This window comes from Afipia dichlorophenoxyacetatis (genome assembly GCF_055386385.1).
Genome location: NZ_AP029250.1, coordinates 4,999,238 through 5,056,360 on the forward strand (window position 1 = coordinate 4,999,238; position 57,123 = coordinate 5,056,360).

54 protein-coding genes (2 of these 54 only partly in view) are annotated in these 57,123 nt (G+C 58.2%); 29 read left to right on the forward strand and 25 right to left on the reverse strand.

Annotated features, from left to right (window positions below; translation table 11 throughout):
- Positions 1-379, forward strand: the 3' portion of a protein-coding gene (locus ACZ5C3_RS23350) for a GntR family transcriptional regulator (RefSeq protein ID WP_464033435.1). Its footprint begins 323 nt before the window's first position; the window shows 379 of its 702 coding nt (coding positions 324-702); its start codon lies off the left edge, out of view; the stop codon is at positions 377-379.
- A 32-nt stretch (positions 380-411) separates the two neighbouring features.
- On the opposite strand, the gene ACZ5C3_RS23355 is transcribed toward ACZ5C3_RS23350, so the two are convergent.
- Positions 412-777: a hypothetical protein gene (locus ACZ5C3_RS23355; RefSeq protein WP_464033436.1), complete on the reverse strand. Its 366-nt coding sequence runs from the start codon at positions 775-777 to the stop codon at positions 412-414.
- Between the two features lie 67 nt (positions 778-844).
- Between ACZ5C3_RS23355 and otnK the strand changes: the two genes are divergently transcribed.
- Together otnK and ACZ5C3_RS23365 are read left to right on the forward strand one after the other, a co-directional pair.
- A complete protein-coding gene (gene otnK / locus ACZ5C3_RS23360; RefSeq protein WP_464033438.1) occupies positions 845-2,104 on the forward strand; it encodes a 3-oxo-tetronate kinase in 1,260 nt (419 codons plus the stop codon).
- A gap of 100 nt (positions 2,105-2,204) precedes the next feature.
- On the forward strand, positions 2,205-2,864 hold the full coding sequence (locus tag ACZ5C3_RS23365; protein ID WP_464044309.1) for a class II aldolase/adducin family protein: 660 nt from the start codon (positions 2,205-2,207) through the stop codon (positions 2,862-2,864).
- A 691-nt stretch (positions 2,865-3,555) separates the two neighbouring features.
- Here the strand turns inward: ACZ5C3_RS23365 and ACZ5C3_RS23370 are convergent.
- Positions 3,556-3,705 (reverse strand): hypothetical protein, encoded by a 150-nt coding sequence (locus tag ACZ5C3_RS23370; RefSeq protein WP_464033441.1) that lies wholly within the window; start codon positions 3,703-3,705, stop codon positions 3,556-3,558.
- A 578-nt stretch (positions 3,706-4,283) separates the two neighbouring features.
- Here ACZ5C3_RS23370 and ACZ5C3_RS23375 point away from each other — a divergent pair.
- Entirely contained in the window at positions 4,284-4,739 is a 456-nt protein-coding gene (locus tag ACZ5C3_RS23375) for an Hsp20 family protein (RefSeq protein WP_464038412.1), read from the forward strand.
- Between the two features lie 76 nt (positions 4,740-4,815).
- A complete protein-coding gene (locus ACZ5C3_RS23380) occupies positions 4,816-5,154 on the forward strand; it encodes a hypothetical protein (RefSeq protein WP_464033443.1) in 339 nt (112 codons plus the stop codon).
- Between the two features lie 1,446 nt (positions 5,155-6,600).
- Here the strand turns inward: ACZ5C3_RS23380 and ACZ5C3_RS23385 are convergent.
- Complete coding sequence (locus tag ACZ5C3_RS23385; RefSeq protein WP_464044310.1) at positions 6,601-8,319, reverse strand: FAD-dependent oxidoreductase; 1,719 nt, start codon at positions 8,317-8,319, stop codon at positions 6,601-6,603.
- Positions 8,320-8,610: 291 nt separating this feature from the next.
- Entirely contained in the window at positions 8,611-9,096 is a 486-nt protein-coding gene (locus ACZ5C3_RS23390) for a DUF1931 family protein (protein WP_464044311.1), read from the reverse strand.
- A gap of 169 nt (positions 9,097-9,265) precedes the next feature.
- Here ACZ5C3_RS23390 and ACZ5C3_RS23395 point away from each other — a divergent pair, with 169 nt between their 5' ends.
- Positions 9,266-9,496: a DUF2188 domain-containing protein gene (locus ACZ5C3_RS23395; protein ID WP_464033447.1), complete on the forward strand. Its 231-nt coding sequence runs from the start codon at positions 9,266-9,268 to the stop codon at positions 9,494-9,496.
- Positions 9,497-9,519: 23 nt separating this feature from the next.
- On the opposite strand, the gene trxC is transcribed toward ACZ5C3_RS23395, so the two are convergent.
- Positions 9,520-9,972 carry a thioredoxin TrxC gene (trxC, locus tag ACZ5C3_RS23400; protein WP_464033449.1) on the reverse strand — a complete coding sequence of 151 codons (453 nt, stop codon included), beginning with the start codon at positions 9,970-9,972 and terminating at the stop codon, positions 9,520-9,522.
- A 361-nt stretch (positions 9,973-10,333) separates the two neighbouring features.
- Between trxC and ACZ5C3_RS23405 the strand changes: the two genes are divergently transcribed.
- Complete coding sequence (locus ACZ5C3_RS23405) at positions 10,334-10,747, forward strand: hypothetical protein (protein WP_464033450.1); 414 nt, start codon at positions 10,334-10,336, stop codon at positions 10,745-10,747.
- Positions 10,748-10,906: 159 nt separating this feature from the next.
- Entirely contained in the window at positions 10,907-11,233 is a 327-nt protein-coding gene (locus ACZ5C3_RS23410; RefSeq protein WP_464033452.1) for a PRC-barrel domain-containing protein, read from the forward strand.
- A gap of 13 nt (positions 11,234-11,246) precedes the next feature.
- On the opposite strand, the gene ACZ5C3_RS23415 is transcribed toward ACZ5C3_RS23410, so the two are convergent.
- Positions 11,247-11,720 (reverse strand): phosphate-starvation-inducible PsiE family protein, encoded by a 474-nt coding sequence (locus ACZ5C3_RS23415; protein ID WP_464033454.1) that lies wholly within the window; start codon positions 11,718-11,720, stop codon positions 11,247-11,249.
- A 415-nt stretch (positions 11,721-12,135) separates the two neighbouring features.
- Here ACZ5C3_RS23415 and ACZ5C3_RS23420 point away from each other — a divergent pair, with 415 nt between their 5' ends.
- The 3 genes from ACZ5C3_RS23420 (at position 12,136) to ACZ5C3_RS23430 (ending at position 15,424) form a co-directional block, all read left to right on the forward strand.
- Positions 12,136-12,753 (forward strand): HdeD family acid-resistance protein, encoded by a 618-nt coding sequence (locus ACZ5C3_RS23420; protein ID WP_464044312.1) that lies wholly within the window; start codon positions 12,136-12,138, stop codon positions 12,751-12,753.
- Positions 12,754-13,104: 351 nt separating this feature from the next.
- Complete coding sequence (locus ACZ5C3_RS23425; protein WP_464033457.1) at positions 13,105-14,820, forward strand: PAS domain-containing sensor histidine kinase; 1,716 nt, start codon at positions 13,105-13,107, stop codon at positions 14,818-14,820.
- Positions 14,810-15,424, forward strand: a complete 615-nt coding sequence (locus ACZ5C3_RS23430) for a response regulator transcription factor (RefSeq protein ID WP_464033459.1) — start codon at positions 14,810-14,812, stop codon at positions 15,422-15,424. The genes ACZ5C3_RS23425 and ACZ5C3_RS23430 overlap by 11 nt, the downstream gene beginning before the upstream one ends.
- 44 nt (positions 15,425-15,468) lie before the next feature.
- Here ACZ5C3_RS23430 and ACZ5C3_RS23435 read toward each other — a convergent pair whose 3' ends face one another.
- The 4 genes from ACZ5C3_RS23435 to ACZ5C3_RS23450 form a co-directional block, all read right to left on the reverse strand.
- Positions 15,469-16,227, reverse strand: coding sequence for a helix-turn-helix domain-containing protein (locus ACZ5C3_RS23435; RefSeq protein ID WP_464033461.1), 759 nt, complete (start codon positions 16,225-16,227; stop codon positions 15,469-15,471).
- Between the two features lie 479 nt (positions 16,228-16,706).
- On the reverse strand, positions 16,707-17,132 hold the full coding sequence (locus ACZ5C3_RS23440; protein ID WP_464033463.1) for a DUF3775 domain-containing protein: 426 nt from the start codon (positions 17,130-17,132) through the stop codon (positions 16,707-16,709).
- A gap of 306 nt (positions 17,133-17,438) precedes the next feature.
- Positions 17,439-17,747: a UBP-type zinc finger domain-containing protein gene (locus ACZ5C3_RS23445; protein ID WP_464033465.1), complete on the reverse strand. Its 309-nt coding sequence runs from the start codon at positions 17,745-17,747 to the stop codon at positions 17,439-17,441.
- Between the two features lie 317 nt (positions 17,748-18,064).
- Complete coding sequence (locus ACZ5C3_RS23450) at positions 18,065-19,534, reverse strand: aldehyde dehydrogenase family protein (RefSeq protein WP_464044313.1); 1,470 nt, start codon at positions 19,532-19,534, stop codon at positions 18,065-18,067.
- 758 nt (positions 19,535-20,292) lie between these two features.
- Here ACZ5C3_RS23450 and ACZ5C3_RS23455 point away from each other — a divergent pair.
- The 9 genes from ACZ5C3_RS23455 to ACZ5C3_RS23495 all read left to right on the forward strand — a co-directional run bounded on the left by ACZ5C3_RS23455 (position 20,293) and on the right by ACZ5C3_RS23495 (position 28,381).
- Positions 20,293-21,306: an NADP-dependent oxidoreductase gene (locus ACZ5C3_RS23455; RefSeq protein ID WP_464044314.1), complete on the forward strand. Its 1,014-nt coding sequence runs from the start codon at positions 20,293-20,295 to the stop codon at positions 21,304-21,306.
- 617 nt (positions 21,307-21,923) lie between these two features.
- Complete coding sequence (locus tag ACZ5C3_RS23460; RefSeq protein ID WP_464033470.1) at positions 21,924-22,397, forward strand: PRC-barrel domain-containing protein; 474 nt, start codon at positions 21,924-21,926, stop codon at positions 22,395-22,397.
- Positions 22,398-22,423: 26 nt separating this feature from the next.
- Positions 22,424-23,077, forward strand: coding sequence for a hypothetical protein (locus ACZ5C3_RS23465; protein WP_464033471.1), 654 nt, complete (start codon positions 22,424-22,426; stop codon positions 23,075-23,077).
- Positions 23,078-23,274: 197 nt separating this feature from the next.
- A complete protein-coding gene (locus ACZ5C3_RS23470) occupies positions 23,275-23,928 on the forward strand; it encodes a BON domain-containing protein (protein ID WP_464033473.1) in 654 nt (217 codons plus the stop codon).
- A 60-nt stretch (positions 23,929-23,988) separates the two neighbouring features.
- Entirely contained in the window at positions 23,989-24,483 is a 495-nt protein-coding gene (locus ACZ5C3_RS23475) for an Hsp20/alpha crystallin family protein (RefSeq protein WP_464033474.1), read from the forward strand.
- 150 nt (positions 24,484-24,633) lie between these two features.
- A complete protein-coding gene (gene dnaK / locus ACZ5C3_RS23480; RefSeq protein ID WP_464033476.1) occupies positions 24,634-26,544 on the forward strand; it encodes a molecular chaperone DnaK in 1,911 nt (636 codons plus the stop codon).
- 47 nt (positions 26,545-26,591) lie between these two features.
- Complete coding sequence (locus ACZ5C3_RS23485; protein WP_464033478.1) at positions 26,592-27,131, forward strand: nucleotide exchange factor GrpE; 540 nt, start codon at positions 26,592-26,594, stop codon at positions 27,129-27,131.
- Positions 27,132-27,176: 45 nt separating this feature from the next.
- On the forward strand, positions 27,177-28,091 hold the full coding sequence (locus ACZ5C3_RS23490) for a DnaJ C-terminal domain-containing protein (protein WP_464033480.1): 915 nt from the start codon (positions 27,177-27,179) through the stop codon (positions 28,089-28,091).
- A gap of 2 nt (positions 28,092-28,093) precedes the next feature.
- Positions 28,094-28,381 (forward strand): chaperone modulator CbpM, encoded by a 288-nt coding sequence (locus ACZ5C3_RS23495; protein ID WP_464033482.1) that lies wholly within the window; start codon positions 28,094-28,096, stop codon positions 28,379-28,381.
- Between the two features lie 232 nt (positions 28,382-28,613).
- Here the strand turns inward: ACZ5C3_RS23495 and ACZ5C3_RS23500 are convergent, their stop codons facing one another.
- From ACZ5C3_RS23500 to ACZ5C3_RS23510, 3 genes are all read right to left on the reverse strand, one after another.
- Positions 28,614-29,051, reverse strand: a complete 438-nt coding sequence (locus ACZ5C3_RS23500) for an anthrone oxygenase family protein (protein WP_464033484.1) — start codon at positions 29,049-29,051, stop codon at positions 28,614-28,616.
- A gap of 33 nt (positions 29,052-29,084) precedes the next feature.
- A complete protein-coding gene (locus ACZ5C3_RS23505; protein ID WP_464033486.1) occupies positions 29,085-29,918 on the reverse strand; it encodes a universal stress protein in 834 nt (277 codons plus the stop codon).
- A gap of 641 nt (positions 29,919-30,559) precedes the next feature.
- On the reverse strand, positions 30,560-31,534 hold the full coding sequence (locus tag ACZ5C3_RS23510; protein ID WP_464033488.1) for an AraC-like ligand-binding domain-containing protein: 975 nt from the start codon (positions 31,532-31,534) through the stop codon (positions 30,560-30,562).
- Positions 31,535-31,694: 160 nt separating this feature from the next.
- On the opposite strand from ACZ5C3_RS23510, the gene ACZ5C3_RS23515 reads away from it, so the two are divergent.
- The gene (locus tag ACZ5C3_RS23515) at positions 31,695-33,173 is read left to right on the forward strand and encodes a putative bifunctional diguanylate cyclase/phosphodiesterase (protein WP_464033490.1); all 1,479 of its coding nucleotides are present in this window, start codon (positions 31,695-31,697) and stop codon (positions 33,171-33,173) included.
- Between the two features lie 714 nt (positions 33,174-33,887).
- Here the strand turns inward: ACZ5C3_RS23515 and ACZ5C3_RS23520 are convergent.
- Together ACZ5C3_RS23520 and ACZ5C3_RS23525 are read right to left on the reverse strand one after the other, a co-directional pair.
- Positions 33,888-34,025: a helix-turn-helix domain-containing protein gene (locus ACZ5C3_RS23520; RefSeq protein WP_464038414.1), complete on the reverse strand. Its 138-nt coding sequence runs from the start codon at positions 34,023-34,025 to the stop codon at positions 33,888-33,890.
- Positions 34,026-34,051: 26 nt separating this feature from the next.
- Complete coding sequence (locus ACZ5C3_RS23525) at positions 34,052-34,171, reverse strand: hypothetical protein (RefSeq protein ID WP_464033492.1); 120 nt, start codon at positions 34,169-34,171, stop codon at positions 34,052-34,054.
- A gap of 744 nt (positions 34,172-34,915) precedes the next feature.
- Between ACZ5C3_RS23525 and clpB the strand changes: the two genes are divergently transcribed.
- Both clpB and ACZ5C3_RS23535 read left to right on the forward strand, forming a co-directional pair.
- Complete coding sequence (gene clpB, locus ACZ5C3_RS23530) at positions 34,916-37,555, forward strand: ATP-dependent chaperone ClpB (RefSeq protein ID WP_464033494.1); 2,640 nt, start codon at positions 34,916-34,918, stop codon at positions 37,553-37,555.
- A 437-nt stretch (positions 37,556-37,992) separates the two neighbouring features.
- Positions 37,993-39,372 (forward strand): LuxR C-terminal-related transcriptional regulator, encoded by a 1,380-nt coding sequence (locus ACZ5C3_RS23535; RefSeq protein WP_464044315.1) that lies wholly within the window; start codon positions 37,993-37,995, stop codon positions 39,370-39,372.
- A gap of 23 nt (positions 39,373-39,395) precedes the next feature.
- Here ACZ5C3_RS23535 and ACZ5C3_RS23540 read toward each other — a convergent pair whose 3' ends face one another.
- The 3 genes from ACZ5C3_RS23540 to ACZ5C3_RS23550 all read right to left on the reverse strand — a co-directional run bounded on the left by ACZ5C3_RS23540 (position 39,396) and on the right by ACZ5C3_RS23550 (position 42,137).
- A complete protein-coding gene (locus ACZ5C3_RS23540) occupies positions 39,396-40,019 on the reverse strand; it encodes a helix-turn-helix domain-containing protein (RefSeq protein WP_464044316.1) in 624 nt (207 codons plus the stop codon).
- Between the two features lie 600 nt (positions 40,020-40,619).
- A complete protein-coding gene (locus ACZ5C3_RS23545; protein ID WP_464038415.1) occupies positions 40,620-41,657 on the reverse strand; it encodes an LLM class flavin-dependent oxidoreductase in 1,038 nt (345 codons plus the stop codon).
- 132 nt (positions 41,658-41,789) lie between these two features.
- Entirely contained in the window at positions 41,790-42,137 is a 348-nt protein-coding gene (locus tag ACZ5C3_RS23550; protein WP_464033501.1) for a hypothetical protein, read from the reverse strand.
- 156 nt (positions 42,138-42,293) lie between these two features.
- Here ACZ5C3_RS23550 and ACZ5C3_RS23555 point away from each other — a divergent pair, with 156 nt between their 5' ends.
- Positions 42,294-43,049: a TMEM175 family protein gene (locus ACZ5C3_RS23555; protein ID WP_464033503.1), complete on the forward strand. Its 756-nt coding sequence runs from the start codon at positions 42,294-42,296 to the stop codon at positions 43,047-43,049.
- Here the strand turns inward: ACZ5C3_RS23555 and ACZ5C3_RS23560 are convergent.
- The gene (locus tag ACZ5C3_RS23560) at positions 43,025-43,303 is read right to left on the reverse strand and encodes a hypothetical protein (RefSeq protein WP_464033505.1); all 279 of its coding nucleotides are present in this window, start codon (positions 43,301-43,303) and stop codon (positions 43,025-43,027) included. The two genes, ACZ5C3_RS23555 and ACZ5C3_RS23560, sit on opposite strands and share 25 nt — an antisense overlap.
- Before the next feature lie 156 nt (positions 43,304-43,459).
- Between ACZ5C3_RS23560 and ACZ5C3_RS23565 the strand changes: the two genes are divergently transcribed.
- From ACZ5C3_RS23565 to ACZ5C3_RS23575, 3 genes are all read left to right on the forward strand, one after another.
- Positions 43,460-44,671, forward strand: a complete 1,212-nt coding sequence (locus tag ACZ5C3_RS23565; RefSeq protein ID WP_464033507.1) for an alkene reductase — start codon at positions 43,460-43,462, stop codon at positions 44,669-44,671.
- A 112-nt stretch (positions 44,672-44,783) separates the two neighbouring features.
- A complete protein-coding gene (locus ACZ5C3_RS23570; RefSeq protein ID WP_464033509.1) occupies positions 44,784-45,350 on the forward strand; it encodes a type 1 glutamine amidotransferase domain-containing protein in 567 nt (188 codons plus the stop codon).
- Positions 45,340-46,221, forward strand: a complete 882-nt coding sequence (locus ACZ5C3_RS23575) for an aldo/keto reductase (protein WP_464033511.1) — start codon at positions 45,340-45,342, stop codon at positions 46,219-46,221. The genes ACZ5C3_RS23570 and ACZ5C3_RS23575 overlap by 11 nt, the downstream gene beginning before the upstream one ends.
- 108 nt (positions 46,222-46,329) lie before the next feature.
- Here the strand turns inward: ACZ5C3_RS23575 and ACZ5C3_RS23580 are convergent, their stop codons facing one another.
- A complete protein-coding gene (locus ACZ5C3_RS23580; RefSeq protein ID WP_464044317.1) occupies positions 46,330-46,662 on the reverse strand; it encodes a hypothetical protein in 333 nt (110 codons plus the stop codon).
- A gap of 252 nt (positions 46,663-46,914) precedes the next feature.
- Between ACZ5C3_RS23580 and ACZ5C3_RS23585 the strand changes: the two genes are divergently transcribed.
- Together ACZ5C3_RS23585 and ACZ5C3_RS23590 are read left to right on the forward strand one after the other, a co-directional pair.
- Positions 46,915-48,135, forward strand: coding sequence for a glutathione-independent formaldehyde dehydrogenase (locus ACZ5C3_RS23585; protein WP_464044318.1), 1,221 nt, complete (start codon positions 46,915-46,917; stop codon positions 48,133-48,135).
- A 289-nt stretch (positions 48,136-48,424) separates the two neighbouring features.
- The gene (locus ACZ5C3_RS23590) at positions 48,425-50,974 is read left to right on the forward strand and encodes an excinuclease ABC subunit UvrA (protein WP_464033512.1); all 2,550 of its coding nucleotides are present in this window, start codon (positions 48,425-48,427) and stop codon (positions 50,972-50,974) included.
- Positions 50,975-51,615: 641 nt separating this feature from the next.
- Here the strand turns inward: ACZ5C3_RS23590 and ACZ5C3_RS23595 are convergent.
- From ACZ5C3_RS23595 to ACZ5C3_RS23615, 5 genes are all read right to left on the reverse strand, one after another.
- On the reverse strand, positions 51,616-53,067 hold the full coding sequence (locus ACZ5C3_RS23595; protein WP_464044319.1) for an amidase: 1,452 nt from the start codon (positions 53,065-53,067) through the stop codon (positions 51,616-51,618).
- Between the two features lie 21 nt (positions 53,068-53,088).
- Positions 53,089-53,478, reverse strand: a complete 390-nt coding sequence (locus ACZ5C3_RS23600; protein ID WP_464033516.1) for a cupin domain-containing protein — start codon at positions 53,476-53,478, stop codon at positions 53,089-53,091.
- A gap of 115 nt (positions 53,479-53,593) precedes the next feature.
- On the reverse strand, positions 53,594-55,570 hold the full coding sequence (locus ACZ5C3_RS23605) for a flavin-containing monooxygenase (RefSeq protein ID WP_464033518.1): 1,977 nt from the start codon (positions 55,568-55,570) through the stop codon (positions 53,594-53,596).
- 63 nt (positions 55,571-55,633) lie between these two features.
- Entirely contained in the window at positions 55,634-56,383 is a 750-nt protein-coding gene (locus tag ACZ5C3_RS23610) for an ABC transporter ATP-binding protein (protein ID WP_464033519.1), read from the reverse strand.
- Positions 56,376-57,123: the 3' portion of an ABC transporter ATP-binding protein gene (locus ACZ5C3_RS23615; RefSeq protein ID WP_464033521.1), read on the reverse strand. 11 nt of this gene lie beyond the right edge of the window; 748 of the gene's 759 nt are visible here — the last part of the coding sequence; the start codon falls outside the window, past its right edge; the stop codon is at positions 56,376-56,378. Before ACZ5C3_RS23615 ends, ACZ5C3_RS23610 begins: the two co-directional genes overlap by 8 nt.

Consider the following 57,123-nt stretch of genomic DNA (forward strand, 5'->3'; position numbering starts at 1 on the left):
GATGAGCGCGGACGAGATCGCAGAACTGAAAACTCTCAACGAACAGCTCTACGCGGCTGAACGGAACGAACAGTGGAGCGAAGCGGTTCGAGTGAATTGGAAGTTTCACTACACCCTCTATCGAGCTGCAGAGAAGCCGGAGCTGCTGGCGTTGATTGAAACCATATGGCTGCGAAACGGCCCGGTTTTGAGCATGGCCTACCCTCATGCGCCGCCGACCTATCCCGGCCCGCACCAACACCTCAATGTCATCGCGGGCCTCGAAGCCCGCGACCCCGCGCGAGTAAAAAAGGCGATTCAGGACGATCTCATTGAAGGCGGCACCAACCTCCTGCGCCACCTCCGCGAGATCGAAGCTGGCACTGCCTCTGCGGGCTGAGTGCGGCTGAGACTCGTACGCCTCCTTGAAATTCAAGACCGCGGGTGGATCCTTTCGACGCGATTGGCATGCCCATGATGATGCGGATGTGTCGCGGCCGGATTGATCTGCCCGTCGGCATGCACGCGCAGGTGTTCGGCTTCGGGCAGCAGAGCTGCGACTGAAAGGCGTTCGACGGCTTCGGTGTCGATATCCGAGCCGAGATTTTCAGACGGTTTCCGTCGTCCCGTACACAACGCCGCCGCCCTGCAGACCGTTTGCGAACACGGCGGACGCTCCCGTCCAATGCCCTGCGTACCGTCGGGGACGATTCTACTGGCGAGCGCGATACATCCGTTACCGGTCACTGCGGGTCCCGTCGCCTGTGTCTTGATCGCTTTAGGATCCAGCCTGCGCAACTTGCGATCTGATATATAATATATAATATGCGTTCGATGATCTAAACTGGTTTTGGGAAGGCTGCCTATGATTTTCGCGGGGCTGGCCGACGATGTCACTGGCGGCATGGAACTGGCCGCCGTTCTGGCTGGTCAAGGGGTCGATTGTAGCTTCGTCACCAATCCCGACCGCGTTCAGTCGGGTCGCGAAGCCGTCGTTATCGCCCAGAAGACGCGTACTTGCGCGCCCCAGGACGCCTTGCGAATGACGGAAAGCGGTCTTCGCGCGGCGATGCGCGCGAACGCCGCGCAAATCTTCTTCAAATATTGCGCCACCTTCGACTCGACCGCGAAAGGAAATATCGGGCCCTGCGCCGACCTCATTGCGCGCGAGCTCGGCGTCGATTTTACCTTATTCGTGCCCTCGTTTCCGGAAGCAGAGCGCTACGTCTTCCAAGGTCATCTTTTTGTCCAAGACCGGCTCGTCTCGGAATCGCCGAAACGCTTCGACCCGTTGACGCCGATGACCGATCCCAATCTCGTCCGCGTTCTGCAGGCCCAAACCGCTGTTGCGATCGGCCATCTGCCACTCCAGATTTTGCATCGCGGGCCGGCTGCTGCCAGAGCCCATGTCAATGCGCTCCGCCATGACGGTGTCGGCTACGCAATTGCTGACGCCATCTCGAATGACGATCTGGCCGCACTTGCCGAACTGACGGCGGAGTGGCGCTTCATGACCGGGAATTCGACAATCGCCGGCTTTTATCCGCCGATATGGCAGCGCCAAGGCCTGATCCCGCTCGATCGCGAACCGCCGAGCCTGCCTCCGATCGATGGGCCGGCGGTTGTTCTCGCGGGAAGCTGCGCGGACCGCACGCTGGAGCAGCTTGTCGCCTTCGAGCATCACCGTCCCGTTATTAGAATCGATCCTTTCGAAGCCGCGCAGCGCGACCTTGTCCCCGAACTTTTCGCGCAGGTCCAGGCACGATTGGCCGACGGGCCGGTGGCGATCGCCAGTTCGGCTCTTCCGGCCGACGTCAAAAACGTCCAGGACAAGTTGGGCATTGCTGGAGCGGCCGCGACTATCGAAGATCTTCTCGGGCGTCTGGCGTCGCAACTTCGCCGCGCCGGCGTGCGTCGTTTTCTCGTCGCAGGGGGTGAAACATCCGGTGCCATTCTCGACCATCTTGGCGTCGAGTCGATGCAGGTCGGACGCTATGAGGCGGCCGGCGTCGGACGCGCGGTGAGCGAACAGGAAAACCCGATTGCACTGTGCCTCAAGTCGGGCAAGCTCGGTCCCGTCGATATGTTCCTGCCCACGCTCGAGGCCATGCGGGGTCGAAGCTGACCAGGCCTCCGGACCACGACTCGACTTTCTTTATCCGCACGCCTTCACGTGCATCCCTCGTGTGAGGGACTTCGAAGCGGCGATAATTGGAGCATGATGAATGATAACCTCCCCCCTTCGCGACGAGATCGTGACGACCTATCGACGCCTCGCCGCGGCGAATCTGTTGCAGTTGAGTTCAGGCAATATCAGCGCGAGGCACGGTGACAACATTCTGATCACGCCGACTGGGGCTAATGCCGACCTGCATGCGGACGACCTCGTGCTGATCGGCTTTGACGGCCGAGCAACGGGTCCCGGCGTTCCCTCGAGCGAATGGGCCATGCACGCGGAGATTTATCTGCAGCGCCCGGATGCCAAGGCCGTGGTGCACACCCACGGCGACGCATGCACTGCTCTTTCTTGCCACCGGCGTCCGCTGCCGCCTTTCCACTATATGATCGCGTCTTTCGGTGGCAGCGATGTCCCATGCACGCCTTACGCTCCTTTCGGTTCGCGCGAGCTTGCGCAGCACGCCGGACAAGCGCTCAAGGAGCGTAGCGCCTGCCTGTTGGCAAATCACGGCATGATCTGCTTGGGATCAAGCGTAGAGGCCGCGGCAAAAACGGCGCTCAAGCTCGAGATGTTGGCGCGTCAATATATTCTAACTACGCAGATCGGACCGCCCATCATGCTCACAGCGGACGAACTCGCAGAAGTCTCGCGTCGCTACCAATACTATGGCGCAACTTATATCCCCGAGAGCGAGCGCAAACCGTAACCCGAGCCGTTAGCTCAGACGAAGCAGATGGAGGAGTGAAATCCGCGCTCTTGCTAATTTGCAGATGCCAAGGGGCGTGCTGTCCTTTTTCGAATGTCCGCTTTGGGTCAAAAGCAGACGTTTAACTCATAAGCTTTTGCCGGAAAATCACTGCCTGAGATACCAAGCCTTGATATGCCACCGCTTGAGGGCGCTTGCCCCCTAATGTCCGAGGCTGAATACGCGTCGGCTTTCAAGCGCACAACTGATAAGCTTTTGCATCATTGCTTATCAGTCTGCGGACTGACTCCATTTCGCGAATTTGTTTATTAGTCTGCTGACTGACTCCATTTTGTTATTTGCCTATCAGTTAGCGAACTAACTCCATTTTCAGAGCTTGCTTGTCGGTCGGCCACTGACTTCTATCTTTTCCTCATCAGCTAGATGACTGACACCATTTCGAATATTTCGCATCAGCGACGTTCACTGCCCACTTGAGATGTGGGGCCAATGTCCGCTTTGGGCCAAAAGCGGTCATTCCGGTGAAGTCTGATTTAACCAAGAAGCGAGCCATGGTTGGAAGCGGACATCAATAGCAAGTTGGGCGCCGTTGTCCCGCCGTAGCAAGGCATGAGGTCCATTAGGACACGCTCGCCTTTCCTCGCCCGAGGCACTCACAGAAACCCTTCCTACGCGGCGTCGCCGGTCTCAATCAGGCGTAGGCGGCTTCTTCTTTCTTCAAACGCTCTTGCAGGAATTCTCTTCCGGACTGGTTTAGTCCGTTCGAAGAGAGTAAAAATTTATAATGGCCGATGACCTTCTCGTATCCCTGAATGAGAAAGTCCAAGATGTGATTCACCATGCGTCACCTCATCGTTGAGCTGACGGAGGCACCGGAACGGCTCGGGCATCCGGAATGCCATAGGTAAAGTTTCAGCCTGGAGGTTCTGAAGCGTGGCTCTCTCTTCGGAAAGCGTCTCTCTACCAAAAGCCGCTCTGTCTCAGTAAGTTGGGTCTCAAGCAAGCGGCGGTAGCGGCGGATATTGTTAACCGTTGACGGATATGGGCGAGTTTGTCGTCAATCATCATCACCCTAGACGGTCGTTAGGTCCTTCATCTGTTTGGTTTCGGGCGCCGCCCGATCGCGAAAATAGTAAAATGAGTTTTCGCGATCAAGGGACTCGCTTGTCGCATTTTCAGTGTGCTCTCCCCTTGGCCTCATCCTGGCAAAGATTTGCCGAGGGCAAAACCACGTTGGCAGCGCGCAAAGCTCAACCAAAAAAAATTCTGTTTACCCTTGAAACTTTTTTTGGGTCTCCCGATTTTTTTGCCGTCGCCGGAAGGCGATCTGGGTGCCTCGATCAGGGCCCAGCAATGAGACGGACGCCGGCGGGTGGCCGGCGCCGCTCGTACCCAACTTGCTCTAAGGAGGATTTGGCTATGAGGTATGATTGGAGCCCTCTGTGGCGGTCGACGATCGGGTTTGACCGACTGTTTGATGTCTTCGACGAGGTCCAGCGGACCACGGAAGACAATTACCCCCATTACAATATCGAACGTCTGGACGAGAACCGCTTCCAGATTTCGGTGGCACTGGCTGGCTTCAGCCCAGATGAGATCTCGCTCACCGTCGAGCAGAACGTGCTGACCCTCGAAGGTCGCAAGGCCGAAAAGGACGGTGATAAAATCTACCTCTTCCGCGGCATTTCAACTCGCCCGTTCAAGCGCCAGTTCACGCTTGCCGACCACGTCGAGGTGAAGTCGGCTCGCTTTGAGGACGGGCTTCTTGTAATCGAACTGGCCCGCGAAGTGCCGGAAGCGATGAAGCCACGGCAGATTGCCATCAATAGCGTCCTGCCAAAGTCGCCCGAACAGATCGAGGCGAAGGCGGCTTAATATAGCGGGCTGCCGTCACGCTGCGGCAGCCTCTTAAACTCGGTTAGACACTCATTCGTCAACAATGGAGGCACCCATGCGGCAGACGACCGCACATGCTGGACTTCGCCCAGACCACAACATCTTTGACTTCAATGCCCTCCTGCATCCGGACAAGGTCTTTCGCCATCCGAGAGACGTGGTGAATTGCACCGATCTCACCCTTGGCGAGAAGCGCGCCATATTGGCATCCTGGGCATCTGACGCGGTAGCGGTGGCATCGTGTCCCGGCTTGCGGGCACCTTCTGGCTTAAGCGCCCCCGTTACAATCGGCGAAATCCTGAAAGCACTCCGTGACTTGGACGGCGGCCCCCCGCTTCCGCCAGGTGGCAAGGCCCAGCGTATCGGCTCAACGTCACGGGCAATGGCAGCGTGAGGGAGGCAGTGATGAATCTTCCACAGCATGTCGTCGACAATCTTGAACGGCGGTGGGCTGCCAAACTCGAACAGGATGTTGAGACATGGAAGAAGCGGAAGCCGCCCCGGTGTAGGCAACAGGAATGCCGAATAGATCGCCCTAACGCCACGCTCCAGACCGAGCGCGCTCGATTGCGCTCAGTCGAACATCGGACAGGAGCCGGCCACCGGCTCGCTTTCCAACCGATGTTGAGAGCAGCTCGTTTCTGAGAGGTCCGGTCCATGAAGCATGTGACTAGCCGAACCTGGATGCCCGACGATATTCGCCGACTTCAAGAGATGTCTAAAAGTGGCATCTCCGCGGCGCGCGCCGCTGTGGTACTGCGCCGCTCGATCTCCTGCGTTAAAGCTAAGGCAAAAAGCTTAGGCTCCCCGTTTCCTGATGAGCGTCTTTTGAAGCGAGAACGTCGATCTCGAGAACGACAGGCATCAGGATTTTACGAGCCGACGTGAGGCGAACGCCATGGGAGGAGGAACGGTCGGGCATGATGACGGCGGAGCCGTTGATATCTGTTCGCCTCGATCCCCAAGCACCTTTTTCGTCGAAACGTTTATGAAATGGATCTCCGCGCAGGCCGGGCAATTGACCACCCGGTGGGTTTTGTCAGCTTCCGGCCCGGCCTCATCGTCAAAACGCTGTTGGACGTTGAGACCAGTGTTCGGGCAACGGTAAAGAAAGCTCGACATATCAGACTTTATGCACAAAGAGACCGACTAAGCAGCACACTCCGGGCGAGGGCAGAGGCAAGCGACGGCGCGCACAGAAGTGCGCCCGCGAAGATGATGCGGAACATTCAATTTTCCTAATGGTTACGGGGTCGAGGCAGCTCGCCGCTTTGCCATACGGGCGGCGAAAACTTAGTCCCGGTCAGCGTGATGAACTGGCCGGGATTTTTTTCAAACGGTTGGAAGCTTTCCGTTTAGCGGCAGAGCAGATCGTTGCCCGTCCCGGCGCAACGGTAGGAGTCCGATCGGACTACACCCCCAAAGCACAAACCGGTCGGGCTCCTTCAATTCTTTTATCCGCTCTCTGGAACTGGAGAGGCGGTAAACTTCGCCCGGTTGGTCTGACATGAGCCAGCTGGGATTTTTTGCCCGACCAGGAACGTGACACCTGACTGAGCCCGAAGCCGAGGTCAGTGGCACGCTTGGCCGACTGGCGGCCTCGAGCCAGTCGGTTTGGGGCCTGCTGCGGTTGCAACGGCGAACGTCAGCCGGCTCCTGGATATTGGCCTTCGAGCTGGCGCGCTGATGTGATCCAGCCGTTACCTTTCCGTAACTCGCGGAAGTCTTCTTCAAGAGCCGTGACGCGCCGGCATCCGACGTCAGACGGAAGTGCGCGACAGCATCACGTGCATTTTTCAGGACGTAGTTCACCGCGTCTGCGATGGCAGTGAAAGGAAGTTTACGGTCTCGTTAGTGATGGGCTGTGCAATGTTCGCTCGCGCACCGTTGCTGCCTGGACGGTCGCAAGCGCCGTGTGCAGCTCCGCTCCGACAACGGCGCCCTCGCCGATCGCAGCGCCCACGCGCTTGACTGACCCGGACCGTACGTCGCCGGCGGCGAATACACCGCGCACGCTGGTTTCCAGCGCCAATGGACGACCGGACCCGGCGTTCGACCGGCCGCTGCTGGGAGGATTGTCCGATCCTGTCGTGATGAAATTCTTGTTGTCCAACGCGATCCCGCTTCCCTTGAGCCAAGCCGTCGCGGGGTCCGCGCCGATGAACAGAAATACGTGACGGATCGCTCTTTCGATTTCCTCGCCGGTCAAATTGTTGCGCCAGCGTACACGTTCCAACTGGCCTTCTCGGCTGCCATAAAGTGCGACCACCTCGGTGTGGGTAAGGATTTCGATACCGTCGATGCTTGCAATGCGGTCGATTAGGTAGCGCGACATAGTTTGGTCGAGACCCGGCCCACGCACGAGCATCCAGATTTTTTTTGCGAAGTTGCGCAGGAACACAGCGGCCTGGCCGGCCGAATTGCCGCCTCCGACCAGAACAACCTCCTCGTCTCGACACAAGCGCGCCTCGATCGGCGAAGCCCAATACCAGACACCGCGCCCCTCGAAAGTCTGCAGGTTCGGCACTTCCAGGCGCCGGTAGCGGGCCCCGGTCGCAACGACTACAGTTGAAGCCTTCACGCGGCGGCTATCCTCCAGAAGCAGCGTGATCGGCGAGTCATTCAAATCGAGCCGTGATACGCCTACCGGTATCATCATTCGCGCACCGAATTTCTGCGCCTGAACAAAGGCGCGGGCGGTAAGCGCCTGGCCGGAAATACCTGCGGGGAAACCCAGGTAGTTCTCGATCCTCGCGCTGGCGCCAGCCTGCCCACCGAAGGCGCGGGCGTCGAACACGACTACCGACAGACCTTCTGATGCGGCATAGACCGCCGTCGAAAGGCCAGCCGGGCCCGCGCCAACGACCGCAACGTCATAGGTTCGGCTCTCATCATCGATTGGCACCATTCCAAGCGCGCGTGCCAGTTCTTCCTCGCTCGGATTTTTCAGGATCATGCCTTTCGGACACACGGCAAGCGGCAGGTCTGCCGGATTTGGAGCGTACTGCAGGACAAGCTTCGCAGCGTCGGGGTCTTTTCCCGGATCGAGCAATTGATGCGGATACGCATTGCGGGCGAGGAAACCTTGCAGGCGCACGACATCAGGATTGGATTCAGGACCGATCAGGACCGGGCCGCCCGTGCCGGCCTCGATTAGTGCGACGCGTCGGAGGATCAGGGCTTGCATGATTCGTTCGCCGAGTTCGGGTTCTTCGATCATCAAGGCCCGCAGCTTCTCCGGTGGGATCAAGAGCGCCTGGACATCGTCGATAGCGTGAACGTCGACGAAGGCAGGTTGGCCTGACAATTGTCCGACTTCAGCGACGAATTCGCCGGGTTCCTGCTCCACGATCGGGGCGCGATGGCCGAGCGGATCGCGCCTGACGACGCGCACTGAGCCCTTGATCAGCACATACATGCCGGGCGCGACGTCTCCCGTTACAAACAGCGCTTCGCCGGCACGGTAGTTCTTGACTGTACCGAAGCGGCGAAGACGATCGATTTCATGGGGCACAAGCCTTGGGAACATTTGTTCGCGGCGGCTATCGATCGTCGACATGAGAAGCTCGCTGTTGGAGGATAATGAGCGTCCTAGTGGGTCATCAGGAGCAGAGTCGGCGCTTCATGCATGAGGCTCTAGGTGACGCCGCCAGTTAGGTCACTTTCGACACGTTGAGATTCAGTCCGACCGCCACCCGGCTCTGCAGCCGGTTGGCCAAGTCCCCCGAGGGCCTCGAGATGGGTTTTGTCGGAGGCGCCGTCGTCCCAGCCATACCGTAACGTCCCTGATCATCGCTCTTTCCTCGCTAGACGAAGGCGCCGCGATATTTTTGCCCTTGGCCCCGTGGGGTTACAGCAGCAGATCAAACAAGCGAAAGCACTTCTGCCAGTGCTCGCTCGACGGATTCTTCAGATTGGGATCGATGATCTTGAAGGCGCGAGCAAGCGCGACGCTCAGACCTCCCGCGATCTCGGGCAGGTGATCCTCGACATCTTCGCCGTAAGCGATGTCAAGGGGCGGCCGCGCGGCAAGGTGGTCGAGGATCGGCCGCAGCTCGATCTCTTCGTCCAGCTTCTCAAATTCATGGAGGCATTCCTGCATGCCTTTGGTGATCGGCAGGTCGAACGGCTCCATGATAACTCGGCCGTTCGCCTTGGTGGCCGCCCGGCCCCGCAACAGGAGGCCGTAGAGTACTTGGTTGATGAAGTCGCTGTAGCGCTTGAGGTCCTGTTTGTCGACGTCGAGGCCGGCGACGATCCGGAAGAATCGTTCGAATTTGGCCACGCTCATGACATGGCTGGTAGGCGGCGGGTTCGATTGCACGGCAGCGATCATGGGCGGCGTCTCCCTCAACCCATGTTGTCGCGCGCCGGCCAGACTGCCCTTGATGGTCGTCAGTTTCGCGCGATTTTCTCGGCTGACGCGGTATCGACGTGAAATTGATTTCCATCAGGGCGCCGTCGTCCATTCATCGAAATCATCGCCTACGCTGGGAGACCGGTCGATGGCTGTTACTGCTATTCACGTTGTTCCGGACGACAATTTCGACGACTGGATCGTTCGTGACGACAATGGGCACGAGCTCGGTCACTATCCAACCAGGGAAGACGCCGAACTTGCGGCGCGACCAATTGCGCGGGAGTTGGAAACCAGGCTCGTCATCCATCTCCCTGACGGGAGACGGAGCTCCACCAATTTTGCGAAGGGATGGCTCGCCAGATTGTTCGGTTCGTGAACTGAAGGCTCAGCCAAGTCGGGTCAGGCCTTGACGCCATCGGCGTGTTGTCGAGCCCACGCCAGCAGGCGAGGCAGCGGCATGGCTCCCGACTGACGGGCGATTTCCCTGCCGTGATGAACAAGCATCAGCGTCGGTATCGCTTGTATGCCAAAGCGCTGTAGCAATTCCGGCGCAGCGTCACCGTTCACCTTGACAAGCCGCATCTCGGGTTCGAGCTGCAGCGTGGCCTTTTCGAACATCGGTGCCATCGCTTTGCACGGTCCGCACCAGGCGGCCCAGAAATCGACCAACAACGGCACATCGCTGTACTTCGCATGCTTGTCGAAGCGCACCGCGCTATCCAGCGCGACCGGCTGGCCTTCATAGAGCGGGCGATGGCAAACTCCACACTTGGCGCCATCGCGAAGCCGCGCTCGCGGCACGCGATTGACCGCATCGCAGTGCGGACAAACGATATGCAGGCTCTTGTCCATATTTTCTCCGTACCGCGTTGACCTCGAAGCATGATGCCCCGACCGTAAGGCGACCTTGATCGGCATCAACTTTGCACTCTATCCGCACCGCCGTGTGGAGATCTGTCCGTTGAGCGGCGCGTATCGGGAAGGGCGAAGATCGACGCGCCCAGTACGGATTTCGGTTCCCTGACACGGCCTGAGACTGTCGCGCGGCGACCAAATCAACCGGTCAGGTCAAGCTAATCTCGCCCGATCTTGACGGCAGTCAACGTGCTGCTGCTTTGCCATCTGTATTGATGCCCGGATAACCCTGCGGCTCGAGTGTCGTGTCATCCAACCGCCAAGGGAATCCGAATCCACAATTTATCGGGAGACAATCATGCATCAGCTCGTTCGAGGAGGCGCGATCGCCGTTGCGATCCTTGGTAGCGTCAGCTTCGCCGTCGCCCAGCGCGCACCCGGCGACCAGTTAACGGTAAATCAGCAACAGGCCGTCAGTCAGGGGCTGGCGTCCTCGCCTTCACAGTCTGCACCATCCGGCGAGCAACCCCAGGTTGGCAACAAACTTCCCGATTCCATGTCAGCACAGTCGATGCCAAGCACCGTTACCAATCAAATTCCCGAGACAAAGAACTTGCTTTTCGTGAAGCTGCCGGACCGGATCGTGCTGATCGATCCCGACAACAAGCTGGTCACCCAGATTGTCATGGATAACACCATGACGGATTCAAGTACCACGGGATCGAATACCGCCGGATCGTCGACAAGTACTCCGGACCGGCCTCCACGGTGACGACCAGTAGCTAAATTGATCTCGGCGGATGAGACCGGCGACACGCCGGGCTTGGCATGGCGCGTTTCCGTGGGCGCAACGGAGGTGATGTAAATGATCAGACCCCGCTTCTCGTGGCCAACGACGGTCTTCTTGACGATCGTCGCTGTCGCTCCGTGGATGGACCGCGCCAATGGACAGGAAATCGGGCTGACGCCACTTGAGACGAACGAGGTTGCGCGGGGTTACCGTGCCGAAGCCATAAAGCTAAAAACCGTCGTCAACGACAAGAAAGAGACGATTGGAAGGATCAATGATTTCATCTTTGGCAAAGACGGCAACATCTATGCCGTCCTTGCTGTCGGTGATTTCACCGGACTTGGCGGCCAACATGTCGCTATTCCTTTTCGGAGCCTTAAACTCGACGATCCCTCCGGCTATGTTGTGTTGCCAGGCGCCAGCCGCAATGTGCTTCAAAAACTGCCGGTTTTCGTCGGTGAACGATAGTTCTTAGTACCCCTCAGGCCGCCTGTTCGTCCTCCGAATCGCGGCCGCCTATCAAGCAATAGACAATGCCGAGGGCGAAGATCGCGGCTGCCAACGCCAGGATGTGTAGCGCATCGGTTTCGGTGAGGTCCAGGATGATGACCTTCCTGCAGATCGCCAATAGCGCGATCATCACGACTGAGCGGATCTGGATGACAGTGTCACGGCGTTCAGCCACAACCAAGAGGGATTTCTTGAACTCTAGAGCGATGACCACTGTAAGGATCATGCCGAATACGGCCTGGAACGCCGAGTAGTCGGATGGGTCGAGACCTCCGGCCAAAACCAGGCCGAACAAGATCTTCAGCGTCAGCGTCCACAATGCGGCGACGACGATGACAGCGATCAACCCCGTTAGGAACATGACGACGATGTGCTCGAAGCGCTGGTAGAGCGACAGCAGCCTGAATTGCTCCCTCGTCTCCCTCAACTCCTGTTTGATCGTCATCTAAGCCTCCAATACGACGCGCCGCGATCTCACGCTTCTACAAGAACTCCCCGACGGACTTTCCTTGCCATGGAATTGACGTGTACGTGGAACCTGCATCACAGCGGGATCGCCAGCCGACTACCAACATCATCAAGGAACGCCTGGCGTTACCCCAGGCGCGCCTCCTCCAGCTAGGAGACAAGCTGGACGCTCGGAGTCAGCCCACGCCGCCAATTTACATCGAGCCGATCTGTGAAAAAGCTGGGCGCCAAGACTGCGACGATCTCGTGCACACAAGGTCCTCAGGAATAGTCTTCGTGGCCGCCGTCCTAGGCCCACCAAGTGGACACTTTTTTTGACAGCCGTCAATGCGTCCACCGTCCCGCTCGGGCTTAATCTGATCGTACGTAAAGTCAGGTTGAGAGAGCATGTCATGGTGAACACCACACTCAGCAGCCCCTCGGACGCGCGGACTGATGTTGCGACAGCAGCGCTCGCTCCGAACTGGTGGCTGTTCCTGTTACGGGGCGTTTTAGGCATCATCTTCGGATGCTTGGCACTGATCTTTCCCGGGCCAACAATGTTATCGCTGGTCCTTTTATTCTCCGCCTACATGCTGGTCGATGGGGTTGCCGGGATCATTTCGGCCGTCCGCGCAATGCGTTACGGTGATCGGTGGGGACTGGTGATCTTGGAAGGGCTAGTTAATGTGGCGGTGGGTGTCGGAGCAGTCCTCTGGCCGGCCCTTACCGTGCTTGCGTTCGTCCTGCTGGTTGCCTCATGGGCCATCGTCACCGGCGTGTTGATGACCGCTGCGGCTTTCCGCCTGAACCTGGAACATGGCCGCTGGTGGCTGGTCTTGGGCGGGGTGCTGTCGCTGGCATATGGTGCGCTGCTTTTCTTCACGCCCTTGATAGGAGCTATCGTCTTGACCTGGTGGATGGGCGCATATGCCCTCGCCTTTGGCATCGCGCTGGTCATATTCTCGTTCCGACTTCGGTCGCGGCAGCACCGAGGAGCTAGTCCCACGGTCGTGGGCACGCCTGCGTGAGTGACCCATAGCGAGGTCGCAGCGAAGCGCCGGTTCCGCGAAATGGAAACCACTGCGATCGATGATGAACTCTTCCTGAGCTAGTCGAAACGGTTCCGGCAAGTAACCCGTGTTGGCGTCCCGCGCCGACAGAAAAACCCAATCTTGCCCAAAACAAGAATCGCTGACTGACCCAATGTTTCGACGATTCTCTTTTCAAGCGGTCGGCAGCCTCTGATCGTTTCCGCTTGAACCTTCTCTACCTGGTTGTACTCGGGGGCAGCGCAATTGCTTATGATTTAGGGTTGCTGACCTCTGAAGATAGGTATCAAATTTGTTCGGGTCATTGCGAAGTAACGCAAGGCACGAGTAATGCCGTGGACCGATCCCCTTTCAGATCCTGACGAGTTGCGGCGATGTATGCGCGACGTTATCGCCCTTTTGACGCTTCCCAAGGCGTTGCGAAACTACGATTTGCGGCGGATCGCGGACAACATCGCCGGCGCATTATTCACGATGCTTGCTGCTGACTTTGTCCTCGTTATCCTCCCGAACCAAGACAACCAACCCACTGAGTTGCTTCGCAGCGATCCTGACTTAGGCTCTGCAAGTCTGGATTATGTAAGGACCATGCTAAAACGTGAATCAGCGATATTTAGCGACAATCAAGGGTTTACCGTCGCCAACGGATCTAGCGGCCATAACCTGCACGTAGCAATCGCACCAGTCGGGCTGCGGGAGAATGCCGTGATCGCTGCCGGCTCCTTTCGCGAAGAGTTTCCAACCAAAACGGAACGGCTGCTGCTAACTACCGGGGCAAATCAGGCGGCAGTCGCTTTCCAGCATTGGTTAGACGACGTGGATAAGAGACGATTCGTCACGTTGGCGCGGCAATCGACCGATTTTATAGGCATTGCTTCGTTGAGCGGTAATATTCAATACGTGAACCCGGCTGGCCTGCAATCAATGGGTCTTGCCACGCTCGACGATGCACTGCGATTTCGCATGCTCGACCTCGTATCGCGGGAAAGCCGGCAGGTCGTGCGGAAAAAGATTTGGCCCCTGGTGCTGCGTACGGGCCGATGGAAAGGAGCACTCGATCTTATCCACTTCGGATCCGGAATTGCCGTCCCCTTCCTTTTGGATTGCTTCAGGATCGACGATCCGCGAACCGAACAACCGATGAGTGTCGCAACCGTTGGCCGCGGTCTTAGCTCGCAGAAGCTTGCCGAGGCAGAACTGCATCACCCTAACGAAACTCTCGAACGACGCATGGAGCAGCGAATAATCGAACTGACCAAGGTAAAGAAAAAACTCGTGACGGAAAACGTCGGACGCGAGCAATCCGATTTCCGCTTCCGGGAATTGCACGATGCGCTTTTTCATAGCGCGCACGTCACAGCAGCCCAGATGGCTGCATCGATTGCCCACGAACTCACACAGCCGCTCACATCCATCATCAACTCGATGAATGCGACACAACGGCTCTTGGCTCGTAAGGACCGCGCCAGCCTCGCGATAGCACGAGACGTTGCCAGAGAAGCGGCTGCCGAGGCGCTCCGAGCAAGCGAAATCATCCGGGGGCTCCGCCAGTTTGTCAGACCAGATGAGAAGGAACGACGAATAGAAGTCTTGTCCTCGATAATTGAGGAAGCCGTCGCCCTTGCGTTGAGCAGTGTCGCTCCGCTCGCGGCAACCCTCAGGATTGTATTAGACGCTAGAGCTACGCACGCATTTGTAAATCGGGTTCAAATCCAACAGGTCCTGATCAATCTCATTCGCAATGCGCTTGAATCGATGGCAGATCAGGAACAGCACGAAATCACTATAGCGACAAAACTGATAGGCGATAGGATGATCGAGGTTACAGTCGCTGACGTCGGCCCCGGAATTAGCGAAGATATGGCCTGCCGGCTTTTCCAGCCGTTCGTTTCAAGCAAGCACAATGGGATGGGACTTGGCCTATCCATTTCACGCTCGATTATCGAGACGCATGGCGGACAGTTGTCGGCAGAGTCAAAAGCAAGCGGCGGCAGCTGCTTCCGCTTCACCCTTCCGACCGATGGTGGTGGGGGCGATGTTAGTTGAACGAACCGTCTACGTTCTGGATGACGACGAAGCCGTGCTTCGTTCACTAGAACGCTTATTGGGTTCAGCCAATTTCGAACCGGTTACCTTCGAGCGAGCCGACGATTTTTTGGCAGCCGCCACGCGGTTCAAACGGGGATGCGTGCTGCTGGACGTCCGTCTGCCAGGCTGGGACGGGCTGCAAGTCCAGGCGCAATTGGCCCGGATGCGGGGTGACCTGCCGGTCATTATCGTCACCGCCCAAGGTGACGTCCAAACGGCAGTCCGAGCGATGAAGGCTGGCGCCAGCGACTTCTTAGAAAAACCATGCAGCGATCATGCGTTGCTTGGGGCGATCGAGGCGACACTCAATCAAGAACACCGGATCGCGCGCAATCGCGATGCCGCCGATGCGGTCCGGCGGGTAGCAAGCCTCAGCGCACGCGAGCGGGACGTTTTTGACGGGTTGATGTCCGGTCGTCCCAACAAGGTAATTGCCTACGAACTCGGCCTCAGTGTACGCACCGTTGAGGTACATCGCGCGCGCATGATGGATCGGCTTGGAGTACGCCAGCTTTCAGAAGCCATCCGGCTCGGCGTCATGGCGAGGCTTGTGACTGGCTGATCCGCAGAAAATTGCGGTATTTGGAGAAGACACAGGTTCGGAGCTCAGGCTGCCACCGCCATCGAGCTTTCGCTCACGCGGTCTTCCAGTGCATTACGGTTCAGGATTTTGATCGTCCGCTTGCCAGCGAAGGTGATGACGCCCCGCTGTTTCAGGTCAGTGAGCGCACGGCAAACTGTTTCCACCGAAATTGCGAGATAGTCGGCGATGTCGTAGCGCGAGACCGGCAATACGACCTGCCCGCCTTTGTCCGAGGCGCGTCCGTCCAGCCACAGCAAAAAGGAGCCGACCTTCTCCTGTGCGGTGACCCGGCCCACGATCAGCAGTTGAGTTTCTGATCGCAGGAGAGATTGGAACGCGACCTCCCGCAGTTCCCGGCCAAATCCAACTTCACGCTCGGCCAGCAGATCAACCCGCGGGCCGGGATAGCTTGCGAGCGCGGTCTCGTCGGCGATCGCCTCGATCGTCGCTTCATTTTGACTGCCCGAAACAAAGAAGAAATCGCGCGGCAGCATCAAGTCCAAGATCTGCCGCCGCCCGTCCGATCGCACGGCACAACGCCGGACCGCGCCAGTAATAACGTAGTACCAATGCCCAGCAGGCCCCGGATCATTGGGAATTTCCTGGCCCCGTCCGCAGATCATAAACTTGGCAAACATATCAAGACGCTTCAGCGCATGCGGTTGCGCCAAAAGCATTCGCCGATAGTACTCTGCCGCATGTGCCCTTGTTTTCATTATCTCACCCTGTTCGATGGACGCAATCCCCAAAAAGGTGAACGGTCGCTGGGCAAGAATGTTCAAAGAAATCTGACGAGTCACGTACCGTAAAAGTACGTAATGCAGCTGTCTCGGAGGGCCTCGACTTGAAGATCAACGACGTCTCCGCGATAGTTGAATGACCGCAACTCAATACGCACCGTTGGTCGACCGGGTGTGGTGCCATCCCGTTTTTACCAGTGACCGTCAAATACACTTCCCGCTGCTTAGACTTCTCAAGGAGGGGTGAAGATGTATCCAACGGGCGCTGTTCGTCCTTGACCGGCAAGGTGTCATTACGTGCAAGTGTTGCTCATCGATCGCGGTCAGTCCTCGCGCCCACCCGGCCGCCGATACCGGCGCGTGATGCGCCTGCAGAAGAGACTGAGCATCATCGATCCTTCGCTAACAAAAGTCCGGCGCGTCGAAGGACGAATTGAAGAACGGAGTTTAACTATCCGGCATAATCGAAACCTCCGCTGGGAAACGTATGCAGACGTGCTCAGGAAGGCGCTCATCGTCGATCAGGGCGTGGGCACCTCATCGACCCAAGATATTCCGAACTTGTCGAGACCCTCGGCCAGGAAATCGCCCAACAGCGGCTCGCCGAGCAGGTAACGCACGGTTTCTCTACGCGGGTGGCGGTATCCGTTCCGTCGTTCAGCTGCCCGGCTACGCAGGTCCTCCCACTCATCGACCGCGCCATCGCCCCGTCCGAGCCACATCAGCGCGACGAGGTCGATCTGTTCGTCCTCGTTCATGGCCCTGATGAAGCTCGACATCTCATCAGCGACAGAGTCGCTGCCATCGTCTTGCAATATGTCGACTTCAGCATCGTCAGAAGGATTCGATCCGGTCTCCTCATCGGCCGGTAAATCCTTGACATCAAACTCTTGCGCTTTTTCAATCAGAAAGCTGACCTTTTCGCGCGAAACGGCTAGTTCGGGCATCGGCTGCTCCTTACCTGCGCGTGTTCCGGTCAACGCGCCAAGCGGCAAGACGATCCGTTGCACCAAGCCGCACAAATCCGCAGCTCGCCGGCTCGCTCGGCTCGATATTCCGACCATCAGCTATTGCGATCGGTTGACCGGATCGGGCAGCTGCCGCAGATGTTTTCGTCGGCTGGGTCGAGTGACTAATCGAAATGGTCGCCAACGGACGCTGTTCGGCAGTCTTACGCGGATTTCGTGCGAGTGTGAAATGGTGAAAATCTCGCAAGGTAAGAGCGGTGGCTGCGTCGCGTTCGGCGCCGGGCCTTAATAGTATCGCGGAATCGGTCCGAGGTGCGGCGTCGGCCGGTCCGAAAGATCGAACATAATCTCGTCGACGTAGCACCAGCCCCATCCCTCCGGCGGATCATAGCCTTCGATGATTGGATGGCCGGTCGCGCGAAAATGTTTGGTCGCATGCCGATTGGGCGATTCATCGCAGCAGCCAACATGCCCGCATCTCCTACAGACGCGCAGATGCACCCATGGAGAACCCATCTTCAGGCATTCCTCACAGCCGAGGGCGCTCGGAACAACGTCGCGGATTGTCGCCAGATGTCGGCAGAGTATCGCCATGCTCGCCTCTCGATCAGAATAGCATATTGGAATGCGCTCCGGGCGAAATTGACACCCGTCAAGACGCAAAACGACAAGTGATCACTGCCGAGCCGCCTCATCGGTGAAGCGTCCCGCTTGAACTGATCAAAAGGGCCGTCCGGATTTTTCTTTCCGAGGGAATGGCGCTCAGGAGCAGCAAATGTCGAACCTCTTAGGAGCTTCTGTCGGTTTGCTCGACCGGATTGCGAAATCTAAACCAGGCTGCCATGCTTTGAGAGGTATCAAAGGCGCCTGCGTCTTTGGCGTCGTTTCCTTGCACGCGTGGAACCCGGCCTTTACGACCACGGCCCCTGCACGGCCTTGGCATTCCAGGGCAAACCTCTGGGCGCATGCTGGATGGTCAACCATTGATCGGTTGTGAAAGCCTCTATCGCCCATCGCCCGTTAAATCTGCCTATTCCCGAGTTCTTCTCGCCGCCGAATGGACAAGTCGGAACGTCGATTACGGGATGGTCATTGAGATGGGCCATGCCTACCTGCATCCGCTGGGCAAAGTGCGCGCCGCGATCGAGATCGCGCGTGAACACGGCACCCGACAACCCGAAGCTCGTGTCGTTGGCGACAGCCAAGGCCTGTTCGGCTCCATCGACGCGGAGAATCGGCGCCACCGGACCGAAGATTTCCTCTTTCGCGAGTTCCATCTCACCGGAGACATTTACGAAAACGTGAGGTGGAAGCACCAATCCTTGCGGTTCGTCTCCAAGTAGTTGCTTGGCGCCCGCTTCGTGCGCGCGCCGAATACGGTCTGTGATCTTATTCAATTGCGCGTCATTGATGATAGGCCCGACCATCGTTTCGCCATCGTCGGGATCGCCGGCCTTGATTGTCCTTACCCGCTCGACAAAGCGATCTACGAAGAGGTGATACACTGCGCTGTCGACGATGATGCGATTGATGGCGATGCAAATCTGTCCTTGGTGCAAGAACTTGCCAAAGACAGCAGCTTCCACCGCCTGGTCCAAGTCCGCATCATCAAGTACAACGAATGGTGCATTGCCACCGAGCTCGAGGTCGACTCGCTTGATGATCGGCGCCTTGGCCGCGCGTTCGGCGATGAAGCGGCCGACCGGTGTCGAGCCCGTAAACGAAATCACGCGTGGAGTCGGATGGCTCACAAATGCTTCGCCGATTTCGCTGCCGCTGGCGACCACGACGCTAAGTAGACCGGGCGGCAGGCCGGCTTCCTCAAAGATTTTGGCGAGCAAAAGTCCACCGGTTACGGGCGTGTCGGTTGCCGGCTTCACCACCACAGCGTTTCCGACCGCCAACGCCGGGGCAACAGTCCTATTGCTCAGATGAAGTGGCCAGTTCCAGGGGCTGATGACACCGACCACGCCGACTGGCTTACGCCGAACCTGATTTTCCTTTCCGGCAATGTCAGACTGAATGATTTGGCTTTCGACCGCACGCGGTACCGAAGCCGCCCATAGCATGACCGCGTGGGTGATTTCCCATTCAAGGTTTGCCTTGAGCCGCGTACTGCCTGATTCCTTGATCAGCCAGTCGACGATCTCTGCTCGCCGTGCGGTCATGACCTCCGCTGCCCGCAACAGCACAATCTCTCGCAAGGCCGGCGCCGATGCGGCCCACGCCGCTTGCGCCTTGGTGGCCGCCGCATAGGCAGCGTCAAGGTCGCTTCGATCGGCATGTGCGATCTCAAGAAGAATCTTGCCGTTATATGGATTCTTATCAACCAACCTGCTCTGGGATTTGCCACGCTTCCACTCGCCTCCAAGCGGCAGCAAGTCGAATCCGTCATATGAAGTCGGTTGGGTAAATTGGATTTTCTGGGAAGCTTGCGCTGTTGGCTCCCGTCGGTCGGCATGGCGTTTAACGGTGCGTGCAATCACGTCTCTACCTCCTTCTCTTGCGAGAATCTTAGCTTCGCGAGATGCCCTGCAATTGGAACACAAGCTAAATTGTCGTCTCTTACCTATTCAGGACTGGATTGTAGTCTGCCTGCCCTTCGCGCGGGGCGCCGCCCAACTCGGACGGCATCACCATTGCCTGGCGACACCGCCCCACCACCTTTGCGCCATTCAATGCTGTGCTTCCGCTTAGCGCCCGTGCGATCATAGATAGTGATGCGATGATCCCTCTTATGCAGGTTCAGCATCATTGGCGTCCGCAGGTTTGCCTAGTCTGCTAAACCAACATCCACTGCTCGATCCTTCTACCGTAGACCCGCTGAATGCTAGGATGCGGAACAGATACCCGCCTTGACTGACGTCAACTTCTGACGCCTTTAGAACGAAAGGGCGCCACAGCATCCCCCAAAGCTATAAGCGAGGGTATCGTTTCAGCCGGCAGGCTTTGGATTGCACCGATGGGAACCCGGCGCTGGCGCTCGAAGAGATAATATGCTGCCGATCGCTCGCACGTCCTGCGTATCGAGGAGATCGTCCGGCGGCTCTCGCATTTGCTCTACGAAATTGACCGACGTCATCGTCGCGGCCGGCAATCTCGTCCATGCAGGCGGATACCACGCAACGAGATAGCCATCATGCTCGATCGTACCCGCAATGCCTCGCTTCCCCAGCACCGCATGATGCATGTCCCCCGCACCATGTTCGCCGCAGCCATCGACCGATTCGGCGGGCCGGAGGTGATCACCGGTCATGCTTTACCAGTGCCGCCGTTGGATGCAGGTGAAGTCATGATCGCCGTCGACACTGCCGGCATCGGCCCGTGGGACGCCGACGTCCGCGATGGGTATTACAAGCCCCGCAAGCCGCATTTTCCGCTGGTGCTCGGCTACGACGGCTCTGGCGTTGTCGTCGCTATCGGATCGCGGGTGCGGCGGCTGAAAGTCGGCGACAACGTTTATTCCTACAATTGGGAAAACCCGAAAGGCGGCTTCTACGCTGAATATGTCGTCGTGCCCGCCGACAAGGTCGCGCCAATCCCAAAGCGGCTTGACTTGCGACACGCCGGCGCGATCCCGATCACGGGACTGACGGCACTCCAAGGGATAGACGACGCACTGAAGCTAAAAAGGGGCGAAACCATCATCATTCACGGTGCTTCGGGCGGTGTCGGGACGCTTGCAGTGCAATTTGCAAGATTTCGCGGCGCCCGAGTGTTCGCAACGGCATCCGGCTTGGAAGGCGTAGAATTGGTGCGGGAGATGGGTGCCCATGTGACTGTCGACGGCAAGCGGGGCGATATCGACGACAAGGCGCGACGCTTCGCTCCCGACGGCGTCGATGCCATACTGGCGCTCGCCGGCGGCGACGCGCTAGAAAAATGCATCAATGTGCTTCGGCCCGGTGGCCGGCTGGCGCATCCGAATGGCATCGAGCCCGCGCCGAAGAAACGCCGGGGTATGGAATGGATCCGCTACGACGGCATCTCCGGCGTTCGCGAGTTTGAACGTCTCAATGCGGCAGTGCAGGCTGCCAAGCTCAAGGTTGTTATCGCGGAATGCTATTCCCTCGCTCACGCACATAAAGCGCACGAGCGACTTTCCGAGGGGAAAGTGGTTGGAAAAATCATCCTATCCGTACACGCCTCCTAATGCCTATCGCTAGGAGGCGCGGCCCAAATTCGCCTGCCAGAAATATTTCACCCACGGCGATTGCACGGCACGAGATTCTCTCAGCGGTTAAGCGAAACGTCAGGATCCCAACCAATTGAAATCGACGAAGCGATTCTATTTCCCGCGGACTACGGTTCACAATTTTGATCGTCCGCTTGCCTGCAAAGATGCTGACACCCCGCTATATCAGATAAGCAAGCACGCACGGCTCACCGTTTCCAACCCGCGAGACGGTACAGCTTGCGAGCGCGGTATCGTCGGCGATTGCCTTGATGGCCGCACAAGATTGGGGCCGATTGAATAGTAAAAACGTCGATCACGCACAATGATCAGCTTCCCTGACCGGCGTTGACCGATCACGCTTGCTGACGTCCACGACACCACGAGATTCTTCATCACGGCTCGACGGCGGGAGCATTATGCCCCTCACGTGGGGCACGCTGCCGATATCAGCGCGTGATGCGCCTGCAGAAGAGGCTGAGCATCATCCACCAATTCTTCGGCTGAAAAAACTCTGGCGAATTGACAACGGTCAGTGCTGCTTCGAGCGCTGGGGATAATCCTCGAAACTCCGATTAACACCTCAGGAGAGAGCCATGGCGGCCTTCCCAGGATTCTATACGCTACCGCAAGCCGGTGCAGGAACAAGGGCCCTGGCAAAGGGCCTCGGACGAGCGACAATGCGACGCTCGTCCGGCTGGATGATCTGGACTGCGCTTGCGATCGTCCTTGCCACTGGTCCGGCGTCACCACAGGCGGGCGTCGCCCTCGTCAAAGTGGATCTTTCGGTGGTGGCGAAGGGCTACCGGATGAGCAAGTTGATCGGCAGCTCCGTCATCAACGATAAGAATGAGAAGATCGGAACGCTGGATGACATCATTGCGGACAAGGACAAAAAGCAGCTCAGCTTTGCTGTGTTGCAGGTCGGCGGCTTTCTAGGCCTGGGTGGACGCCTCGTCGTGGTGCCCTATGAGAGCCTCGTCATCGATGAGCACGGTCAAAAGATCACTCTTCCGGGCGCGTCGAAGGACGAATTGAAGAAACTGTCGGAGTTTAACTATCCGGCATAATCGAAACCGCTGTTCGGAAATGTCGTATGCAGACGTCGTCAGACGATATCCTTGACCGGATGCGCACGCGCGAGGTCACGGGCGTCTTCCATTCACGGAAGGCGCTCGCCGCAGCCGCGGAGGATCTTCTGGTTGCCGGAATAGATCGTGCAGATCTCGATGTCAGCGCCTCGGTCGACGAGGTGGACCGCCGCATGAACTATGTGCCGGTTCCTCCGGCAGACCTTGCAGATATTCCGCTGACCCCACGCCAACCCTTCCTGGAAGAAGACGACGTGCGGGTAACGAAGATGGTCATCGCCAGCGTTGTCGGTTGCGTGGTCGCTACTGGCATGGCGTTTCTTCTCGTCGCTCAAGATATGAGTCCTCTTTCGGTTGGTGCTGTCTCGGTTCTGTGTGGACTGGTTGCAGGTGGCGTTACGTTGCCAATCGTGAATCGCCGCTTTCACCGCGATCGCGTGCGGGGCCTGGAGCCTGCTTCCGAATATCAGGGCCTGTTGATCTGGGTGCGGGTTCGGTCGCCGGAGCAGGAAGCGCAAGCGCAAGAAATCCTGATTCGGCACGGCGGCCAAGCCGTTCACATCCATGAGATCGAACTGACAAAGCGGACGGAGGATCTGCCGCTCCATTCGCTGCGCCCCGATCCATGGCTTGGCGACGAACGGCTAGGGCACCCCTAAACAACCCTCGACAGGAGCGACTGGGGCCGACTTTCGACCAGCGGGCTCGTGCCTCGAGCGTGGGCCACGACCCAGAAAGCTGCGGCGGAAGTTGATGAGCGTCATGGCCAGACATGCATCGCCCCTTAGAATTGGCATGATCGGTAGAATGAGAACCAACTTCACGAATGCACTTTTGTACAGACCAGGAGCCGAGCATGAAATCCGACAGTGAAATAGAGCACGACGTTCGCGAAGAGTTAAAGTGGGATCCCGACCTTGATGCAGAGGATATCGCCATAACAGTGAAGGATGGCGTCGTCACATTGGCCGGGTTCACCAAGAGTTACAGTGACCGGCTGGAAGCCGAGTCCGCGGCGAAGCGCGTCGCGGGTGTGCGCGCCATCGCGAATGACATCGTGGTCCGGCTACCGTCGATCGATCAACGGCCCGATCCGGACATCGCGCGCGATGTGATTGCTAATCTGAAGGAGCAACTACCAATTTCGCACGACAGCATTAAGGTCATTGTCAAGGACGGCTGGTTGACTCTCGAAGGCGAAGTGGAATGGCAATATCAGCGAACCACCGCCGAAAATGCCGCGCGACGCGTAAGAGGGGTTAAAGGCGTGACCAACACCATCTCGGTGAAGCCCAAGGTCGAGGCCGCCGATATTCAACGTAAGATCCTGGACGCGTTCAAGCGGAATGCCGAGGTTGATGCCAATCGCATCACGATCGAAACCCACGGCAGCGAGGTGATCTTAAAAGGCACCGTTCGCTCATGGATTGAACGCCAGGAAGCTGAACGTGTCGCATGGTCTGCGCCGGGCATTACCTTCGTCGATGATCGGATAGTAGTCAGCCCGTAGGAAGGCCGTCCGCTCTTCATGTCTACTCAATCATCCCATCGAACCAGAGGAGAGAATGCCATGATGTTGAGGTCACTCGTTCCATCCCGCGACGCCGGCGCACTAGTGCGGCCGGATTTCGGACTTTTCGGTTTGCATCGGGAGATCGATCGGCTTTTCAGCGACTTCGCGCAAGGAATGGTGCCGGCCGACGTCACGAAATCGATTCTTCCCAACATCGAAATCTCCGAGACCGACAAGGCCATCGAAGTCACAGCAGAGATGCCGGGGCTTGAGCGAAAGGATGTCGAGATATCGATCGAGGATGACATGCTTACCATCCGCGGCGAGAAGAAGGTCGAAGAAAACCAGAAGGACAAAAATGTCCAGCACAGCGAGCGCACCTATGGTGTGTTCATGCGCGTGCTGCAGATGCCTCCGGGCATCGACCCGTCAAGCGTCCAGGCAACGATGGCCAACGGAGTTCTGAAGCTCACCATTCCAAAGCCGGCCAAACCCGAGCCGAAGAAGATCGAGGTCAAGGAACCTTCCGGGTCGGAGAAAAAAGCTGCTTGAGATGCCCGAGCGTGACGGACACGTAGGCGGCCTTCTCCTCCAGGCCTGGCCCACGTGTCCCGCGCGCCACCGAAGACAGCCCATTGCAGCGCGCTCCGACGGGCAAGCAGTGCGACGCGCCCGATACACCTCAAGTCAAGGAGTCTGATCATGGCGAAAGCAATTGGTATTGATCTTGGAACAACGAATTCTTGCGTTGCCGTGATGGAAGGAAGCAAGGCCAGAGTAATCGAAAATGCCGAGGGCGCTCGCACCACGCCGTCCATGGTCGCCTTCACCGATGATGGTGAAGTCCTGGTCGGACAGCCGGCCAAGCGGCAGAGTATTACCAATCCGGAGAATACGGTTTACGCCATCAAGCGGTTAATCGGCCGGCGTTATGACGACCCGATCACCGAAAAAGACAAAACGATGGTTCCTTACCATATCGTGCGCGGCGACAACGGGGACGCGTGGGTCGAGATCAAAGGCAAGAATTACAGTCCGAGCCAGGTCAGCGCCTTCATTCTCACTAAGATGAAGGAAACCGCGGAAGCCAATCTCGGCAGCAAGGTAACGCAGGCTGTGATCACCGTGCCGGCCTATTTCAACGATGCCCAGCGCCAAGCAACCAAGGACGCAGGCCGCATTGCGGGGCTTGAGGTTCTACGCATCATCAACGAACCCACCGCGGCTGCGTTGGCATACGGACTCGACAAGAAAGGCAGCGGCAAGGTCGCGGTTTACGATCTCGGCGGAGGCACGTTTGATATCTCGATTCTCGAGATCGGCGATGGCGTGTTCGAAGTCAAGGCAACCAACGGCGATACATTCCTCGGCGGCGAGGATTTCGACAAGCGGATCATGGATTATCTGGCCGATGAATTCCGCAAGGAGCAAGGTATCGACCTGCGCAAGGATCGCCTGGCGCTGCAGCGACTCAAGGATGCTGCCGAGAAAGCCAAGATCGAGCTTTCAAGTGCGTCTCAAACTGACGTCAATCTACCGTTCATAACGGCGGACCAGAACGGGCCAAAGCACCTCAACATCAAACTGTCGCGCGCCAAGCTGGAAGCCCTCGTCGATGATTTGATCGAGCGTACGATTGGACCCTGCAAGGCGGCACTGAAGGATGCAAACCTGCAGGCCTCCGATATCAATGAGGTCGTATTGGTCGGCGGCCAGACGCGCATGCCGAAGGTCCAGGAAACCGTGCAAAAATTATTCGGGCGCGAGCCCCACAAGGGCGTCAATCCCGACGAAGTGGTAGCAATCGGCGCAGCGATCCAGGCCGGCGTGCTGCAGGGAGACGTCAAGGACGTCTTGTTGCTCGATGTCACCCCGTTGTCGCTCGGAATCGAGACTCTCGGCGGCGTCATGACAAAGCTGATCGATCGCAACACCACCATACCTACCAAAAAGAGTCAGGTGTTTTCGACAGCAGAAGACAATCAGACCGCGGTCACTATCCGCGTCTTTCAAGGCGAGCGGGAAATGGCAGCCGACAACAAGATGCTCGGTCAGTTCGACCTGGTCGGGATTCCGCCGGCGCCTCGCGGCGTTCCGCAAATCGAGGTCACCTTCGATATCGACGCCAATGGGATCGTCAACGTCTCTGCCAAGGACAAGGCGAGCGGAAAAGAACAGAGCATTCGAATCCAGGCCTCTGGCGGATTGAGTGAGGCTGATATCCAGAAGATGGTCAGGGAGGCCGAAGCTCATGCGGAGGAAGACAAGCGACGGAAGGAACTTGTCGAAGCCCGCAATCAGGCGGATGCCGTGATCTACAGCACCGATAAGGCGCTGAAGGAGTCGGAGGGGAAGATTCCGGCCGACCTCAAGAAGCAGATCGAGCAGGCCATTGCCGACGCGAGGCAAGCCCTCACCGCAGATAACGTTCAGGCAATCCGTCAGGCAGCGGAACGCTTGCAGCAGCAAGCAGCCGAAATTGGAAACGCCATCAGTCGCGCCTCGCAAGAGCAAGGCGGGCAGCCGGGATCGTCGGGCAGTGGTTCTTCCGGCGAAGATGTGGTCGACGCCGAATTCGAGGAGGTTGATCCTCGCGACGGCAGAGCGACTTAAACCCCTGCTTCTGGCCGTGAAGTAGCAGTGACACCAGGAGATTTGGCATGGCAACAAAGATCTCGGATGGCGATATTGACTCTTCACCCCTCGGCGAAGGGAAAGACAACGATCCGACATCAGAAATCGCGTCCTTGCGCGAGCGGCTGATGCGTGCCCTGGCCGAGACTGAGAACACGCGGCGTCTGGGCGAGCGTCGCGCTCAGGATGCCGGGCAATATGCCATCATGAACTTCGCCCGCGAACTGCTGCAGGTCGTCGACAATCTACGCCGCGCCATCGCCGCCGGCGAAGCCAATGCGCGGTCGAGCAACACGGAAGGATTGCTGGAGGGGGTCGCGGCAACGAACGGCATACTGATGCAGATCCTAAATCGTTTTGGCGTCGAGGAGATAAAGGCCCTTAACGAGCCGTTCGATCCCAGAAAGCATGAAGCGGTGATGGAAGCGTCCACCAGCGAACGGCCCCCCGGTAGTGTCACCGAGGTCCTCGAGAACGGTTACATGCTTCACGACCGCCTGCTGCGGCCCGCGCGGGTCGTGGTAGCGAAATCGCAAGAACCACCATCGCAAGCGGCGCAACAATGATGGCGCATTCGCTCGGCGTTGCCGAGGCGCAAACAGGAGTGTGCATTGGCCGCCGATCCTTACACGACACTCGGTGTAAAAAAGGAAGCTACGCAGGACGAAATCCAGAAGGCCTATCGTCGACTGGCAAAAAAGCTGCACCCAGATCTCAACCCCGGCAACAAGACGGCCGAAGAAAAATTCAAGGAGATTTCGGCAGCCTATGATCTCCTGAAAGATCCCGAAAAGCGGGCCCGCTTCGACCGCGACGAGATCGATGCTTCAGGAACAGAGCGGCCACGCCGGCAGTACTACAGGGATTTTGCCGATCAAGGCGGTTACTCGGCCTACACCAGCAACTCAGGCTTTGCCGACTTCGGCGACTATGCTGGTGCCGAGGACATCATCTCGGAGATTTTTGGCCGCGACGGTCGCGTCGGTCGCCGCCGGCGGGGACAGGATGTTCGATACCACATCGATCTCTCGTTCCTTGATGCAATCAACGGCGGCAAGCAATCCCTTGTTCTCCCCGACGGCAGCACACTGGACGTCAACATTCCGCCCGGCACGCGGGACGGTCAGATTCTGCGGCTGAGAGGCAAAGGCCGCCCGGGAGCCGGCGACGGCCCGCCGGGCGATGCGCTGATTGAGATCAGTGTCCTGCCGCATCCCTACTTCACCCGCAAAGGCGACGATATCTATCTTGACTTGCCTATTTCACTGAAGGAGGCGGTACTGGGCGCTAAGGTCAAGGTGCCCACGCGGGGCGGAACGGTCACGGCGACAGTGCCGAAATGGTCGAACACTGGTCGCATTCTCCGGCTGAAAGGACGCGGCGTGCCGCGTCTCGACGGCAGCAAGGGTGATCAGTACGTCACGTTGAAGCTGTTGCTCCCGCCAAAGCCGGATTCGGAACTTGAGAAGTTTGTCGCGCAGTGGCGACCCGTGACGGATAGCCCGCGGCAATCCATGGGAGTGTGACGATGGATATCCAAGAATTCGTCAGCCGATCGCATCTCGATGTCGCGACATTAAGCGCCTGTATCGAAGAGGAATGGCTGGCGCCGCTGGAGAGCGGAAGCGTGTTTCAGTTCTCCGACGCCGATCTCGCACGTGCGCAGCTGATCCGCGATCTTGAGGTCGATTTCGGTGTCAACCACGAGGGTATCGCGATCATCCTGCACCTGCTCGACCAACTCCACGGGCTGCGCTGCCTCGTCCGAGATATTCATGCGATGGAAGTTTCCGGCCGGACCAGGGGTGGCACCTGAGGGTCGCCGACGGTGCGTCGCTGGATTTCGTAGCGGACCATGGCGATGAGCGGAACCCTTGGTTAGTTCTTGCTGCTTGGCCCACCACCCTGCCGCCCTAGAGAGCGCCTGCCGCGCGACTTCGTCGACAGCAGGGAAAATGTGGCAAGGATAGGGAACGCAAGCTTCCCCCTTGATCTGCGCCTTTAAGCTCGGCCGAAGCACAAAGGCATTGGCATTGATGGGCCATCAATTAGGGCGGCAACTCTAGTGCCCAAGCGAAGGCGCAACAGGCCGCAAATCCGATCAGAGAATGCCCCCATTCCAGGAATCCCCAGTCCCGCATCAGCTTGCGCAGCGGCGAGACCGGCCTTCCGAGTTGAACGGCAAAAAGCCAGCTGTTCAACGGCATCATCACCAGATAGGCATATGGCCAGGTTGCCAGAATCGTGATGCCACCGATTATCCAGCGGACATCGCCATTCAGCCTGAACTGGACGTAGGCAATCGCGGCTGAGAGGACAGCAAGGACCGACAGCACCAGCGTTCCGCGCCTGTTGCTCAGCCTCCACTCCTCAATCATCGCACGGCTATTCAGATTGAGCCGCGCCGGTTGCTCGACAAGGCCGACGTAAATCGTGGCGCCGAGGAAGGCGGCGGCGACGGCAAATGCGTAAAGCCCGGGCCGCATCAATCTTACTCCTGGCGCAGTTGGTTCGCCCTATCAATGCGACATGAACACCGGCACCGTCATCGACTTCAGCATTTCGCGGGTAACACCACCCAGAATGACCTCGCGCAGCTTCGCGTGACCGTAACCGCCCATCACGACCAGCGTCCCGGAATTGTCAGCTACGTAGGAGAGGATGGAATTGGTAACGTCGATGTCAGGGGCCGGAACGGTTTCAATCTGGACCTTCACGTCATGGCGCGCGAGGTGCGTTGCTATTTCGACGCCCCTGACTTCCTTGTTCTCTGTGTTGGTCTTCTCATTAAGCACGATCAAAAGATGAACTGACGTTGCCTTGGCAAGCAGCGGAAGTGCATCGTTGAAAGCGCGCGCTGCCGCGCGGCTGCCATCCCAGCAGCACACCACGCGATCGAGATTCAACCCGTCTCTCTGGATATAGGGGACCACAATGAGCGGACGGCCTGACTGGAACAGGGCCGTCTCAATCATGTCGTCGTTGTCCACGCGGCCAGGCTCGGACTGCATGAACACGCTGAGATCGAAGCGCCGGGCGAGAATTGAAAGCATCGCGGGCGCCTCCGCTCCAATCGTTCTCAGCAGTCGGCGTTCTGCTGAAATCAGGCTGCGTCTGGCTGCCTCATCGAAGCGCTCGATTGCAGCGCGTGCGGACTTTTCGCTCTCTGCGACCATCTGCTCCAGGATGTCGGACGGAAGCACCATCATCGTGTAGTCCGGAAAATCAGGGCTATAGGCGAAGGCAACGCCGGCAATGTGGGTATCGCACATCTCCGCAATTGAAATGGCAAAATCGCGGGCCAGATCGCGCGCGACCTGATGCTCGAGATTGACGATAATGTCCTTGATCATTGAAAGGCTCCGATAGAAGACCCCATCCTCATGCGCACTATCGATGATCGTGAAGCGATCAACATTGACGGCAGTCAACCCAAGCAGTTGCAATTGACCGAACGCGGCCGGTCGGGGCCCCGACGACAGCGCAGCAAGAAAGGAAAGCGAATATATCTTCGCTTATGACGCTGCTAGGGACGGCTGTGCACCCACGCGAAAAACTCCCGCCGCCTTCGCCTTCCAGACCGCAAGATCTCGCCGCGCGCGACGGCGAGCTTCCCGAGCCCCGGCGTTGAGGCCGTAATGTGATCATCGGCTTGCAGCGATCTTCAGGACCCAGCCGATACCGCCATTTGAACGGCTGTCAGGCAGGTTCTGCCACGTTGTCGGCTCGACTGACGCCCCGCCCGCTATTTCACGCTACTGAACAAAATGCGATCTGGTTTACGGGCCTACAATGGCGGCGCCAAACGGTTCCCGAGGACGCGGATAGCGTCATAACTTCGACCACAGTGCGACAACCATCGTCAACAAGCGCGCAATCAACGTCAAGGCTCCGCTGCCGGGCGCACATCGGTGCATTCGCGGTGACCGCCATCTACGGGTTGAGATCAATTCGATTTCACTAAGCGCCACTCACCCTTTGGCGCGAGAAATCATTAAAATTCCTCTCGTCCTTTTGCCTGCTTTGCGAGCGCCTGACACTCGCTCGGCAAGATTCCATAAGCTTTCTTAAACCGCCGTGCGAAATGGGTCATGTCGAAAAATCCCCAGCCGTAAGCAATTTCGCTAACAGTTCGATGTGATTGATTTGGATCTTCGAGCGCAGACCGGCAGCGGGTAAGTCGCCTTGCCTGTATTAGACGCATGATGGATGTATCGTGATCAGCGAGAATGTCGTTGGCGTATCGAACGCTAACTCCTGCGGCACCTGCCACCGTCTGGGCGTCAAGTGTCGGATCGCTTAGCCTGGCTTCGATCACCGACTGAATGTTAAGTAGAATAAGCGCTTTGCCAGAGGAAACGCGCGGTTGCCGATCATCCATTGTCATCGCGAGCGATACGGCCACCAAGTCCAGCGCATGGCTTCCCACCATCTCTTCGCTTATCGGGTTCATTTTTCCGGCAAGCGAAGGCAATTTGGCCGAAAGCGAAGATGTAAGACTATCCTCAAGCCTGATGGGCTTTATCAACCGCGCCGTCATATTTCGGATCTTTCCGATCCGCGCTTCCAAATCGCGGCGCGGGACCTTGACCACGAGCGTCGTCGAAGACTCCGAGAATCTTCCATCGTAAGGCCGCAAGGGGTCCAGGAGGGTGACATCGCCAGCTTCGAGTAGGATTTCGCGAGTATCCTGCTCAAGAAGAATCGAACCCGAGGTCTGTCGACAAACGAAAAGATGGTCCGACCTTGTGTGGCTGACATGACGCGTGGTGTGCGACACCCGCATCGAGGAATTGTGAAAGAGTATGAGTTCGAATCGCCCAAAAGATCCGGTGTTGATTTCTGCCTCGAAGCTCAGCCGGTTCGCCGGCCGAGAATCGTGATCTACGATATTTTTGCAGGCGACGCTGTGCCAGAAGTCGAACTTATCGCGCGGGTGCACTAGCTTCGTCGAGAACACAGTTTTCACGCAGGTTTTCCTTAACCATCAACTGGCCGATTACCAGCGCCAAAGCAGCCGACCGACATCGCGGCCGCTCTTTATAATCCGTGTCCGCGCCCGAAGTGAGGCCGTTCGAACAGCCCCGGAAGCTGGGGTACAGCCTGAACACTGTGGAGATGGAATTGCAATGATCAAGGGACCAAGTCAAGACGAACGGAGTCAAGTGCGGGCACGGTGCCAGTTGCTGCCTGACGCTCCGCAAATGGTCGGGGCGGACGAAGCGATGTCGGTTTCCTGCATTGCTCCAACCCTCACGCCGGAACTCTTCAATGGCCCGGATAAGTTGACGAAGCGCACTTCTCAAGTTTTCGGTGTGGGCGTCGACAGACTGACTGGCCTTCCCGGTAGGTTGGAACTGCGCGAGAAGCTGCAGGACAGCGCCCGCTTTGCGGAAGCCCTGGGTCAGTCGTCCGCGCTTATCCTGCTAGATATCGACGACTTTCGCGACGTGAATAATACGCATGGTCACGATGCGGGGGACGTGTGCTTGCAACAGGTCGCTCGGCATCTCGTGTCTGCGGCGGGCGAAATCGGCTTTCTGGCAAGAATGGGCGAAGATGAATTCGCTATCCTTCTTCAGGGGCACACTCATCGGTCGGTCTGCTTCGTTCTCGAGCGCATCAAGGAAGCGATTTGCAAACCGTTACGCTACAAGCGACTTACGCATCGCCTCACCGCTTCAATAGGCGTCGCCATCCGCTGCGACGGACAACGCTTCAATCCAGATGAATTCATTCGCGACGCATCACTGGCACTGGACGAAGCCAAGCGAGCGGGCAAAAATTGTTATCGCACCTTTCGCCGTGCTTTTCTCGCAAACTGTCATGAAAAACTCGCGGTACTAAGAGACGTGTGTGACGCGTTGGCCGCTGGCGAGTTTGAGCTGTATTACCAGCCGAAGATAGCTCTTGGCGATCAAGTACATAAAGGTTTCGAGGCTTTGCTGCGATGGAAGAAGCCGAACGGTCGGATCTTAACTCCGGAGTCCTTCGCGGCGGCACTTCATGATCCATCAATGTCAATAGATATCGGGAATCATGTAATTGCATCGGCTATCGACCAGGCTCGGCGGTGGATGAAAGCGAGCGTCCCATTCGCCAGCGTCGCTGTAAATCTCTCAGCGAGCCAGTTTCGTGATCCCCGGCTGGGACACCGCCTCTTGAATGCAATTGCGGAGAGCGACCTAAACCCGGCTATGATCGAAGTAGAGGTCACTGAGGGTGTGTTCTTGTCGACAGGGACGGACGCCGTCCTGCACGCGTGCAAAATTTTGAAGCAAGGTGGCGTCCGTATCGCCTTCGACGATTTTGGAACTGGATATGCTTCGCTTACGCACTTGCGCGATTTTCCAGTAGATACGATTAAGATCGATCGATCCTTTATTGATCAGCTCGGTCAGGGGCACAACACCACAGTGATTGTCAATGCCATGGTCGGTTTGGCGCACAATCTCTCGATGAGCGTCGTTGCGGAAGGCGTGGAAACGCAAACGCAAGCAGAGTTCCTCAGAGCGATCAGTTGCGACTCGGCGCAAGGCTACTTCTTCGGGCGGCCTGCACCCGCTGACCTAGCCACCCAGCGCTTGGAACGAATTCGTACCGCTTAATCAAACTAGTTTGCTGCCGCAGTTGAAGGCCGACCGTGGACACGAGAGAGCGCGGTGTCAAATGCAAGAATATTTCCGCTGCACAGAATCGCTGATCTCGGCCTGGGTTCGCGTGCCAGGCTCGTCTCTAATTCAGTGTGCAATAACGTCTGCGTCTGAGCACGCAGCCGAGCTGAAGGTGGATGATCCGTTTGCGTTACCAGATCGCTTCGAACTACTCTTTTCGCCTATTGCTCAAAGCTGGCGCGAATGCATCGTCGTTTCGCGCATTTATCACGCCCGATCAGTCAGCATATCCTTCCTCGGTCGACATTTCTCGATCAGGCGCTAGTCGAACACAGGTCTGAGAAAGCTGCACTAAACAGCGGGATCATTTGATACGGCCGTCAAGATTTTTTTTAAATTGTGCTAACGGTGTTGCCGCCCAACGAAGACAGGTGGCAAGGCCCGTCGAGCTTGCGTTGGTTATTCCGATATAGCTGACACCGATTATCGCGACAAAGTAATGGCGCTTACAGGGAGCTTCGAGCGCGATACTCGCTGGTTGAGTTACTTTCTCAAGCTGCTTTCCACTGCAATGGAGCGACAGGGCTAACTCGGGCAGTGATGCGTATTGGGAAGGCACCTGGTTTGTCTGCAAAGGGCTTTAAGCGAATACGCAAGACTGTTCAACGAACCAAATCTGATTCGTCAAACATAGCGCTCATTTGCTCTTTAAGCCGCATTACGAAGATGAGGGATATATTTGTAAAGAGTCGCATCCGAAACGCCGATCCGATCGGCTATCTCTTTGATTGTACGGTTGCCATCACGGATCAGCGCTTTGGCAACAGTGATGTCCCGATCTGACATAGCTTGAGGAAGGGCCACCCCGCCGCCTAGCTTTCGCTGCCGCTAGTCCGCAATTGTTCTTTCCCAATGATGCTACGCTCGAACTCTGTCAGAGCGCCCGCGCGATGAAGGACAAGGCGGCCTCTTGGCGTCGTCGTGTCGATCAATTCTGTGATCGATCGGAAGCCACATGCTTTCGATCTGGTTATCCGAAATGGCGCAACGGGGACCTGTTTATCAGTTTAGATTGGTACTCGCTTATCTTCCCTCAGTGGTGTTCTCACCACCGTGACAAGAATAACAGCCCTTAGTTCCGACACGACACCCATATGCTTGAGATCCGCACCACCGGTTTGCGCGCGATAATTAGATGCGCTCGACCTCCTCGCCTTGAGGTGCGCCGCAACCCTCCAGCAAGGCTTTGATGCCGCGCAAAGCTGAAGGAGTTCAAGTGTTAGGCTGACTTCATCGATCTGATCAGTGCTACGGGTCCACACCGAGATGCGGTCGTCGAACTCGATGAGTTGCCTGCCAGCGCGACACTCCGCGGCGGTTGCGAGGAGAGGCTTTGACGGGATAGCGATAGCTGTTGGTGATCTGCACTGGCTGGATGGAGGACATCCGGCGTCTTATGAGTTTCCCCGGCAACTGCCTCTTCCGTTCCTGGAACCCCCAAGCCCGCGCCAGCGTCGGCGACGAAAGCCGCCTCGCCGATTGAGGATTGTCAATGCGGCCTCGAGGAAACCCAATGAAGATGGTCTATCCGTGCCTCGCGCACGAGGCCGCTCAAGTGTAGGCGGTAAGCAACCAGATCATGCGCTCCTTTAAATTTGGAGCGCGATCGGACGCAAAACCGGTTTCTACTTTTGCTGATCGCGCCCGGGCGGAGCGGCAGGCTGAGGGAATGATTCATGAATATTGAGAAATACACCGAGCGTGCGCGCGGCTTTATCCAGTCGGCGCAATCGCTGGCAATGCGCGATGGCCATCAGCAATTCTCGCCACTGCATATGCTTAAAGTCCTGTTGGACGACAGCGAGGGTCTTGCCGGCGGTCTGATTGACCGCGCCGGGGGCAATTCGCGTGCGATACTCAAAGCCACCGAGGACGCGCTCAACAAGCTGCCGAAAGTGTCGGGAGGCGGTGCCGGCCAAGTCTATCTAGCGCCCGAGCTGGCGCGGGCGTTCGACGCTGCGGAAAAAGCCGCCGAGAAGGCCGGCGACAGTTTTGTCACGGTGGAGCGGTTGCTGCTGGGCCTAGCGCTTGAGAAAGGCAGCGAGGCGGCCACAATCCTCAGCAAGGGCGGCGTCACGCCGCAAAATCTGAATGCGGCGATCGAGGCGCTGCGCAAGGGCCGTACAGCGGACTCGGCGACGGCCGAAAATGCCTATGACGCGCTGAAGAAATATGCGCGCGACCTGACCCAGGCGGCGCGCGACGGCAAGCTTGATCCGGTGATCGGACGCGACGAGGAAATCCGCCGCACTATCCAGGTGCTGTCCCGCCGCACCAAGAACAATCCCGTCCTGATCGGTGAGCCCGGCGTCGGCAAAACCGCGATCGTCGAAGGCCTGGCGTTGCGGATACTCAATGGCGACGTGCCAGAGAGCCTACAGGACAAGAAACTGCTATCGCTGGATATGGGCTCGCTGATCGCGGGCGCGAAATATCGCGGCGAATTCGAGGAGCGGCTGAAAGCCGTGCTGCAGGAAGTCACTTCGGCCGAGGGCGGCATCATCCTGTTCATCGACGAGATGCACACGTTGATCGGCGCTGGCAAGGGTGACGGCGCGATGGATGCGTCCAATCTGCTCAAGCCCGCGCTGGCGCGGGGCGAATTGCATTGCATCGGTGCGACCACGCTCGACGAGTATCGCAAGCACGTCGAAAAAGACGCCGCGTTGGCGCGCCGGTTCCAGCCGATCTTCGTCTCCGAGCCGACGGTGGAGGACACCATCTCGATTCTGCGCGGCCTGAAGGACAAATATGAGCTTCATCACGGCGTGCGCATCACCGATTCCGCGCTGGTCGCGGCAACCACGCTGTCGAACCGCTATATCACCGACCGGTTCCTGCCGGACAAGGCGATCGACCTGATGGACGAGGCCGCCGCGCGGCTGAAGATGCAGGTCGATTCCAAGCCGGAAGAGCTGGATTCGCTGGATCGGGAAATCATCCGGCTGAAGATCGAGCAAGAAGCGTTGAAAAAGGAAAGCGACGCGGGCTCGAAAAGCCGCCTGCAGGCGCTGGAGAAGGAACTCGCCGATCTCGAAGAAAAGTCAGCGGCTCTGACAGCGCGCTGGAGCGCCGAGAAGAGCAAGCTATCGAGCGCGCAGAAGCTGAAGAGCGAACTCGACGCCTTGCGTATCGAACTCGCCAACGCGCAACGCCGCGGCGAGTACCAGCGCGCGGGCGAGCTGGCCTATGGCCGGATTCCTGAGCTTGAGAAGAAGCTTTCCGAGATCGAGGCCAAGGAAAACGCCGGCGAGATGATGGAGGAGGCGGTCACCGCCAATCACATCGCACAGGTAGTATCGCGCTGGACCGGCGTCCCCATCGACAAGATGCTGGAAGGCGAGAAGGACAAGCTGCTTCGCATGGAAGACAGCTTAAGCCGACGCGTCGTCGGCCAGGCCGAAGCCGTGCATGCGGTGGCAACCGCGGTACGCCGTTCGCGCGCGGGCTTGCAAGACCCGAACCGCCCGATGGGCTCGTTCATGTTCCTTGGCCCGACTGGCGTCGGCAAGACCGAGCTGACGAAGGCGCTCGCCGAATATCTGTTCGACGACGAGACTGCGCTCGTTCGCATGGATATGTCCGAATACATGGAAAAGCATTCGGTCGCGCGGCTGATCGGTGCCCCTCCGGGCTATGTCGGTTATGACGAGGGTGGGGCACTGACCGAGGCGGTGCGGCGTCGTCCGTATCAGGTGGTGCTGTTCGACGAGATCGAAAAGGCCCATCCCGACGTCTTCAACGTGCTGCTGCAGGTGCTCGACGACGGCCGGCTGACCGACGGTCAAGGCCGCACCGTCGATTTCCGCAACACGTTGATCATCATGACCTCGAATCTCGGCTCTGAATTCCTAGTCAATCAGCCGGAGGGCGAGGACACTTCGGCGGTGCGCGAGCAGGTGATGGGCACGGTGCGCGCACACTTCCGTCCCGAGTTCCTGAACCGCGTCGACGAGATCATCCTGTTCCACCGCCTGCAGAAGAGCGAGATGGGCCGGATCGTCGAGATCCAGTTCTCCCGGCTGCAGAAGCTGCTGGAAGAGCGCAAGATCACGCTCACGCTCGATGGCGCGGCGCGCGACTGGCTCGCCGCCAAAGGCTGGGATCCCGCCTATGGCGCCAGGCCGCTGAAGCGGGTGATCCAGCGCAATCTGCAGGATCCGCTGGCAGAAATGATCCTCGCCGGCGACGTCAAGGACGGCGATCGCGTCGTGATTTCGGTCGAAGGCAACCTGCTGACTTTCAACGGCAAGGCGCCGCAGACCGCTGAGATCGCGCAGTTCGAGACGCCGGCGCCAAAACGGAGATTACACTGAATTGCCTGCCTCGGACGCCGCGCAACGCGCTGCGCCGGGAATATCAGATCTAATTGGCGACGGGACCGGCTTCCATGTCATCGTCCTCACTCGGATCTAGCACCGCGAGGATATCCAAACGGCCGTTCGCGGATAAAAGCCGGGTGTAACCGACTTCCTTGAGAAGACTTACAGCGATCATGCCTTGCGCGGATCGATCGAGGTGGCGTTTGCGAGAGACCCATCACAATCGCGACCGCGATATCGCCGACGCCAAAGACCGCCGCATCTCTGATCGACCCTGCATTACATGCTCACCTTCAAATTGCGCCTCTCAGCAGTAGCCGATTTTTGGCGCGAACACTCCGTTGCGACCAAAGCCAGTTTGGCGTTGCCAACATCCCAATATAGGTATCCAATTCTTTCGGGCAGCCCAAAACTAACTCGAGGCGCAAGCAATGCCGTGGAGGGAGCCGCCCACAAACTCCAATGAGTTGCGACGTTGCATCCGCGATCTGGTCGCGCTCTCAGCACTCCCGGCAGGGTGGCAGAATTATGACACGCGCCAGATCGGCGGCAGCATCGTCGCTGCACTGATCTCAATACTGGACGCCGATTTTGTTTTCATAGCACTTCGCGGCGAGGGCAATCAGCTGATCAGCGAACTAGCGCGCAACAAGCTGACGAACGAAAGCCTCAAGCATGTGCGCACAATGCTGCAGCGGAACAGTGCGCTGCTCGGCAGCGGACAGGAATTTGTCTTTGGCGACGCATCGAGCGGCGGAAATCTGCACGTGGCGACCGCCCCAATCGGGTTCGGTGGCTATGCCACACTTGCCGCAGGCTGTTTTCGCGCCACCTTTCCAACCAGAACCGAAAAGCTGCTGCTGAATACCGGGGCCAATCAGACGGCGATCGCCTTTCGCCAGTGGCTGGGAGATGCCGAGAAACGAGGGTTCACGGCGATCGTGCAGCGGACAACCGATTTCATTGGCATCGCGTCTCTCAACGGTCAGATTCAATATATTAATCCGGCAGGTCTTGAATTGGTTGGACTTGACACCGTCGCCCATGCCTTGCGGCTTCGCGTGCTCGATTTCATTTCGCCCCAGGACCGTACCATGGTTCAGCGCGAGATCTGGCCCCTGGTGCTTCGCACGGGGCGGTGGAAGGGAGAGTTCGACCTCAGGCATTTTGGATCTGGAATACCGATACCCTTCCTGGTCGATTGCTTCAGGATCGATGATCCGCGCACCGGACAGCCGATGAACGTTGCAACCGTGAGCCGCGATCTCACCGAACATAAGGATTCGGAGGCCGCGCTGCGTAACTTGAATGAGAGTCTGGAACGCCGTGTTGCAGAACAAACATTTGAATTGGCACACGCCAACGAAGGTCTCGTCGCGGAGAGACTTGAACGCTCGCAGGCCAATTTGCGCTTGCAGAGGTTGCAGAATGAACTGTCGCGGGCAGCCCGCCTCACGGCCGCTAGTCAGGTGGCCGCCGCCCTTGCGCCCGAACTAAGCCAGCCGCTTACGGCGGTTCGATCAATCGAGGCGGCGTACAACCGAGAAACCCAACTCGATCGCGACCGCGAAATCGGCGAGGCCGTCCGGCGGATCGCAACCCTCAGTCCACGCGGCCTGGAAGTTCTTGACCAACTGTTGTCCGGCCGCCCCAACAAGTTGATCGCGTACCATCTCGGGATCAGCGTGCGCACGGTTGAGGTTCACCGGGCCCGCATGATGGAGCGGCTTGGCGTGCGGCAACTCGCCGAGGCTATCCGCGTCGGCATGCTGGCGAGGCTGAACGTCTCAGCAGCCAGCGACAAACGATAGGGGCGCAACCCGCCATGATCGGCTCACGCCACTTTAGCGCGTTCGCCGAAAAGGTCTTCCAGGACGCCCCGGTTCAAAATCTTGACCGTTCGCGGGCCTGCCAAGGCAATAACGCCGCGATGCTGCAAATCGGTAATGACTCGGCACACGGTCTCGACCGAGACGGCGAGATAATCGGCGATGTCATAGCGGGACACCGGCAATTCCACTTGTCCCCTCCTTTCGGACCCGCGTCCATCGAGCGAAAGCAGAAAAGAGCCGACCTTCTCGAGCGCAGTGGTGCCCCCGACGATCTGGAGTTGGTTCTGGGAACGCGTCAGAGACTCAAGCGCCAGCGCGCGGAGCTCGCGCGCGAACATCGGGTCGCGTTCTGCCATCTGTTCGATCGGTGCACCGGGATAGCTTGCCAGCACGGTCTCCTCGACTGCCGCTTCGATCGTCTCGTCCCTCTTGCTGTCGGAGACGAAGAACACGTCCTGCGGTAGCATCAAATCGAGGATCTGTCGCCGACCGTCGGAACGGATTGTGCAGCGTCGAACCGCGCGAACAATAACACCATACCAGTGGCCCGCGGGACCCGAGCTATTGAGAATTTCCTGTTTGCAATGGCAGTGCATAATCGCGGCAGCGGAATCGAGGCGCTTCAAACCATGGGGCTGCGCCGAAAGTATCCGCCGATAGTAATCTGCTGCATGGTCTTGGGTCGTCAGAAGATAGACCGGATGTGCATGCGAGGTGACGAGCGTCTTTCATTCACGGAAGGCCCTCATCGATGCTGCCGATGATCTGCTGGTTGCAGGATTCGACCGCCCGGACATCGATGTCAGCGCCCGGTTCGATGAGCTGCAACGGCGTTGCACTACCAGTCGATTCCGCCAGCGGATCTTGCCGAAAATCCCGCCTGCGCCCGGCAACCCGTTGATAAGCCAAGGCACGTGCTAAACACGGATGCAGTTGCTGGCATGACACTTCCGGAAAAGCCGGATCCGAAACTCGAAGCATTCGCCGCGCGGCGGCAAGCCGGTGGAATACAGTCCGCGGCAAACGATGGAGTGTGATGATGGAAATCTAGGACTTCGTCGGTCGATCGCACGTCGATAGCCGGACATTGAATGCCTGGATCAAAGCGGAGTGGCTGGTACCGGTAGCCAGCAAAAAGACATTTCAATTTTCAAAAGCCGATCTGGCGCGGGCGCGGCTGATCGTGGACCTCAAGGCGGATTTCTGCGCTGCCTGGTCAGGGATATTCAGGCGATGGAAGCATCCGATCGCAGCAAGGATTTAGGCTGACGGACCTCTATACGGCGGTGTATTTCGGCCGCGATTTCGAAAGAGCGGAGCCTCGCCGTGTGGTCGTAAATTTGCGCCGTCAACATCAATTCGTTTGCACCGGTCTCGGCGATGAATGCTTCAAGCCCCCGCTCGACGGCGTCGGGAGCCCCCACCACGGAATAGGCCAGCGCCTCCTCGACACCCGTCCGCTCCATCGGGGACCAGAGTTCATCCATGTTGTCGACCGGCGGCGGCAAGGGTCCGGGCGTGCCGCGCCGCAGACTAACGAACTGTTGTTGCAGCGATGTGATGAGGCGCCGGGCCTCGGCATCGGTATCGGCAGCGAAGACATTGACGCCAACCATCGCGTAAGGCTCGGAAAGCTGTTTCGACGGCTGGAAGCGGGCGCGATACACATCAAGCGCCCGCATCAGCTCCGAAGGGGCAAAATGCGACGCGAACGCAAACGGCAAACCGAGCATCGCAGCGAGCTGCGCACTGAAGGTGCTCGATCCCAGCAGCCAGATCGGGACCCGCAATCCCGCACCTGGCACAGCCCGCACCATCTGGTCGGGTTGCAGCGGTCCCAGCAGGGCCTGCAATTCCATGACATCATGGGGAAAATTCTCAGCGGTCGTGGCCAGATCCCGGCGTAATGCGCGCGCGGTATGCTGATCGGTGCCGGGTGCGCGGCCGAGCCCGAGATCGATGCGGCCCCGGTAAAGCGATTCCAGCGTGCCGAATTGCTCTGCAATGACCAGCGGCGCATGGTTTGGCAACATCACGCCGCCCGATCCAACGCGAATGGTCCTGGTGCCGCCGGCAATAAAGCCAATCACCACCGCGGTCGCGGCGCTGGCGATGCCGGGCATATTGTGATGCTCAGCAAGCCAGAACCGCTTGTAATTCCAGCGTTCGGCGTGTTGCGCCAGATCGAGCGAATTGCGGAAGGCCTGGGCAGCATCGCTGCCCTGATCAATCGGCGACAAGTCCAGGACCGAGAAGGGAATCACCGGCATCTCCAATTTTCAGACAATCTCGCGGGCCAAAAGATCGCGGGCACACACCCCGATGCGATCAAGCTTCGTCCCGTTAGCAAGTATGTTCTGCGGCCCGCGTACCCCGTGCCGAAAGAAATGCTGTTGTCACGACCGGATCAAGCCAAAGTCGTAGCGGAAGATGGCTGTCAGGGACGCGCGGTCCGGCAATTCCTCCCGCCGTGCCCAGCACCCTCGCCCGATAGACAGCGCGCGCCGCGCAACTTCGTCGACAACACTGTAGGTCTCGGCATCGTCGGAAGCTGAAAATATTACGCTGCCATCGACGTCGCTGACGAGACCGGGAACAACCGCATCGAGATCGACGAGAAGTTGTTCGACCGCGCCTACCGCCGCAGAGATCCGGCCTATCGAAAATATTGACGGAGTCGCCGCCCCGCGGCCTTGATGACTATCAATTACAACCGTAATTCCAGCGCCCAGGCGAAGACGCAAGCGGCGGCAAATCCGATCAGGACATGCCCCCATTCCAGCAGCCCCAGTCCCGCATCAATTTGCGCAGGGGTGATACGGCTGTTCCCGGCCAATCATGAACAGTCAAATTGACGCCCGTCATGGCAATCAAGCGAATTTGCCTCGCCTGTAGATCCAATGAGCACCACCAAACAGGAAACCCGCCGGGCCGCCAAGCCCCAACAGGATTCGCCATGGCCGCACGTCCGCTTGTCAGAAACCGATCGGCTGGAGACGTTCAGCGACAGTGTGCTCTCGATTACTATCACGCTGCTGGTGGCGGAAATCGTACGGCCGGAATATGCGTCGGGCCAGCTGATGGAGAAGCTGACCGCGCAATGGACCAGCTATATCGCGTTCCTTGCGTCATTTTGCTACGCCGGGGTTATCTGGCTCAATCATCGCGCGATATTCGCAAGGGTCCGCTACTGCGACCGCAGTCTTCATCTGGCTAACCTCTTCCTCCTATTGACGTCGGCGCTGATTCCGTTTCCGACGGCGATCCTGTCCGCAGCCATCCAGAGCGGCAACGAATTCGATGCCAGGGTGGCAGTGACCCTCTATGCAGGCATTGCCGGGTCGATGTGCCTGGCGTGGCTCGTCGTGTTTCACGTTCTGAGCGTACATCCATACCTCGTGGAGGAGGATGTCGATCCGGACTTTTTTCCAAAGGAACGCGTCCGCGCCGCGCTCGGCGTTATCTTGTACGCCGTAGCGGGCCTGGCCGGCTGGCTATCGACCCCGAAACTGGCCATGCTGATCTTCCTGGCATTGCCGGTCTTCTACGGGATCACCAGCGAGGGTTTGACGGAAACACGGCTTCGCCTGCAGTTCGGAAGAGCCCATCGCCACGCTTTTTCGAAAGACGATCAGAAAAGGTTGCGCCCCGAATAGCGACCTGTCGGCGGTTCGGTCTCACCGCCCCGCCCGCTGCATGTAATTCGCACCGCCGCCAGCCAGTCCTGCCACATCGCCGGATCGACGGGCGCACCGTCTGCCCATTTCAAGCCCGCCACGATGAGATCGATCTCCTCGTCGGTCTTGCCAAGCCGCAGCGAAATCGTTTCGAGAAAGATCCGCATCGCGTCATAGCCCTCAGTCAGGGTGATGGTGTCGGTCGCGTTCAATTTGGTCACATCTTCTGTCACGATCGCCCTCACAAACGAACCTTACAACCGCCGGCCCATTAGGGAAATTCTAATCGTGCTCCGCATTGACGGCAGTCAATTGAGGCGGATCGCTTCTCTCCTAATATTTTCACATGGATGATCCAGGGGCCAACGCCTCTCTTTGCAGGAGCGAATATGAACGACGCAACCACGATTGCGCGGACCCCCCGTGCCGCTCAGGCGCCGAATACGGACGTGCTTTTCGTGCCGTACCGACTTGGGCCCTTCAACCTGCGGCATCGCATCGTCATGGCGCCGCTAACGCGCTCGCGCGCACGCCAGCCGGGCAACGTGCCAAGCTCCCTTGCCGCCTGCTACTACGCTCAGCGCGCATCAGCAGCGTTGATCGTGAGCGAAGCGACGCAGGTTTCGATGCAGGGCCAGGGTTACGCCTGGACGCCGGGCATCTACAGCCGTGAACAGTTCGAGGCATGGCATCGGGTCACCCAAGCCGTGCATCAGGCGGACGGATTGATCTTCAATCAGCTTTGGCACGTCGGGCGCATCTCGCACCCTGCCCTGCAGCCCGACAATATGCTCCCCGTCGCTCCCTCCGCCATTATTCCAGAGGGCAAAGCCTTCATCGAGAACGAGCGCGGCGAAGGCGAGCTCGTGCCGTTCGTACGGCCGCGCGCGCTCAACATTGAAGAGATGCCCTACATTGTGGCGCAATATGAACGGGCGGCGATAAACGCCCGGGCCGCCGATTTCGATGGCGTCGAGATCCACGCCGCCAACGGCTATCTGCTTGATCAGTTCATCGAGACCAGCACCAACCGGCGCACCGACACCTATGGCGGCCCGGTCGAGAACAGGACGCGATTATTGTTCGAGGTCGCCGAGGCCTTGATAAGGATCTGGGGGCCCGATCGCATCGGCGTACGGCTGTCGCCGATGGGCAAGATGAACGACATCCACGACGACCAACCGGAAGCGACCTTTGGCTATATCGCCGAGCGCCTCAGCGACTACCGCTTTGCCTATCTACATATCGTCAATCCGGCGCTGGAACAGATGCAAAGTGGCAAAGCTCCGGATCCGCGGGCGCTCGCCATGGTCGAGACGATCCGGAAGAAATTCAAGGGAACCCTGATGGTGGCGGGCGGCTTCCAGCCCGACACCGCGGCGCAGTGGCTTCGCGAAGGCAAGGCAGACTTGATCGCTTTCGGCCGCAAGTTCATCGCCAATCCCGATCTACCCGAGCGGTTGCGCGTCGGCGCGCCCTTCAATGCCGACGATCCTACGACGTATTACGGCGGCGGCGAGAAGGGATACACAGACTATCCATCTCTGGCACAGGATCGCGGCGAACAACCGAAGGCCTGTGTCGACCAGCGCTGGCGGTGAGCCGCGACACTTGCTCGCGATCGCGGGAGCTTGCGCCACTGCACCCGCAAATTTGCGCTCACTACACCGGGAAGAGGCGCTCACTTAACCAGGATCAGAAAGGAGCTAGATCATGGCAGAAGACACCCTTAAAGGACTCAATGTGGCCATCCTGGTCACCGACGGCTTCGAGCAGGTCGAACTCACCGAGCCACGCAAAGCTCTGGACGAAGCCGGCGCCACGACCAAGATCGTATCGCCCAAACATCAACGCGTACGGGCGTGGAATTTCACGGACTGGAGCATAGAGTTGCCGGTCGATGTGGAGCTCGATCAGGCCAAGCCGGAAGATTTCGACGCGCTGCTGTTGCCGGGCGGCGTTATCAACCCGGACTCGCTTCGCATTGAGCCAAATGCAGTTGCCTTTGCGAAGGCGTTCTTCGATGCCGGAAAACCGGTTGCAGCGATCTGCCATGGTCCCTGGACCGTGATCGAGACCGGCGCGGCGCGCGGCCGACACATGACCTCATGGCCCTCGCTCAAAACCGACCTCAAGAACGCCGGCGCGGACTGGGTGGACCAGGAAGCAGTCGTGGACAGGGGCTTGGTCACGAGCCGTAGTCCCGATGATATCCCGGCATTCAACCGGGAAACGATCAAGCTGTTCAGCGGTGCACGTCGGCAACGTCATGCCGCATAATGCCAAGCGCAGTCCGCGGACCAGCGTCCGAAAGCGGCGGTTCGGTCCGCTGCAGCGCGAGGTCAGCATCATCGGCCAGGGGACCTGGTACATCGAGGAAGGCGAGCCCGCCTCCGCGATCGCCGCCTTGCGACGAGGCATTGATCTCGGAATGAATCACATCGACACCGCGGAGATGTATGGCGCCGGCGCCGCCGAGGAACTGGTCGGCGACGCCATTGCGGGCCGGCGCGATGAGGTATTCCTGGTCTCCAAGGTGCTGCCACAGAATGCCTCCCGACTGGGGACGAAGATCGCTTGCGAGAGATCGCTCACCCACCTCAAGACCGACTGGCTGGATTGCTACCTGCTGCACTGGCGCGGGCCGCATCCGCTGGAGGACACGTTTGCGGCTTTCCAGGGGCTTCGTGAGGAGGGCAAAATCCTCTCCTATGGCGTGAGCAACTTCGACGTGCCGGATCTTGAAGAGGCATGGGGGATTGCCGACGAATCGAGCATTGTCTGCAATCAGGTGCTCTATCATTTGCAGGAACGCGCGATCGAACATGCCGTGTTACCCTGGTGCGAGCAGCACCGTCTCGCCGTCACAGCGTATAGTCCATTCGGGCACGGCGATTTTCCAAGCAATCACACACCGGGCGGCCGCCTGCTTGCGGATATCGCGAAGGAGCATGATGCGACCACGCGCCAGATCGCGCTTGCATTTCTGACGCGACGGCCTTCGGTCTTCGCGACCCCCAAAGCTTCCAGCGTCGAGCATGTCGAAGAAAATGCCGGCGCGTCCGATATACAGTTGTCGCAGGCCGAGATCGCGCGGATCGATGCCGCCTTTCCGCGTGGTCCGCGTCGCCGCGGGCTGCCGATGATTTGACGGTCAAACCAGCATCGTCAGAGAACCGTGATCTTGGGACAAAGCGGGGCTCCGTAACGAAGGTGTCGGTACCCTTCGCGCGCTTGCGCGTTCGGCCCACGATCACGATCATCCGGGCGCTGCCGCGTACGACCGCGGCGAGGTGGCACAAAATTGAGCCTCGCCGCCGGGGAGAAAAGCACCGATAGCAGCGAAGCCTGTTACCGCGTGCACATCAGAGGACTCGGTCAGCGAGGGCCAACCGATATCGCTCGGAAGTTGGACAAAGTCGCCATTCTTGTTGGCGGTGAGGTCCTGAAAATTATATCGCGCCGTGCAGATCCAGAACTGGCAAGCACCGGCGAACCCGCAAGGACCACAAGGGCGATACTCATTGTCCCGAGCTGCATGACAGCGTTCCTTCGCGCCGGCATTGCGAAAACTCAGCACAAATGCGGCCATCACCCTCGTCCACTACCCCATTCGATCAACCATTCGGCTTTTTGAGAGGTGGAGATCGGCGATCACTGTTCTGGGCCAAAGCGCGACGATCGAATGCGCAACTCTCAACAGTCATCAGCGTCAGACGTCGCACCAACGTTGACGGCTATCAAGGCTTGCCGATGCCTTCTCAGCCTATTCTCCATCGCCGCATTGGGCATCGATGAATGTTTCAGCGCCAAAACCCACCACCTTGAACCAAGGAGATTACCTATGGCAGCAAGAAATCGCGCCATCACATTCTTGGGGCCACACAAGATGGAGCTCCAGGACAAAGGATACCCGAAGCTTCAGGACCCGAAGGGAAGGAAGATTGAGCACGCTGTGATCCTCAAGATCATCACGACAAACATCTGTGGCAGCGACCTGCATATCTATAACGGCCGCTTCGCGGCCCCGAAGGGAATGCAGATGGGCCATGAGAACACAGGCGAGGTGGTTGAGGTAGGGTCGCATGTCGAGCACATTAAGGTGGGCGATTTCTGCTCCGTACCCTTCAACGTTGCTTGCGGCACATGCCGAAACTGCAAGGAACGCCACACGGACGTATGCCTCAACGCTAATGAGGAGCTCGGATTTTGCGGCGCTTACGGTTTCAATCTTGGCGGCTGGCAGGGCGGCCAAGCCGAATATATGCTGGTACCGTGGGCGGACTTCCAGCTGCTGAAATTTCCCGACAAGGAACAGGCAATGGAAAAGATTAGGGACCTCACCCTGCTCTCCGATATTCTGCCCACCGGGTATCATGGCTGTGTCGAGGCGCGGGTTGGAACGGGTTCTACCGTGTACATTGCCGGGGCCGGGCCGGTCGGTCGCTGCGCCGCTGCGAGCGCGCAGCTTCTTGGAGCGTCTTGCATTATCGTCGGCGACCACAACAAGGCCAGGCGCGATTTGGTGAAAAAAGCCGGCTACGAAGTCGTAGATCCGTCCAGCACTACCCCTGTTGCCGATCAGATTGAAAAACTTCTCGGCACGGGCTCTCGCTGGGTCGACGCGGCTGTGGATTGTGTGGGCCTCGAGTGCCACGGCTATGGGCCGGACGCCAGTTCAAAGAACGTGGAGGAAGCCGTCATCAATACGTTGATGGAGGTAATCAAGCCTGCCGGGGCCATGGGCATCCCCGGCGTCTACACTAACCTGGATCCCGGTGCTCCCACAGAACTTAACAAGAAAGGCTTGATGGCCCTGGGCTTTCCTGCAGCCTGGGTAAAATCGCCGACATTCACGGCCGGTCAATGTCCCGTCATGCACTACAACCGCGATCTGATGATGGCCATCCTGTGGGACAGGATGCCTTACCTGACGCCGCTTCTAAATACCGAGGTTATCCCGCTGGAGCGGGCCGTCGAAGCATATCAAATCTTCCATGACGGATCTCCCAAGAAGTTCGTGATCGATCCGCACAACATGACCAAGCTGATGTCGACCGGATAAATTGGATAGCCCGCCGAAACCCGGCGCGAACGCCGGACGCAATTAACCATCTTTCGAGACGGCTGCGCTGATGTCGGATAAAGCCCCTGGCACCGCTATCATAGCCCCATCGGCGATCGCAAGGATCGACGTCCTCGGCGCCAGCTTCCGGGGACCGGCTCATGATGCCTGATCGGCCACCGCGGCGCGGGGAGGTCCGCCCGCGGGGCGGACTGTTGCGCGGACTTGATGCCATTCTCTTCGGAACTCCGCTCGGCGGTCATGCGTTTCCCGTAGCCGGCTGGTGTAAATGTTAGAAGCCAACAAACCTCGTTCTCTAAATGCCGCGGAAGAGGCTCGGCGTGGCTTCGTCCGCGTACGCGGTGGTCGCGAGCACAACCTCAAGAATATCGATCTGGAAATTCCGCGCGACGCACTCGTGGTCTTCACCGGGGTTTCGGGATCGGGAAAGTCTTCCCTCGCATTCGGCACGCTGTATGCCGAGGCTCAGCGGCGCTATCTCGAATCCGTGTCGCCCTACGCGCGTCGTCTATTTCACCAAATGCAAGTGCCTGAAGTCGACGAGATCACCGGTCTTCCGCCGGCGGTCGCCTTGCAGCAGCAGCGCGGATCACCAACCACTCGCTCTTCTGTCGGGAGCGTCACTACCCTTTCGAATTTATTGCGCATGCTCTATTCGCGCGCCGGTGACTATCCGAAGCATCAGCCTCTACTCTACGCGGAATCCTTTTCACCCAATACTCCCGAAGGAGCCTGCCCGAATTGTCACGGAATCGGTCGTGTTCATGACGTCACCGAGACCTCAATGGTGCCGGATGATAGCCGCACCATCCGCGAGCGCGCAGTCGCGGCGTGGCCAACCGCTTGGCAAGGTCAGAACCTGCGCGACATCCTGGTCACTCTTGGCTACGACGTCGATAAGCCTTGGCGTCAGCTTTCAAAGAAGGATCGCAACTGGATCTTATTTACGGACGAACAGCCGACGGTACCGGTCTACGCGGGCTACACCGCAGCTGAGGTAAAGCGCGCACTGCGGCGCAAGGAAGAACCGAGCTATCAAGGCACATTCACGAGTGCGCGGAAGTATGTGCTGCAAACCTTCGCCACGACCGAAAGTGCGATGATGAAGCGACGCGTCGCGCAGTATATTTTGAGTCGCGATTGCCCTGTCTGTCACGGAAAGCGGCTGAAGCCCGAGGCGTTGTCGGTAAAGTTCGCAGGCCTGGACATTGCCGAGCTGTCGCGGCTGCCAGTGAAGCGTCTGCACACGTTGCTCCTTCCCCATCTAAAACAAGCCGATGCAAAATCAGAAAGGGCAATCGTCATCCAGCGTATTGCCGAGGACATGGTCGCGCGGCTCGCGGTGTTGATGGATTTAGGCCTTGGTTACCTGGCGCCGGAACGTAGCACGCCAACACTGTCGCCTGGCGAATTGCAGCGATTGCGTCTGGCAACCCAGGTCCACTCCAATTTGTTCGGCGTGGTATACGTTCTCGACGAGCCTTCCGCTGGTTTACATCCCGCGGATACGGAAGCGCTCCTGACCGCGCTCGATCGCTTGAAAGCGTCGGGCAATTCTCTGTTCGTCGTCGAGCATGAGCTTGATGTGATCCGACACGCCGACTGGATCGTGGACGTCGGCCCGAAAGCCGGCGAGCAAGGTGGCGAGATACTCTACAGCGGCCCACTGGAAGGGCTTGCGGACGTCGAGGCATCCCAGACACGAAGGTATCTGAACGGATCCAATGCCTCAGCGGGCCGGTCGCCACGCACACCGCAATCGTGGCTGCGGCTCCGTGGTGTCACGCGTAATAATCTCGACCACCTTGACGCCGACATTCCGCTGGGCGTTTTTACCAGCGTCACCGGCATTTCCGGCTCCGGCAAATCCAGTCTGGTCAGCCAGTTTCTTGTGGAGGCGGTGGCGGCTGGATTAGGGCAGCACGTGAATAACGCGGACGACGAGGATGCACACCTCGATGCTAAGGTACCGACATTGGGCGGGATGATCGTCGCGGGGCTAAATATCATTCAAAGATTGGTGGTCGTCGATCAAAAGCCAATCGGGCGCACACCGCGTTCTAATCTTGCGACGTATACCGGTCTGTTCGATCACGTCCGCAAACTTTTCGCAAACACGCGCCTGGCGCGCAGTCGCCGCTACGATGCTGGCCGTTTCTCGTTTAACGTCGCCAAGGGACGCTGTGAAACCTGCCGCGGCGAAGGTTTTGTCTGCGTTGAGTTATTGTTTCTGCCAAGTGTCTATGCGCCGTGTCCAACCTGCAAGGGTGCTCGGTACAATGCCAAAACGCTGGAAATCAAAATTCGCGATCAATCAATCGCCGACGTTCTGGCGATGCGGGTCGATGAGGCCTTTGAATTTTTTGCTGACGACGAGGCCTTGCGGCGATCTCTGGGTGTGATCCGGGAAGTCGGCCTGGGGTACATTCGCCTCGGGCAAGCCGCGACAGAATTATCGGGCGGCGAAGCACAACGTATCAAGCTCGCTACCGAGCTGCAGCGCGCCCAGCGCGGCCACACGCTTTATGTCTTAGATGAGCCCACGACCGGCCTACATCCCTCTGATGTGGAAAAGTTGAATGGCCAGCTTAATGGGCTGGTAGATTCCGGAAACACAGTCCTCGTCGTCGAGCACGATATGAGCATGGTGGCGCAAAGCGACTGGGTGATTGACATCGGTCCAGGCGCCGGCGACGAGGGCGGAAAGATCGTGTGGGCCGGCCCTCCCTCCAAGATGTCGTCCGCCAGCGGAAGCCGAACCGCACAATATCTCGAGGGACATTTTAGCTTTTCGCCCATGATCTCCGATCCAATTTAGAGGCGCCTCATTATGCGCCGACACGGCGACGGCTGGCGGCGACTTTGCGCGTGTTGAAAGTTTGCCATCGGGAACACTGTCGCGCACCAACGCGATCAATGGCGCGACAGCATTCTCGGAGAAGGCCGGCGTCATCGGCCCTTTTTGCATCCATCCTAGTCTGCATCAGCTTCTATACCGCTTATCTGTAACCACTATTGGTTGGCACAACTCGCCTCAAGGTCGAGCAACTCGCAATGTCCGCTTTGGGTCAAAAGCAGACGTTGAACCTACAAGCTTTTGCGGAAAAATCACTGCCTGAGCTACCAAGCCTTGATATGCCACTGCTTGAGGACGCTTGACCCTGATTTCCGAGGCTGAATACGCGTCAGCTTTCAAGCGAACAACTGATAAGCTTTGTGCTCTTTCTTTATCAGCCTGCGGACTGACTCCATTTCGTGCCTTTGCTTATCAGTCGGCTGACTGACTCCGTTTTGGCTATTTTCTTATCAGTTAGAACACTGACTACATTTGTGACCATTCCCATCAGTCGCAGGATTGTTCGTGTAGTCGCTGCTCAGCAGCGAAATGCGATGTCAGATTACCCTCGATTGTCCCCCCGCAACTCCCGGGGGAGCCAAAGATCAACACGTGTTTTTCTTTTAGCCGAACCCGGGTGGAGGAACAAATTTCACGTACCTGCTGGCTTCCTTTGCAAACGCCAGGGTTGTTTTGTCCTCCAGATACGGCCCAACGATATTGATTCCCACAGGCAAACCACTTGATAACGATCCGACCGGGATTGTCGTCACGGGCAAGGATGGCATCGTGCTGTAACCTGCCCAGAAAAGCTGATCGTTGTAGTCAACCTGTTCGCCAGACACATTTATCTTCCGGTCTTCACGAATTGTCGTTTCGTCCACCGGATACGCGGCGGACAACGTGACCGGACACAGCAAGATGTCAAAATCGCAGAAGAAGCGAGTCCATTCCGCATTCAGCCGTGCACGGATCTCCTCTGCTCCAATGTAACTTCTGTGGGATTGTGTTTGAGCCCGGCGAAGCTTAGCGCGATAGGACCGATCGGAGTCCGAAAGCCCTGCCGCAATCTCCACCACGTTGTTAAATTCTGCTGCGCTCATACGCCCTGCTCCCGTTCCGCGAAGCAACTTGAGGTAAGCGTCATGAGCCTCCGCATGGTCGAATGACGGATGTGCGTCCCTTTGGACTGACGCTCCGGCCTGTTCAAGGCTCTGGATGAATTGGGAGATGACCTCACCATAAGCGATGTCGATTGGCGCGACGGATGAATTCTCGATCGCGCCAATTCGAAAATCACTCAACCGCACTGCACGCGGTCCCGGCAAGTTCAGTTGCCAGGCCTTTGCCGGCGCTCCATCCGGCCCGGCCAATACATCGAGCAAGAGTTCAAGATCCGCCGCCGATCGTGTGAGTGGCCCGGCAGTGGCAAGATCACTCGCTAACCACGTACCGCGCCGGAGATTGCCCTCATCGGAGAGAATTCCGTGGGTCGGCTTGTGGCCGAAAACACCACAAAAATGAGCAGGAAAGCGGATAGATCCCGCAATATCCGTGCCGAGTTCAACGGGGGTGAAACCCGATGCGAGCGCCGCTGCAGATCCTCCGGACGATCCTCCCGGTGATCGAGCAAGGTCCCAGGGATTTCGGGTCGAACCATAGACCTCGTTGAAAGACTGGAAGTCCGCGGAGTGTAGCGGAATATTGGTTTTTCCGAATATAATCGCGCCGGCACCGATGAGCCTGTCGACCAACGAACTGTTCTTCTCGGGGCGCCAATTAGCGTCTCCGGGATCACCGTACGTTGTCGGCCAACCCGCTACATTGTGCACATCCTTCACGGTCATCGGCAGACCATGCAGTACGCCCCAGCTTTGTCCCTCCGCACGCGCTTTGTCGGCTATATCTGCCCTCTTTCGGGCAGCCTCAGTGTCGAGGTAGACGACGGCGTTGACGTCCCCATTGTATTTTTCGATACGGCCCAGATACAGCTCAAGCAGTTCCCGGGACGTCAGTTCGTGACGATCCATCAGGCGAAGGAGTTCGGACGCGGGCGCATAGGCCAGGTCAGTCATTGAGCGCGGTTTCATCTTCTCTCAGTCCTCACCCGGGCTCCAGCGTCGCGATATTTCGTTCCTGTTTTCGTAGGACGCTTCGAAGATCGGCGCTGCGAGTGTCGCGCGCACATGCAGGATCTTCGTCTCCACATTCTTGAACCCGTGCTTCATTCCGGCAGGAATCAGGACCGACTGATTTGCACTTACGACCGCGGTTTCGCCATTCAGATAGATTTCGGCCCTGCCGTCGATCACTTCGAGAACCTCCTCGACAGCATGAATATGTATCGGGGCGCCAAGTCCGGGGGCGCAGAACTGGTCAAAGATGCACAACTGGTGCCCTCCCAGCAAAAACGACATCCGCATGCGCGTTATGACGCCATCACGCCATTTTTCGGTTGGCTGGTCGTTGTGATTAAGAACTTGCATGATGAGACTTTCCTTGTGGTTGACTGAGCCTTCGGACAATAGAGCGGACACAACAGATCGATATTCGTGCTTTACAATTCCCGATCAGAGAACTCCTGGATGCAGGCCACGCCGATCAGGCGACCGTGAAAACGAAATCATCGGGATTCAATGACGACGTCATTTTCCAGAAATCCACGATCCTCCACGGAGCAAGGCCGACGACGCGGCCGCGTTCGTCCTTGTACCAATTGCTGACGTTCGGATGGGTCCAGACCATGCGCGCGTGCATTTCATCGACGCGACGATTGTACTCGTCATGGAGTTCCTGACGAATTTCCATGGTGCCCATGTTTCGCTCTATCATCTCGCGCAAACACTGCATGATGTAACGCACCTGAAGTTCGATGTAGAAGAAGATGCCACCACCGTGGGAGAGGCCCGTATTCGGGCCACCCAAGATGAACATGTTCGGAAATTCCGGCACGGTCATGCCCATGAAGGCGCGCGCGCCTTCATCTTTCCAAACGTCATTGATCGATCTTTCCGTCCGTCCGATGATAACCATCGGAGCGAGCACTTCCGTCGGCTTGAAACCCGTGGCCAGAATGATGACGTCGAGCGGATGTTTGTCACCGTTGGCATCAATAACCGCGTCCGGCTCAATCCGGCCAACACCGGCATTGACCAATTCAACATTGTCCCGCAGCAGCATCTTGAACCAGCCGTTGTCCCGCAGCATCCGCTTCCCCCAGGGGGGATAGTTCGGGATGATCTTTGCCAGCAGATCTTGCCGGTCTTTCAATTCCGCCTGCATGTAGCGGATCATGTTCTCGCGGATTGTATGGTTGCGCGCGTTCAACGATACGTCCGGCTTGTCCCAGTTCGGATCGCGCTGGACAACCGCATGATTGGTATCTCCGCTCGCCCAGAACAGCAGAAAGCGATACCACATGTAAAAATAGGGAATATGCCTATTGGCCCATTGCATCCCCGGCGAGAAGACCGTGTGATAGCTCTGGTTAAGACCGACCCAGCCAGGCGACCTCTGGAAGATCACCAGCTTCTCGACAGCCGGAGCAATTGTCGGCCCCACCTGAACGCTGCTCGCTCCCGTCCCCACAATCGCCACGCGCCTGCCTTTGAGATCGACGTTGTGATCCCAGCGGGCAGTGTGGAATATCGGTCCCTTGAAGCTCTCAAGACCACTTACCTTCGGTAATGCCGGGCGGTTAAGCGAGCCCACGCTCGGCACGAAGATCTTTGCCGTCAGGACCTCGGTCCCTCCCGATTTATTTTTGATCGTCACGTCCCAGCATCGGCGGTCGGAATCAAACGAAGCCGCGACGGCCTCGCTGTCGAATCTGATGTGGTCGCGAAGTTCGTATTTCTCGACGATGCCTTTGAGGTACTCCAAAAGCTCGTCACGGAGCCCGAACACCCTGTTCCACTGGGGTTTGGGTTCGAACGAGAATGAATAGACGTGGTTTGGAATATCGACACCAGCGCCCGGATATTGATTTTCATACCAGGCTCCGCCGACTTCGTCGTTTCTTTCAAGAATCGTAAATGGAATCCCCGCTTGCTTCAGCATGACGGCCATACACAGACCCGACGCGCCGGCACCGGCAATGATAACCGAGAACGCCTGTACTTTGTCAGCCGGAGGAATTCTGCGCCACTCAGCGGTTCGCATCTTGCCCAACAAAGGCGCCGCCTCTTCCACAAACATGGATCCGTAGTCGTCGGACACAAGGTCGTTGACGCCATAGCTAAGCAGCTGGCACAGTCTTTGCCGCGTAAATGCGACGTTCTCGATCGCTCCGGTGCCCGCCATCCTCATGGCGCCGACTAGCGCTTCGCGAATCTCCTGACGAAGGCCTTCAGGAATCCGTTCCAGGTGGCTCCAGCCTCCTTCGATAAAAGGAGCTGCCTTTTCCAGTAAAGAGTCGTCGCCGGTCAATTGGGCATGAACCAGCGCCTGCGGCACGATATCTGCTTCCAGCAACATCTTCCGAAGCAGTTGCTCGTCAGCGACCGCTTCGCTGAAAATCGCCACGACGCGCGCCTGTTCGTCCGCCATCGGTGTCCTGTCGCCTTCACGGCCGTTCACGTTACCGCCTCGCAATCACACCAAACGTACCGAAATCTCCGAATAGCCCATCTTGTGGCGGGCCTATATCAGAGCATCGACGCCGACCAAGCTTTCGATGGAATTTCGATTGATGGGACGAGCGCCGTCGGCTCCATCGAAGATGACCGACCCGCGATCCAGAACCAGCAACCGATGCGTGAACTCGAGCGCAATGTCGACGTGCTGCTCGACCAGAAGGATCGCGACGCCCGATTCCGCGCGGATACGCTTCATTGCCGCGACGATTAGATCAACGATGACAGGCGCAAGACCTTCCATTGGCTCATCCATCAGGAGCACGGAAGGATTGCCCATAAGAGCGCGTCCAATGCTGAGCATTTGCTGTTCGCCGCCGGACAGTTTCGTACCTCCGATGTTGCGCCGCTCCTGCAGACGCGGAAACAGATCGAACACCCTTGCCAGCGTCCATTCCTCTGCAGCGCGCTCGCGACTACGAGCGGCAACTACCAGATTTTCCTCGACGCTGAGGGAGGGAAATATCTCGCGCTCCTGCGGCACCAGGCCGATGCCGCGAACAGCACGGGTGTATCTCGGCAAGTTCTGAATCGGCTCGCTTCCAAGCCTGATAACGCCGCCCTTGATGTCCGCACGTCCCGCGACCGTCGAAATCAGTGTTGTTTTGCCGACGCCGTTTCGTCCAAGCACGGCAAGCGTCTCGCCCATCGGGAGTTCGAACGAAATATCGTTGATGACTTGTGTCGCCCCCCATCCGGAGCTCACATGCTCACAAGCCAAGGCTATCGGCCGATTTTCACCCTTCGTTTCAGCCATTGTGACGATGACCCAGATAGATGTCGCGGACAAAACTGTTCGATGCGATCTCCTGAGGCGTCCCTTCGATGACGATTTGCCCCGCCACAAGAACACTGATCTTTCGAGCAAATCGCGCAACGAGTTTCATGTCGTGCTCGATGAAGAGAACCGAGACATTTGCAGGCAGCCGCTCGATCAGTTCAAAAACCGCATAGGAATCGGCCGGGGCAACACCGGCGGCAGGCTCGTCCAGCAGGAGGACTGATGGCTGCAGAGCAAGGGCAATCGCAATCTCGACCAGGCGCTGGCGGCCGTAAGAAAGCTGCGCGATGGAAGATGTCGCCGCGCTTTCGAGCTTGAGGCTCTCCAGGATGTCGTAGGCGATTTCAGCGGTCGCCTTCTTGAAGCTACGGCCGCCGATCATTCTGGCTCCGCCACCCATGCGCTCTGCGACGGCCAGCTGGACATGCTCGATGACACTCAGTTCGCGGAACAGCGAATTGATCTGGAAAGTTCGGGCCAGACCGGATTTTACCCTGCGATCCGCGGAAAGCCCGGTGACGTCGTGCTCATTGATCCAGATCTCGCCCTTGGTGGGCGGAAGATTCCCGGTGAGAAGATTGATGAATGTCGTCTTGCCCGCGCCGTTCGGCCCGATCAGTGCCTGCCGCGAGCCAACCTTCATCTCGAAGTCAACGCCCGAGACGACCGTCGTCTCGTTGAAAACCTTGGTGAGTTCCCTGGTCCGTAGTGCAAGC

Bases quoted from the DNA above. Each gene is read 5' to 3' on its own strand.
- ACZ5C3_RS23425 (WP_464033457.1), top strand. From the start codon at position 13,105: ATGCCGTGGACCGATCCCCTTTCAGATCCTGACGAGTTGCGGCGATGT.
- ACZ5C3_RS23580 (WP_464044317.1), bottom strand. From the start codon at position 46,662: ATGGCCGCATTTGTGCTGAGTTTTCGCAATGCCGGCGCGAAGGAACGC.
- ACZ5C3_RS23445 (WP_464033465.1), bottom strand. From the start codon at position 17,747: ATGGCGATACTCTGCCGACATCTGGCGACAATCCGCGACGTTGTTCCG.
- ACZ5C3_RS23585 (WP_464044318.1), top strand. From the start codon at position 46,915: ATGGCAGCAAGAAATCGCGCCATCACATTCTTGGGGCCACACAAGATG.
- ACZ5C3_RS23600 (WP_464033516.1), bottom strand. From the start codon at position 53,478: ATGCAAGTTCTTAATCACAACGACCAGCCAACCGAAAAATGGCGTGAT.
- ACZ5C3_RS23420 (WP_464044312.1), top strand. From the start codon at position 12,136: ATGGTGAACACCACACTCAGCAGCCCCTCGGACGCGCGGACTGATGTT.
- dnaK (WP_464033476.1), top strand. From the start codon at position 24,634: ATGGCGAAAGCAATTGGTATTGATCTTGGAACAACGAATTCTTGCGTT.
- ACZ5C3_RS23500 (WP_464033484.1), bottom strand. From the start codon at position 29,051: ATGCGGCCCGGGCTTTACGCATTTGCCGTCGCCGCCGCCTTCCTCGGC.
- ACZ5C3_RS23410 (WP_464033452.1), top strand. From the start codon at position 10,907: ATGGACCGCGCCAATGGACAGGAAATCGGGCTGACGCCACTTGAGACG.
- ACZ5C3_RS23565 (WP_464033507.1), top strand. From the start codon at position 43,460: ATGAACGACGCAACCACGATTGCGCGGACCCCCCGTGCCGCTCAGGCG.
- ACZ5C3_RS23430 (WP_464033459.1), top strand. From the start codon at position 14,810: ATGTTAGTTGAACGAACCGTCTACGTTCTGGATGACGACGAAGCCGTG.
- ACZ5C3_RS23375 (WP_464038412.1), top strand. From the start codon at position 4,284: ATGAGGTATGATTGGAGCCCTCTGTGGCGGTCGACGATCGGGTTTGAC.
- ACZ5C3_RS23520 (WP_464038414.1), bottom strand. From the start codon at position 34,025: ATGTCAGATCGGGACATCACTGTTGCCAAAGCGCTGATCCGTGATGGC.
- ACZ5C3_RS23385 (WP_464044310.1), bottom strand. From the start codon at position 8,319: ATGTCGACGATCGATAGCCGCCGCGAACAAATGTTCCCAAGGCTTGTG.
- ACZ5C3_RS23485 (WP_464033478.1), top strand. From the start codon at position 26,592: ATGGCAACAAAGATCTCGGATGGCGATATTGACTCTTCACCCCTCGGC.
- ACZ5C3_RS23595 (WP_464044319.1), bottom strand. From the start codon at position 53,067: ATGACTGACCTGGCCTATGCGCCCGCGTCCGAACTCCTTCGCCTGATG.
- ACZ5C3_RS23455 (WP_464044314.1), top strand. From the start codon at position 20,293: ATGCTCGATCGTACCCGCAATGCCTCGCTTCCCCAGCACCGCATGATG.
- ACZ5C3_RS23390 (WP_464044311.1), bottom strand. From the start codon at position 9,096: ATGATCGCTGCCGTGCAATCGAACCCGCCGCCTACCAGCCATGTCATG.
- ACZ5C3_RS23460 (WP_464033470.1), top strand. From the start codon at position 21,924: ATGGCGGCCTTCCCAGGATTCTATACGCTACCGCAAGCCGGTGCAGGA.
- ACZ5C3_RS23495 (WP_464033482.1), top strand. From the start codon at position 28,094: ATGGATATCCAAGAATTCGTCAGCCGATCGCATCTCGATGTCGCGACA.
- ACZ5C3_RS23610 (WP_464033519.1), bottom strand. From the start codon at position 56,383: ATGGCTGAAACGAAGGGTGAAAATCGGCCGATAGCCTTGGCTTGTGAG.
- ACZ5C3_RS23570 (WP_464033509.1), top strand. From the start codon at position 44,784: ATGGCAGAAGACACCCTTAAAGGACTCAATGTGGCCATCCTGGTCACC.
- ACZ5C3_RS23470 (WP_464033473.1), top strand. From the start codon at position 23,275: ATGAAATCCGACAGTGAAATAGAGCACGACGTTCGCGAAGAGTTAAAG.
- ACZ5C3_RS23535 (WP_464044315.1), top strand. From the start codon at position 37,993: ATGCCGTGGAGGGAGCCGCCCACAAACTCCAATGAGTTGCGACGTTGC.
- trxC (WP_464033449.1), bottom strand. From the start codon at position 9,972: ATGGACAAGAGCCTGCATATCGTTTGTCCGCACTGCGATGCGGTCAAT.
- ACZ5C3_RS23415 (WP_464033454.1), bottom strand. From the start codon at position 11,720: ATGACGATCAAACAGGAGTTGAGGGAGACGAGGGAGCAATTCAGGCTG.
- ACZ5C3_RS23380 (WP_464033443.1), top strand. From the start codon at position 4,816: ATGCGGCAGACGACCGCACATGCTGGACTTCGCCCAGACCACAACATC.
- ACZ5C3_RS23505 (WP_464033486.1), bottom strand. From the start codon at position 29,918: ATGATCAAGGACATTATCGTCAATCTCGAGCATCAGGTCGCGCGCGAT.
- clpB (WP_464033494.1), top strand. From the start codon at position 34,916: ATGAATATTGAGAAATACACCGAGCGTGCGCGCGGCTTTATCCAGTCG.
- ACZ5C3_RS23440 (WP_464033463.1), bottom strand. From the start codon at position 17,132: ATGCCCGAACTAGCCGTTTCGCGCGAAAAGGTCAGCTTTCTGATTGAA.
- ACZ5C3_RS23365 (WP_464044309.1), top strand. From the start codon at position 2,205: ATGATAACCTCCCCCCTTCGCGACGAGATCGTGACGACCTATCGACGC.
- ACZ5C3_RS23515 (WP_464033490.1), top strand. From the start codon at position 31,695: ATGATCAAGGGACCAAGTCAAGACGAACGGAGTCAAGTGCGGGCACGG.
- ACZ5C3_RS23395 (WP_464033447.1), top strand. From the start codon at position 9,266: ATGGCTGTTACTGCTATTCACGTTGTTCCGGACGACAATTTCGACGAC.
- ACZ5C3_RS23475 (WP_464033474.1), top strand. From the start codon at position 23,989: ATGATGTTGAGGTCACTCGTTCCATCCCGCGACGCCGGCGCACTAGTG.
- ACZ5C3_RS23370 (WP_464033441.1), bottom strand. From the start codon at position 3,705: ATGGTGAATCACATCTTGGACTTTCTCATTCAGGGATACGAGAAGGTC.
- ACZ5C3_RS23405 (WP_464033450.1), top strand. From the start codon at position 10,334: ATGCATCAGCTCGTTCGAGGAGGCGCGATCGCCGTTGCGATCCTTGGT.
- ACZ5C3_RS23465 (WP_464033471.1), top strand. From the start codon at position 22,424: ATGCAGACGTCGTCAGACGATATCCTTGACCGGATGCGCACGCGCGAG.
- ACZ5C3_RS23590 (WP_464033512.1), top strand. From the start codon at position 48,425: ATGTTAGAAGCCAACAAACCTCGTTCTCTAAATGCCGCGGAAGAGGCT.
- ACZ5C3_RS23575 (WP_464033511.1), top strand. From the start codon at position 45,340: ATGCCGCATAATGCCAAGCGCAGTCCGCGGACCAGCGTCCGAAAGCGG.
- otnK (WP_464033438.1), top strand. From the start codon at position 845: ATGATTTTCGCGGGGCTGGCCGACGATGTCACTGGCGGCATGGAACTG.
- ACZ5C3_RS23555 (WP_464033503.1), top strand. From the start codon at position 42,294: ATGAGCACCACCAAACAGGAAACCCGCCGGGCCGCCAAGCCCCAACAG.